46 protein-coding genes, 1 tRNA gene and 2 pseudogenes (2 of these 49 cut by a window edge) are annotated in these 57,336 nt (G+C 72.9%); 27 read left to right on the forward strand and 22 right to left on the reverse strand.

Going from position 1 to position 57,336, the window contains the following annotated elements; genetic code table 11:
- A protein-coding gene (locus tag ACFYVL_RS21880) for an ABC transporter substrate-binding protein (RefSeq protein WP_389247241.1) crosses the window boundary here: on the reverse strand, nt 1-715 show its 5' portion. The gene continues 164 nt to the left of window position 1, outside the view; only the first 715 of its 879 coding nucleotides appear in the window; its start codon is at nt 713-715; the stop codon falls past the left edge of the window.
- A 155-nt stretch (nt 716-870) separates the two neighbouring features.
- Here ACFYVL_RS21880 and ACFYVL_RS21885 point away from each other — a divergent pair, with 155 nt between their 5' ends.
- Together ACFYVL_RS21885 and ACFYVL_RS21890 are read left to right on the forward strand one after the other, a co-directional pair.
- Nucleotides 871-1,857: a GNAT family N-acetyltransferase gene (locus ACFYVL_RS21885; RefSeq protein WP_389247243.1), complete on the forward strand. Its 987-nt coding sequence runs from the start codon at nt 871-873 to the stop codon at nt 1,855-1,857.
- Nucleotides 1,858-1,876: 19 nt separating this feature from the next.
- The gene (locus ACFYVL_RS21890) at nt 1,877-2,707 is read left to right on the forward strand and encodes a sugar phosphate isomerase/epimerase family protein (protein ID WP_389247245.1); all 831 of its coding nucleotides are present in this window, start codon (nt 1,877-1,879) and stop codon (nt 2,705-2,707) included.
- Here ACFYVL_RS21890 and ACFYVL_RS21895 read toward each other — a convergent pair.
- Nucleotides 2,706-3,599 (reverse strand): annotated as a pseudogene (locus tag ACFYVL_RS21895) (EamA family transporter); the annotation flags it as partial. The gene ACFYVL_RS21890 and the pseudogene ACFYVL_RS21895 overlap by 2 nt on opposite strands.
- Before the next feature lie 201 nt (nt 3,600-3,800).
- On the opposite strand from ACFYVL_RS21895, the gene ACFYVL_RS21900 reads away from it, so the two are divergent.
- On the forward strand, nt 3,801-4,730 hold the full coding sequence (locus tag ACFYVL_RS21900) for a LysR substrate-binding domain-containing protein (RefSeq protein WP_389247247.1): 930 nt from the start codon (nt 3,801-3,803) through the stop codon (nt 4,728-4,730).
- Between the two features lie 194 nt (nt 4,731-4,924).
- Here ACFYVL_RS21900 and ACFYVL_RS21905 read toward each other — a convergent pair whose 3' ends face one another.
- Complete coding sequence (locus tag ACFYVL_RS21905; RefSeq protein WP_389247249.1) at nt 4,925-6,772, reverse strand: glycoside hydrolase family 3 protein; 1,848 nt, start codon at nt 6,770-6,772, stop codon at nt 4,925-4,927.
- A 563-nt stretch (nt 6,773-7,335) separates the two neighbouring features.
- Here ACFYVL_RS21905 and ACFYVL_RS21910 point away from each other — a divergent pair.
- Nucleotides 7,336-7,917 (forward strand): hypothetical protein, encoded by a 582-nt coding sequence (locus tag ACFYVL_RS21910; protein ID WP_389247252.1) that lies wholly within the window; start codon nt 7,336-7,338, stop codon nt 7,915-7,917.
- A 24-nt stretch (nt 7,918-7,941) separates the two neighbouring features.
- Here ACFYVL_RS21910 and ACFYVL_RS21915 read toward each other — a convergent pair whose 3' ends face one another.
- From ACFYVL_RS21915 to speB, 6 genes are all read right to left on the reverse strand, one after another.
- A complete protein-coding gene (locus ACFYVL_RS21915) occupies nt 7,942-9,390 on the reverse strand; it encodes an aminopeptidase (protein WP_389247254.1) in 1,449 nt (482 codons plus the stop codon).
- Nucleotides 9,391-9,572: 182 nt separating this feature from the next.
- Nucleotides 9,573-9,962, reverse strand: a complete 390-nt coding sequence (locus ACFYVL_RS21920; RefSeq protein ID WP_389247256.1) for a hypothetical protein — start codon at nt 9,960-9,962, stop codon at nt 9,573-9,575.
- 158 nt (nt 9,963-10,120) lie between these two features.
- Nucleotides 10,121-13,870, reverse strand: a complete 3,750-nt coding sequence (locus tag ACFYVL_RS21925; protein WP_389247257.1) for an ABC transporter ATP-binding protein — start codon at nt 13,868-13,870, stop codon at nt 10,121-10,123.
- A gap of 101 nt (nt 13,871-13,971) precedes the next feature.
- Complete coding sequence (locus ACFYVL_RS21930) at nt 13,972-14,973, reverse strand: serine hydrolase (RefSeq protein ID WP_389247668.1); 1,002 nt, start codon at nt 14,971-14,973, stop codon at nt 13,972-13,974.
- 86 nt (nt 14,974-15,059) lie between these two features.
- Entirely contained in the window at nt 15,060-16,691 is a 1,632-nt protein-coding gene (locus ACFYVL_RS21935; RefSeq protein ID WP_389247259.1) for a thiamine pyrophosphate-binding protein, read from the reverse strand.
- Nucleotides 16,692-17,177: 486 nt separating this feature from the next.
- Nucleotides 17,178-18,149 carry an agmatinase gene (speB, locus tag ACFYVL_RS21940; RefSeq protein WP_389247261.1) on the reverse strand — a complete coding sequence of 324 codons (972 nt, stop codon included), beginning with the start codon at nt 18,147-18,149 and terminating at the stop codon, nt 17,178-17,180.
- 288 nt (nt 18,150-18,437) lie between these two features.
- Between speB and ACFYVL_RS21945 the strand changes: the two genes are divergently transcribed.
- The 3 genes from ACFYVL_RS21945 to ACFYVL_RS21955 are packed head-to-tail and all read left to right on the forward strand — an operon-like array spanning nt 18,438 to nt 21,606.
- Nucleotides 18,438-19,595, forward strand: a complete 1,158-nt coding sequence (locus ACFYVL_RS21945; protein WP_389247263.1) for an acyl-CoA dehydrogenase family protein — start codon at nt 18,438-18,440, stop codon at nt 19,593-19,595.
- A 24-nt stretch (nt 19,596-19,619) separates the two neighbouring features.
- Nucleotides 19,620-20,492: an acyl-CoA thioesterase II gene (gene tesB, locus ACFYVL_RS21950; protein WP_389247265.1), complete on the forward strand. Its 873-nt coding sequence runs from the start codon at nt 19,620-19,622 to the stop codon at nt 20,490-20,492.
- Nucleotides 20,493-20,511: 19 nt separating this feature from the next.
- Entirely contained in the window at nt 20,512-21,606 is a 1,095-nt protein-coding gene (locus ACFYVL_RS21955; protein WP_389247268.1) for a cation diffusion facilitator family transporter, read from the forward strand.
- Here ACFYVL_RS21955 and ACFYVL_RS21960 read toward each other — a convergent pair.
- The 3 genes from ACFYVL_RS21960 to ACFYVL_RS21970 all read right to left on the reverse strand — a co-directional run bounded on the left by ACFYVL_RS21960 (nt 21,576) and on the right by ACFYVL_RS21970 (nt 23,763).
- Nucleotides 21,576-22,355: a phosphatase gene (locus ACFYVL_RS21960; protein WP_389247271.1), complete on the reverse strand. Its 780-nt coding sequence runs from the start codon at nt 22,353-22,355 to the stop codon at nt 21,576-21,578. The genes ACFYVL_RS21955 and ACFYVL_RS21960 overlap by 31 nt on opposite strands.
- 67 nt (nt 22,356-22,422) lie before the next feature.
- Nucleotides 22,423-23,088, reverse strand: coding sequence for a nitroreductase (locus ACFYVL_RS21965; protein ID WP_389247273.1), 666 nt, complete (start codon nt 23,086-23,088; stop codon nt 22,423-22,425).
- Nucleotides 23,089-23,136: 48 nt separating this feature from the next.
- Nucleotides 23,137-23,763, reverse strand: a complete 627-nt coding sequence (locus ACFYVL_RS21970; protein WP_389247275.1) for a TetR/AcrR family transcriptional regulator — start codon at nt 23,761-23,763, stop codon at nt 23,137-23,139.
- A 169-nt stretch (nt 23,764-23,932) separates the two neighbouring features.
- Here ACFYVL_RS21970 and ACFYVL_RS21975 point away from each other — a divergent pair, with 169 nt between their 5' ends.
- The 6 genes from ACFYVL_RS21975 to ACFYVL_RS22000 all read left to right on the forward strand — a co-directional run bounded on the left by ACFYVL_RS21975 (nt 23,933) and on the right by ACFYVL_RS22000 (nt 31,836).
- Entirely contained in the window at nt 23,933-25,549 is a 1,617-nt protein-coding gene (locus tag ACFYVL_RS21975) for a carboxyl transferase domain-containing protein (protein ID WP_389247277.1), read from the forward strand.
- A gap of 13 nt (nt 25,550-25,562) precedes the next feature.
- A complete protein-coding gene (locus ACFYVL_RS21980) occupies nt 25,563-27,542 on the forward strand; it encodes an acetyl/propionyl/methylcrotonyl-CoA carboxylase subunit alpha (protein WP_389247670.1) in 1,980 nt (659 codons plus the stop codon).
- Entirely contained in the window at nt 27,539-28,477 is a 939-nt protein-coding gene (locus ACFYVL_RS21985; protein WP_389247279.1) for a hydroxymethylglutaryl-CoA lyase, read from the forward strand. The genes ACFYVL_RS21980 and ACFYVL_RS21985 overlap by 4 nt, the downstream gene beginning before the upstream one ends.
- Nucleotides 28,478-29,638 carry an acyl-CoA dehydrogenase family protein gene (locus tag ACFYVL_RS21990; protein WP_389247672.1) on the forward strand — a complete coding sequence of 387 codons (1,161 nt, stop codon included), beginning with the start codon at nt 28,478-28,480 and terminating at the stop codon, nt 29,636-29,638.
- A gap of 217 nt (nt 29,639-29,855) precedes the next feature.
- Nucleotides 29,856-30,890: an ABC transporter substrate-binding protein gene (locus ACFYVL_RS21995; RefSeq protein WP_389247280.1), complete on the forward strand. Its 1,035-nt coding sequence runs from the start codon at nt 29,856-29,858 to the stop codon at nt 30,888-30,890.
- Between the two features lie 103 nt (nt 30,891-30,993).
- Nucleotides 30,994-31,836 carry a siderophore-interacting protein gene (locus tag ACFYVL_RS22000; protein ID WP_389247282.1) on the forward strand — a complete coding sequence of 281 codons (843 nt, stop codon included), beginning with the start codon at nt 30,994-30,996 and terminating at the stop codon, nt 31,834-31,836.
- Between the two features lie 78 nt (nt 31,837-31,914).
- On the opposite strand, the gene ACFYVL_RS22005 is transcribed toward ACFYVL_RS22000, so the two are convergent.
- Nucleotides 31,915-33,531 (reverse strand): beta-N-acetylhexosaminidase, encoded by a 1,617-nt coding sequence (locus ACFYVL_RS22005; RefSeq protein ID WP_389247284.1) that lies wholly within the window; start codon nt 33,529-33,531, stop codon nt 31,915-31,917.
- A gap of 144 nt (nt 33,532-33,675) precedes the next feature.
- On the opposite strand from ACFYVL_RS22005, the gene ACFYVL_RS22010 reads away from it, so the two are divergent.
- From ACFYVL_RS22010 to glmS, 3 genes are all read left to right on the forward strand, one after another.
- A complete protein-coding gene (locus tag ACFYVL_RS22010; protein ID WP_389247285.1) occupies nt 33,676-34,590 on the forward strand; it encodes a DUF4429 domain-containing protein in 915 nt (304 codons plus the stop codon).
- A gap of 121 nt (nt 34,591-34,711) precedes the next feature.
- On the forward strand, nt 34,712-35,008 hold the full coding sequence (locus tag ACFYVL_RS22015; protein WP_389247287.1) for a hypothetical protein: 297 nt from the start codon (nt 34,712-34,714) through the stop codon (nt 35,006-35,008).
- 66 nt (nt 35,009-35,074) lie between these two features.
- Entirely contained in the window at nt 35,075-36,892 is a 1,818-nt protein-coding gene (glmS, locus tag ACFYVL_RS22020; protein WP_389247289.1) for a glutamine--fructose-6-phosphate transaminase (isomerizing), read from the forward strand.
- Nucleotides 36,893-37,053: 161 nt separating this feature from the next.
- Here the strand turns inward: glmS and ACFYVL_RS22025 are convergent, their stop codons facing one another.
- Nucleotides 37,054-37,587, reverse strand: coding sequence for a universal stress protein (locus tag ACFYVL_RS22025; protein ID WP_389247291.1), 534 nt, complete (start codon nt 37,585-37,587; stop codon nt 37,054-37,056).
- A gap of 550 nt (nt 37,588-38,137) precedes the next feature.
- Between ACFYVL_RS22025 and ACFYVL_RS22030 the strand changes: the two genes are divergently transcribed.
- The 4 genes from ACFYVL_RS22030 to ACFYVL_RS22045 all read left to right on the forward strand — a co-directional run bounded on the left by ACFYVL_RS22030 (nt 38,138) and on the right by ACFYVL_RS22045 (nt 41,127).
- A complete protein-coding gene (locus ACFYVL_RS22030) occupies nt 38,138-38,413 on the forward strand; it encodes a hypothetical protein (protein WP_389247292.1) in 276 nt (91 codons plus the stop codon).
- A gap of 500 nt (nt 38,414-38,913) precedes the next feature.
- Entirely contained in the window at nt 38,914-40,125 is a 1,212-nt protein-coding gene (locus tag ACFYVL_RS22035; protein ID WP_389247294.1) for a helix-turn-helix domain-containing protein, read from the forward strand.
- A gap of 213 nt (nt 40,126-40,338) precedes the next feature.
- Nucleotides 40,339-40,950, forward strand: coding sequence for an oligoribonuclease (orn, locus tag ACFYVL_RS22040; RefSeq protein ID WP_389247296.1), 612 nt, complete (start codon nt 40,339-40,341; stop codon nt 40,948-40,950).
- Between the two features lie 104 nt (nt 40,951-41,054).
- A tRNA-His gene (locus ACFYVL_RS22045) sits at nt 41,055-41,127 on the forward strand.
- A 107-nt stretch (nt 41,128-41,234) separates the two neighbouring features.
- On the opposite strand, the gene ACFYVL_RS22050 is transcribed toward ACFYVL_RS22045, so the two are convergent.
- Nucleotides 41,235-42,317 carry a LacI family DNA-binding transcriptional regulator gene (locus ACFYVL_RS22050; RefSeq protein ID WP_389247299.1) on the reverse strand — a complete coding sequence of 361 codons (1,083 nt, stop codon included), beginning with the start codon at nt 42,315-42,317 and terminating at the stop codon, nt 41,235-41,237.
- A 167-nt stretch (nt 42,318-42,484) separates the two neighbouring features.
- Between ACFYVL_RS22050 and ACFYVL_RS22055 the strand changes: the two genes are divergently transcribed.
- The 4 genes from ACFYVL_RS22055 (at nt 42,485) to ACFYVL_RS22070 (ending at nt 47,284) form a co-directional block, all read left to right on the forward strand.
- Nucleotides 42,485-43,825, forward strand: coding sequence for an extracellular solute-binding protein (locus ACFYVL_RS22055; RefSeq protein WP_389247301.1), 1,341 nt, complete (start codon nt 42,485-42,487; stop codon nt 43,823-43,825).
- Between the two features lie 30 nt (nt 43,826-43,855).
- A complete protein-coding gene (locus ACFYVL_RS22060; protein WP_389247303.1) occupies nt 43,856-44,887 on the forward strand; it encodes a carbohydrate ABC transporter permease in 1,032 nt (343 codons plus the stop codon).
- Nucleotides 44,884-45,786 (forward strand): carbohydrate ABC transporter permease, encoded by a 903-nt coding sequence (locus ACFYVL_RS22065; RefSeq protein WP_389247306.1) that lies wholly within the window; start codon nt 44,884-44,886, stop codon nt 45,784-45,786. The genes ACFYVL_RS22060 and ACFYVL_RS22065 overlap by 4 nt, the downstream gene beginning before the upstream one ends.
- 64 nt (nt 45,787-45,850) lie before the next feature.
- Nucleotides 45,851-47,284: a GH1 family beta-glucosidase gene (locus tag ACFYVL_RS22070; RefSeq protein WP_389247309.1), complete on the forward strand. Its 1,434-nt coding sequence runs from the start codon at nt 45,851-45,853 to the stop codon at nt 47,282-47,284.
- 3 nt (nt 47,285-47,287) lie between these two features.
- Here ACFYVL_RS22070 and ACFYVL_RS22075 read toward each other — a convergent pair whose 3' ends face one another.
- The gene (locus tag ACFYVL_RS22075; RefSeq protein ID WP_389247312.1) at nt 47,288-48,184 is read right to left on the reverse strand and encodes a hypothetical protein; all 897 of its coding nucleotides are present in this window, start codon (nt 48,182-48,184) and stop codon (nt 47,288-47,290) included.
- Nucleotides 48,185-48,354: 170 nt separating this feature from the next.
- On the opposite strand from ACFYVL_RS22075, the gene ACFYVL_RS22080 reads away from it, so the two are divergent.
- A complete protein-coding gene (locus ACFYVL_RS22080; RefSeq protein WP_389247314.1) occupies nt 48,355-48,792 on the forward strand; it encodes an SRPBCC family protein in 438 nt (145 codons plus the stop codon).
- On the opposite strand, the gene ACFYVL_RS22085 is transcribed toward ACFYVL_RS22080, so the two are convergent.
- The 4 genes from ACFYVL_RS22085 to ACFYVL_RS22100 form a co-directional block, all read right to left on the reverse strand.
- On the reverse strand, nt 48,782-49,723 hold the full coding sequence (locus ACFYVL_RS22085) for an alpha/beta fold hydrolase (protein WP_389247316.1): 942 nt from the start codon (nt 49,721-49,723) through the stop codon (nt 48,782-48,784). The two genes, ACFYVL_RS22080 and ACFYVL_RS22085, sit on opposite strands and share 11 nt — an antisense overlap.
- Before the next feature lie 122 nt (nt 49,724-49,845).
- Nucleotides 49,846-50,304, reverse strand: a complete 459-nt coding sequence (locus tag ACFYVL_RS22090; RefSeq protein WP_389247318.1) for a VOC family protein — start codon at nt 50,302-50,304, stop codon at nt 49,846-49,848.
- Nucleotides 50,305-50,942: 638 nt separating this feature from the next.
- Nucleotides 50,943-52,358, reverse strand: coding sequence for an ATP-binding protein (locus ACFYVL_RS22095; protein ID WP_389247320.1), 1,416 nt, complete (start codon nt 52,356-52,358; stop codon nt 50,943-50,945).
- Nucleotides 52,359-52,428: 70 nt separating this feature from the next.
- Nucleotides 52,429-53,127, reverse strand: coding sequence for a response regulator transcription factor (locus tag ACFYVL_RS22100; RefSeq protein WP_389247323.1), 699 nt, complete (start codon nt 53,125-53,127; stop codon nt 52,429-52,431).
- 133 nt (nt 53,128-53,260) lie between these two features.
- Between ACFYVL_RS22100 and ACFYVL_RS22105 the strand changes: the two genes are divergently transcribed.
- Nucleotides 53,261-53,797: a hypothetical protein gene (locus ACFYVL_RS22105; RefSeq protein WP_389247325.1), complete on the forward strand. Its 537-nt coding sequence runs from the start codon at nt 53,261-53,263 to the stop codon at nt 53,795-53,797.
- 48 nt (nt 53,798-53,845) lie between these two features.
- Here the strand turns inward: ACFYVL_RS22105 and ACFYVL_RS22110 are convergent, their stop codons facing one another.
- Nucleotides 53,846-54,715 (reverse strand): spermidine synthase, encoded by an 870-nt coding sequence (locus ACFYVL_RS22110; RefSeq protein WP_389247674.1) that lies wholly within the window; start codon nt 54,713-54,715, stop codon nt 53,846-53,848.
- Nucleotides 54,716-55,211: 496 nt separating this feature from the next.
- Nucleotides 55,212-55,619: pseudogene (locus tag ACFYVL_RS22115) on the reverse strand (hypothetical protein); the annotation flags it as partial.
- A gap of 367 nt (nt 55,620-55,986) precedes the next feature.
- On the opposite strand from ACFYVL_RS22115, the gene ACFYVL_RS22120 reads away from it, so the two are divergent.
- On the forward strand, nt 55,987-57,336 hold the 5' portion of the coding sequence (locus tag ACFYVL_RS22120) for a tetratricopeptide repeat protein (protein WP_389247327.1). 102 nt of this gene lie beyond the right edge of the window; the window shows 1,350 of its 1,452 coding nt (coding positions 1-1,350); its start codon is at nt 55,987-55,989; its stop codon lies beyond the right edge, outside the window.

The raw sequence follows: 57,336 nt of genomic DNA on the forward strand, positions 1-57,336 counted from the left end.
CCAGTGCCGCGGCCGTGGGCCAGTCGACGGTGGCCCAGTTCACGCCGCCCTCCGGGGGCGGGGCGAGCAGCGGGACGCCGAGCGCGGTGAGCGCGCGGAGGTCCGGCCAGGCCTGCGGGCGGGCCAGGTGGACCTGGTCGGCGTCCGCCGGGGAGAGCGCGAGGATCGCCGGGGCGCCCGCCCCGGCGGCCGACCGCAGCCGGTCCCCGGCGGCGGCGAGCCGGTCGTCGGCCGCCGCGGGTTCGCCGCCGCCCAGGCTGTGGGCGAGTGCGGCGAAGCTCTGCCGCACCTCCTCCAGGGAGCGGCCCTGGCCGACGTCGATCACGACCACCGGGATCTGTTCCTCCAGGTGCTTGGCCGCCTCGGGGGACATGCCGTAGACGGCGCCGCCGCCGTAGCCGACGGCGACCAGGAGGTCAGCACCGGAGGCCAGGACGGCGTCCGGGTCGAGGCCGGCGCCCGCTCCTAAGTAGGCGAGGTCCGCCAGCGGGAGGCGGCCGGACTTGGCCCGGTCGGGGGCGGGTCCGTCGTGGAAGGAGCCGAAGATCCCGGTGGGGCGCAGCCCGTGGTCCCAGAGGGTGGCACCGGCCTGGATGTAGGCGGCGATGCGGGTGGGGCGGGCGGGCGCGGTGGCCAACTGCCCGCGGGAGTCGGTGAATCGCCAGGGGGTGGCTGCGCCGGGAGCGGACTCGGATGCGGAGTGTGCGGAAGTCATGCGCCTGTCCTGCCCCGTACTGCTGTTCCCTAACGCGGATACCGGGAACGCCGTACCGGCCCCTCCCGCCCCGTTCCGCCCAGGGCCCCGGCAGCGTACCGTTGACTCAGTCAAAGGAATGGCCGCAGTCCGGGAGTCCAGGACGGGAGCACCCCGTGAGCATTCATGAAATGCGCGCTTTCAACCGGTTCTACACCCATCTCATCGGCGCGCTCGACTACAGCCGCCACCTCTCCGCGCCGTACACCCTGACCGAGTCCCGGGTGCTGTACGAGCTGGCGCACGCGTCCCGCACCGACGCCGCCGACCTGCGGACCCGGCTGCGGCTGGACGCCGGTTACCTGAGCCGGCTGCTCGCCAAGTTCGAGCGGGCCGGTCTGGTGGAGCGCGCCGCCTCCCCGCGCGATCCGCGCCGCCAGCGGGTCACCCTCACCGCGCACGGCCGCGAGGCCGCCTCCCTGCTGGACGAGCGGTCGCGGGAGGCGGTCGGGGTGCTGCTCTCCCGGGTGCCGCCCGGCGAGCGGGAGCGGATGGTGCGCGGGATGCGGGACGTGCGCGAGGTGCTGGAAGGGGCCCAGGAGCCGGACGGGCCGCCGTCCGAGCCGGTCCTGCGGGAGTCCGGGCCCGGCGACCTCGGCTGGATCGTGGCCCGGCACGGGGCGCTCTACGCGGCCGAGTTCGGCTGGACCGCGGAGTTCGAGGGTCTCGTCGCACAGATCGTGGCCGACTACGCGCGGGAGCACGATCCGCGGCTGGAGCGGGTGTGGATCGCCGAGCTGGACGGCCGTCCGGTGGGCTGCGTGATGTGCGTACGGGACGGGGACGCGCCGGGAGCGGCGACGGCCAGGCTGCGGCTGCTGCTGGTCGAGCCGTCGGCGCGCGGGCACCGGCTCGGGGAGCGGCTGGTGGCGGCCGTGGTGGATTTCGCACGCGCCGCGGGGTACCGGGAAGTGGTGCTGTGGACCAATGATGTGCTGACCGCCGCACGGAAGATCTACACGAGGGCGGGGTTCGTCCTGGTCGCGGAGCAGCCGCACCGCTCGTACGGGGCGGATCTGGTCGGGCAGGACTGGCGGCTGGACCTGACCGGTCCGGCGGCGCCGACGGCGCCGGAGCCCGCGAAGGCCCGGACGCCCGCCTGAACAGAAGGAGTTGTCGCACGTGAAGCTGGCATTTTCCACCCTCGGCGTCCCCGGGATGCCGATGACCGACGTCGCCGCACTGGCCGTCGGCACCGGGTACCAGGGCGTCGAGCTGCGCGCCCACCCCGAGGAGCCGGTGCACCCGGGGATCGGGGCCGCGGAGCGGGCGGCGACGGTGGCGGCGTTCGCCGACGCGGGTGTCGAGATCCTCACCGTGGCCGGGTACGCCCAGGTCGCCGCGCCGGGCGACGACGAACCGGTGCTGGCGGAGATCCGGGGCCTGCTGGAGCTGGCGCACGATCTGCGCGCCCCGTACGTCCGGGTCTTCCCCGGGGCCGGGGAGGACGCCGGGGAGGGGGCCGGTGACGCGCTCGCGGCCGGTGCCCCGCTCACCGGCGGCGACGCGCGGGCCGCCCGCAGGCTGGGCGCCGCCGCGGAGCTGGCGGCCGACCACGGGGTGCGCCTGCTGCTGGAGACGCACGACTCGCACCGCCGGGGCGTCGACGCCGCCCGGGTGGTGGCGGCCGTCGGCCACCCCGGCGTGGGCGCGCTGTGGGACGTCATGCACACCTGGCTCGGCGGCGAGAGCCCCGCGGCCTCGCACGGCGTACTGGCCCCCCACCTGGGCTACGTACAGGTGAAGGACATCGCGTCGGCCGAGGACACCACCCCGCTCGCCCTGGGCGCCGGGGTGCTGCCGCTCGCCGACTGCCTGTCGCGCCTCAGTGCGAACCAGTGGGTGTGCTGGGAGTACGAGAAGCGCTGGTACCCGGGGGCGGCGGAACTTCCGGCCCTGCTGGCGGCGGGACGGGAGCACCTGGCGCTGCTGGCGTCGGGCGAGGTGGTGTAGCGGCGGCGGGAGCCGGCCCGCCGACGGTGCGCGGGCGGCGGGGCGGCCGGAACTGGGCGAGGGCCACCCCGCCCACCAGCAGCGCCGCCGCGCACCAGCGCAGCGGGCTGACGCCCTCGCCGAGGAAGAGCGCGGCGGACGTCATGCCGAAGACCGGGACGAGCAGGGTGAAGGGGGCCACCGAGGAGGCGGGGTGGCGGCTCAGCAGGAAGCCCCAGGCGCCGAAGCCGAAGACGGTCACCACCCAGGCGACGAAGACGACGACGGCGACGCCGGTCCAGTCCAGGGCGGCGAGCGCCGCCGCGTCCCGGTCCCAGCCCTCGAAGACCAGCGAGAGGCCGAGCAGCGGCAGCACCGGGACGGTGGAGACCCACACCATGAAGTTGAGCGGGTCGGGTGCGGCTGCCCTGCGGGTCAGGACGTTGGAGACGCCCCAGCACGCGGCGGCGGCGAGGATCAGCACGAAGGCCAGTACGGGGCCGCCCGCCCCCTCGTCGTAGGCGGCCACGCCCACTCCGGCGAGGGCCACCGCCATCCCCCAGACCCTCGCGCCGCCGAGCCGTTCGCCGAGGAACAGCACGGCGATCAGGGCGGTGAAGACGGCCTGCACCTGGAGGACGAGGGAGGACAGACCGGCCGGCATCCCCTGGTCCATCCCCACGAACAGCAGCCCGAACTTGCCGACCCCCAGGGCCAGTCCGACCCCCACGATGTACTTCCAGGGCACCTTCGGCCGCCCCACGAAGAAGAGCGCGGGCAGCGCGGCGGCGAGGAAGCGCAGGGCGGAGAAGAGCAGCGGCGGGAAGTGCGCGAGGCCGATCTCGATGACGACGAAGTTGACCCCCCACAGGGCGGTGACGACGAGCGCGAGGGCGATGTGGGCGGGGCTCATGCCGGTGGGGCGCGCGGGGGCGGCACCGGGGCCGGGCACGGGAGCGGGAGCGGTGCCGGGCACGGGAGCGGGAGCGGTGCCGGACGGCGGCACCGGGGCGGGAGCGGGCATGGGTCGAGGATCACCGGCGGCGACCCTTTAGCACCAGCGCGGATTCCTTCATGATGGGATTCAGCAACGCTAACGAATGGTGGTTCTCCGGTGCTCGACCTCTCCCGGCTGCGCGCCCTGCACGCCGTGTCCGTGCACGGCTCGGTGGCCGGCGCGGCCACCGCTCTCGGGTACACCCCGTCCGCGGTCTCCCAGCAGATCTCCAAACTGGAACGCGAGACCAGGACGACGCTCCTGGAACGCCGGGGCCGGGGCATCGCCCTCACCGAGGAGGCGCTCCATCTCGCCGCCACCGCGCGGGAGTTGCTGGCGATCGTCGAGCGGGCCGAGACCACCCTGGAGGAGCGGCGGGGCAGCCCCGGCGGGCGGCTGACGGTGGGTGCCTTCGCGTCGGCGGCGCGCGGGCTGATGCCCGGTGTGCTGGCCCGGCTGGCCCGGGAGCACCCGGCGCTGGACGCCCGGCTGACCGAGGTCGATCCGCATCTGTCGGTGGATCTGGTCGCCAAGGGCGTCCTGGACGTGGCCGTCGCCCACGACTGGGACATCGCCCCGCTGCCCGCCCCCGAGGGGGTCGAGCAGGCGGTGATCGGCGACGATCCGTGCGACCTGCTCGTGCCCCTCGGGCATCCGCTGGAAGGGCGCAGCGACGTGCGGCGCGCCGAGCTGGCCGCGGAGCGCTGGATCTGCCAGCCGCCGGGCACGGTCTGCCACGACTGGCTGATGCGTACCCTGCGGGCCGCCGGGTACGAGCCGGACATCGCCCACCAGGCGGAGGAGAACCACACCCAGCTCGCGCTGATCGCGGCCGGGCTGGGCATCGCGGTGATGCCGAGGCTGGGGCGGGGGGTGCTGCCGGAGGGGGTGGTGGCGGTGCGTCTGGATCCGGTGCCGACGCGGCGGTTGTACGCGCTGTGGCGGGAGGGGGCGGCCAGGCGGCCGGCGATTCGGGAGATGGTGGCGGTGCTGGGGAGTGAGTGGGGGGAGCGGGGGGAACGGGGGCGTTCGGGCGGGGTGGGGTAGCGGGGGCGTTCGGGGCGGAGCGGGGTAGCGGGGGTGGGGTGGGGTGGGGTGGGGCGGGGCGGGAGGGTGCGGCTCCGCCGGGGGCCGCCCCCTTGCCCGCCCGTTCCGCCCCCGGGGGCGGCCCCGCCGCCCAAGGGGGCGGGCGGGGGTGGGTGGGAAAGGTGCGGCCCCGGCGCCCGAAGGGGGGCGGGGGGTTAGTAGGTGAGGCCGTGGCCGACGGGGTAGAGCTCCTGGGTGGGGGCGTCCGCGCGGCGTACCGGCACCGGCAGGCGGCCGGACGGGCGGACCCGGCCCGCCAGGACCCGTGCCGCGGCCTGCATCTCCACGTCCGTCCAGGAGTACGCGGCCAGGTGGGCCCGCGCGCCCAGGCCCGTCAGCTGGGCCACGTCGTAGGGGTTCTGGACGGCCACGGTCACCACCGGCACCCCGGTGGCCGCCAGTTCCCGCACCAGGGTGCGCTGCGCACTGGCCGCCGTGACGTTGCGGGTGGCGACGACCACCGCGTCCTTGCCCGCCTTCGCCGCGGCCACCGCCTCGTCGATCTTGGCGCGGGTGGGCGCCGAGCCGGTCGACAGCGCGGTCGCCGTGAAGCCGAGCCCGGTGAGGGCGGCGGCCAGTACCGCGGTGGGCGGGCCGGTGGTGCCCGACGGGGACGCCGGGTCGACCCCGACGACCAGCACGTTGCGCTGCCGGAGCCGGTTGAGCGGCAGCGTGCGGGCCTCGTTGACCAGCAGGGTCGTCGTGGCGTCGGCGATCCGGTCGGCCGCGGCGAGGTGCGCGCGGATGCCCACGGTCCGGTCGACTCCCCGGTGGGTGACGTACGGCCGGTCGAACAGGCCCCGCTTCGCCTTCAGCTGGAGGATGCGCAGCACCGACTCGTCGATCCGCGCCTCGGTCAGCTCGCCGGACTTCACGGCGGCGAGCACCGCGTTCCACGCCACGTCCAGCAGCGGCGGGTTCAGCAGCTGGTCGCACCCGGCCTTCAGCGCGAGCACCGGTACCCGGTCGTCGCCGTACTTGGTGCGCACGCCCTGCATGCCGAGGGAGTCCGTCACCACGACCCCCCGGTAGCCGAGTTCCTCGCGGAGCACGCCGGTGAGGATGGGGCGGGAGAGGGTGGCGGGGTCCTCGGCCGGGTCGAGGGCCGGGACGACGATGTGCGCGGTCATGATCGAGTCGATGCCGGCGGCGATGGCGGCCCGGAACGGCGGCGCGTCGATGGCGTGCCACTCCTCGCGGGTGTGGTCGATGTACGGCAGCTCGTTGTGGCTGTCGTCCTCGGTGTCGCCGTGCCCGGGGAAGTGCTTGGCGGCGGTCGCGATGCCGCCGCCGTCCTGGTAGCCCTTGACCTGGGCGGCGACCAGGGCGGCCACCGACCTGGGCACGGAGCCGAAGGAGCGCACCCCGATCACCGGGTTGGCCGGGTCCACGTTGACGTCGGCGTCCGGGGCGTAGTTCTGCCGGATGCCGAGGGCTGCGAGTTCGGTGCCGGCGATCCGGGCGGCCTCGCGGGCGTCCTTGGTGCCCCGGCGGAAGGCGCCCGCGCCCAGCGCCATCGCGCCGGGCATCAGGGTGGCCGGTCTGCCGACCCGGGCGACGATGCCGTGCTCCTGGTCGGTGGAGATCATCAGGGGTATCCGGGTGCGCTGGGCGAGGCCGGCCTGCTGGATGCCGTTGGAGAGGTCGGCGATCTGGTGCGGGTCGCGGGTGTTGTGCGCCCAGGCGAAGTAGATGATGCCGCCGACGTGGTACTTGGCGATCAGTTCGGCGGCGTCGCGGACGCCGATCTCCCGGAGGTTGGCGTCCACGTCCGCCTGGTCGGGGGCGGTCGCGGAGTGCCCGTACACCCGCATCACGAAGAGCTGCCCGACCTTCTCCTCCAGGGTCATGCCCGCGACCAGCCGTCTCAGCCGGTCGGTGGAGGGGCGGTCGGCGGCAGCGGCGGGGTGCGCGCCGGTGGCGGCGACGGCCACGGCGGCGGCGCTCGCGGCCAGCAGGGTGCGGCGGGAGGGGGCGAAGCGGGTGGAGGTGCGGTCCGGCACGGGCGTAACCCTTCGTGAAGGTCGTCGAGGACTCTTGAAGGAAACTTCCAGCGGGGACACGCTGGCCGGAAAGTAAGTTCCCGTCAATACCTGTGCAGGCCGAGGGAGTTGAGGTACCAAGGAAGGGGCGGCGGCGCGGCCGGAGAGGGCCGGGCGGCACACGAGGGGCCGCCACCGGCGCATGTGGAGGGGGGCGCGCCGGTGGCGGCGTGCTGCTGGCCGCAGGCGGTTTGGAGAGGGGAGTCAGCGAACGCAGCCAGCAGCGAGGGCCGACACCGCTCTGCGGAGACTCACCAGCAGTACGCGGATTGGACGGGGCACCCCGCTACTGGGTTCCCGGGATCGCCCGGTTCTCGGGAATTGGTACGCAAGTGACGGATGTGGCGCCCGGGTACCCGTACGACGTACCCGTACGACGGAATCGGCCGGTGCACCCTGGCGGCGGCCCGCCCCGGCGCGCGACTCTGGGCAGAAGTATCGGGGGGTGCTGCATGCCACGCACGACATCGGGGTTCCGCGGGCAGGTCGCGGGGGGCGCACGAAGTGCACGGACCTGGGGGGCCGTGCTCCTGGCGGTCGGACTGCTCACCGGCTGCCAGGCCTGGAGCGGCGGGCAGAATCCGGCGAAGGAGGCCGGGGGGCTGCCGAGCACCCCGTCCGGCTACGGGGCGGTCTTCCTCGACGTGCGCGAGTGCAGTTCGTACGGGAGGACACCGCGCGAGGTGTCGTGCGCCAGCGAGCGCGCCGCGGCCCGGGTCGTCGCCCGCTACAACGGCGCGTCGAGCGGCGGCAGTTCGTGCCCGCCGGCCACCGACTTCGTGCTGCACATCTCGGAGTCCCGCCCGAGCACCGACGAGAGGGGCGACGGTGTGGTGCCGCGCGGCTACGCCTGCATGCGCAATCTCCAGGCGCCGCACCCCGGTGACCCCGGGGGCGGCGGCGGGCCGCACACGGTCGTCGGGGACTGTGTGTACGGGGCGGGCGGCGGCCAGGTGAAGGAGACCGCCTGCGACGGGACGGGCGAGCGGGCGCCGGAGTTCCGGGTGACGACGGCGGTGGGCTCGCGCGCCCAGTGCCCGCCCGCCACCCGGCTGTACGTGCGGCTGGACGGCGGGCGGCCGGTGGGGTGCGCGAGCCCGGTGTAGCCGGCGCTCACCGGGGCGCGGGGCTCACGGCCGCAGGCTCAGCTCCCGGTTGACCTCGACCGCGTCCAGCTTCGCGTCGTAGGCCGTCAGCCGCTTCGCCTTGCCGGGGTCCGCCTGGACGGTCGGCGAGGCGACGCCCGCCCACTTCAGCACCTGGGCGACGGCCGCCGCCTGCTGACCGGCCGGGAGCCCGGAGATGCGGGCGCCGTGGTTGGCGCCGGGGACGGTGTAGACGTGGTTGTCGCCGCCCTTGGCGGGACGGAAGCGCTCGGCGCCCCACGGGTCGTTCGCCCCGTACACGTACATCATCTGGCGGGCGTTGCGGTTCACCCAGCGGTCGACGTCCTTCATGACGCCTTCCTGCCACTTCATCGGGATGTCGCGGGGGACGAAGGCGCGCGGCTGGAAGTAGTCGGGCCCGTACTTCATCAGGCCCTTCAGGTGCGGGTACTTGTACTGGGGGGCGCCGAGCTGGGTGCCCGCCTGGTAGTAGTACGGGGTGTAGGTGGCCAGGTCCTGGTCGCTGTAGGCGGCGAAGCCGGACTTGGCGTCGACGTAGTCGTAGATCACGTCGTCGGAGGAGTTCGCGGCGGGGACGTCCGCGCACTCGGACTCGTTGCTGTACTGCCAGAAAGCCCAGACGAAGTCCAGGACGGTGGACTCGAAGGACTTGTCGAGGCTGCCGACGGTGTTGAAGGTGGCCTTGTTCTCGTCCGCCCACTTCTTCAGCTTGGCGGTGAGCGGGCCGCGCCGCACCAGGGCCTCGCGCTGGAGGGCGTTCAGCTTGTCGCGGCACTCCTTGGTGGAGACCGTGGAGAAGAAGCGGTCGTAGGCGGAGTCCTCGCGGTTGTTCACGTCGTTGGGCGCGACGTAGGCGACGACGCCGTCCATGTCCCGGGGGTGGAAGCGCTCGTAGTACGTGGCGGTCATGCCGCCCTTGGAGCCGCCGGTGGCCAGCCACTTCTTGCCGTAGATCTTCTTCAGCGCGGTGAAGATGCGGTGCTGGTCGTCGGCGGCCTGCTTGATGTCCAGCTTGGACCAGTCGGCGGGCTGCGGCCGGGACGGCGTGAAGAAGCGGTACTCCATGGAGACCTGGTTGCCGTCGATCAGGGTGGTCGGCTCGCTGCGCGACGGGTTGGTGGAGACGTTGTAGCCGCTGGTGGAGAAGACGGTGGGGCGGGCGACGTCCTTGTGCAGGACGGTCAGGCGCTGCTGGAAGGTGCCCTTCCAGGGGCGGCTGTGGTCGATCGGCTGCGTGTAGTTGAGGACGAAGTAGCGGTACCCGGTGACCGGCTTCTCCTCGATCAGGCTCATGCCGGGTATCGCGAGGAGGCGGTCCTTGATGTCGGTGGCGGCCGGCCGGTCGGCGGGCCGCTGCTCGGCCGCGGTGGCGGTGACCGCGGTGCCGCCGGTCGCCCCGACGGCGCCTATGAGCACCGCTCCCGCGACGGCCGTTCTGAACGTCTTGCGCATGAACCACTCCCCTGTCGGCACACGGACAACAGGGGTGAACCTAACTCTCAGCAATCCCCTTTGTCAGCAGAGGAATCGGAAGAAGGCCGAAGACTCCAACAGCCGGGACCGGGACTCCAACTCCCCGGACGGGGAGAGCGGTTCGCGCGGACCCCGCGGGCGGCGGCCCGTCCCGGCGGACCTCAGCAGAGGATCCAGCCGGAGGCGGTGCTCTTCGTGGCCACCGAACCGGCCACCCGCACGCACCGGTTGAGCGCGTAGACCGTCACCGGACCCGCGTGCCGGGTGTACGTGCCGCTGTCGACGGCGGCCCGGCTGCCGCGCGCCTGGACGCTGACCCGCATCGTCTGCCGGACGCCGGGGCGCCTGGCGACGGTCATGGCGCAGACGTACTGGCGGCTCTTGTAGACGCGCAGCTCACCGGTGGCGAAGCCGTACGTCTTCACACGGGTGCCCCCACAGGAGGCCGCCGCGGCCGAGGCCTGCCCGACCGCGGGTCCGCCGAGCGACAGCATCCCGGCCGCGACCACCACGGCGCACGCCGCGGTGAGCCTTCGTCTGATCAGTCCCATCGGACCCACGCCTGCCCCACTCGCCCCACCGAACACACTTACCCCAACCGTCTGGAGATCGTATGCACGTACGACGCATCCGGCGAGCGATCGGTTGCAGGGCACACTGACTTTTTCCCGGGGCCCGCCGCGAGCTGCGGCGGGCCCGTCGCCGCACGTCAGACCGCCGCCGGTTCGTCCTCCCCCACGAAGGTCCGCCACAGCCGGGCGTACTTGCCGTCCAGCGCGAGCAGTTCGTCGTGCGTGCCGTCCTCGGCGACGCGCCCGTGGTCCATCACCACGACCCGGTCGGCGCGGGCCGCGGTGGTCAGCCGGTGGGCGACGACCAGTGTGGTGCGGCGGCCGGTCAGCCGGTCGGTGGCCTGGTTGACCTGGGCCTCGGTGGCCAGGTCGAGGGCGGCGGTGGCCTCGTCGAGCAGCAGGACGTCCGGGTCGACCAGCTCGGCGCGGGCGAGCGCGATCAGCTGGCGCTGCCCGGCGGAGAGATTGCGTCCGCGTTCGGTGACCTCGTGCAGATAGCCGCCGTCCAGGGTGGCGATCATGTCGTGCGCGCCGACCGCGCGGGCCGCCGCCTCCACGGCGGCGTCGGTGGCGTCCGGCCGCCCGTAGGCGATGGCGTCGCGGACCGTGCCGGCGAAGAGGTACGCCTCCTGCGGGACGACCCCGAGCCGGTGCCGGTAGGCGGTCATGTCGAGGTCGCGCAGATCGCTGCCGTCGGCGGTGACCCGGCCCTGGGTCGGGTCGTAGAACCGGGCGACCAGCTTGACCAGCGTGGACTTGCCCGCGCCGGTCTCGCCGACGAAGGCCACCGTCTGTCCGGCCGGGATGTGCAGGGTGACGTCCGAGAGCGCCTCCTCCGGCTCGTCGGCGGAGCCGTACCGGAAGGACACGTCCTCGAAGGCGATCTCGCCGCGCAGCGACAGCACGTCCTTGGGCGCGTCGGCCCCGGCGGTGGAGGTGGGCTCGCGCAGCAGTTCCTGGATCCGCCGCAGCGAGACCGTGGCCTGCTGGTACCCGTCGAAGACCTGGGAGAGCTGCTGGACGGGCGCGAAGAACAGGTCGATGTACAGGAGGTAGGCGACCAGGGCGCCCGCGGTCAGCGTGCCGGCCTCGATCCGCCCGGCGCCGACGATCATCACGGCGGCCGCCGCCACCGAGGAGAGCAGCTGGACGAAGGGGAAGTACACCGAGATCAGCCACTGCCCGCGCACCCGCGCCTGCCGGTAGCTCCGGCTGCTGGCGGCGAACCGCTCGCGGCCCGCCTCCTGGCGGCCGAAGGCCTGCACGATGCGCAGTCCGGCCACCGACTCCTGGAGGTCGGCGTTGACGACGGAGACCCGGTCGCGGGCCAGCTCGTACGCCTGGACGCTCTTCCTGCGGAAGAAGTACGTGCCGACGACCAGCAGCGGCAGCGTCGCGAAGACCACCAGGGCGAGCTCCACGTCGATGACGACGAGGGCGACCATGACGCCGAGGAAGGTGACGACGGAGACGAAGGCGGTGACCAGACCGGTCTGGAGGAAGGTGGACAGGGCGTCCACGTCGGTCGTCATCCGGGTCATGATGCGGCCGGTCAGTTCGCGCTCGTAGTAGTCGAGGCCGAGCCGCTGGAGCTGGGCGAAGATCTTCAGCCGCAGCGAGTACAGCACCCGCTCACCGGTCCGCCCGGTCATCCGGGCCTCGTTGATCTGGGCCGCCCACTGGACGAGCACGGCGAGCAGGGCGAGCCCGGCGGCCGTCCACACGGCGCCGAGCGCCAGCTGGGTGACGCCCTCGTCGATGCCGTGCCGGATCAGTACCGGCAGCAGCAGCCCCATGCCCGCGTCGATCGCCACCAGTCCCAGGCTGACCAGCAGCGGAAGCCCGAAGCCGCGCAGCAGACGGCGCAGGTTGTAGGAGTCCTCGGGGGCGACGGCACGGGCCTCGTCGATGTCCGGGGTGTCGTTCGCGGGCGGCAGCGCCGCCACCTGCGCGAGCAGTTCGGGGGTCGCGGGCATTCCGGGCGCGTGGTCGACGGCGCTCTTCGCCGGGTCCGACTCGTCGCGTATCCACAGGTCGGGGGTGATGCCGCGCTCGGCGTCGAACTCGGCGTCCAGTTCCGCCTGCACGGACCGGTCGTCGGGTGCGGGGGCGACGGTCCGCGGGGTGTGGCCCGGCGATACGCCGCCCAGCTCGTCGGGGTCGGTGAGCAGCCGGCGGTAGAGGGCTGAGCGCCGTTCCAGTTCCTCGTGCGTGCCGATGTCGGCGAGCCGTCCGCCGTCCAGGACGGCGATGCGGTCGGCGAGGCCCAGGGTGGAGCGCCGGTGCGCGATCAGTAGGGTGGTGCGCCCCGCCATCACCGACCTGAGCGCCTCGTGGATCTCGTGCTCGACCCGGGCGTCGACGGCCGAGGTGGCGTCGTCGAGGAGGAGCAGCCGGGGGTCGGTGAGGATGGCGCGGGCCAGGGAGAGCCGCTGGCGCTGGCCGCCGGAGAGGGTCAGGCCCTGCTCGCCGACCTTGGTGTCGTAGCCCTCGGGCAGTTCGTCGATGAAGCGGTCGGCCTGGGCGGCGCGGGCGGCGGCCCGTATCTGTTCGTCGGTGGCGTCCGGAACCCCGTACGCCAGGTTGGCCCGCACTGTGTCGGAGAACAGGAAGCTGTCCTCGGGCACCATGCCTATCGCGGCCCGCAGCGAGGAGAGCGTCAGCTCCCGCACGTCGTGCCCGCCGACCAGCACCGCGCCCCGGTCCACGTCGTAGAACCTGGGCAGCAGCAGCGACACGGTCGACTTGCCGCTGCCGGACGACCCGACGACGGCGACGGTCTCGCCCTCGCGGATCTCCAGCGAGAACCCGTCGAGCACCGGGCGGTCCTGGTCGTACCCGAAGCCCACCGAGTCGAACTCGACGGTGGCGGGGGCGTCGGCGGGCAGTTCCCTGGTGCCGTCCTCGATGGCCGGCTCGGTGTCGATGAGTTCCAGCACCCGCTCGACACCGGCCCGCGCCTGCTGGCCGACGGTCAGCACCATGGCGAGCATCCGCACGGGCCCGACGAGCTGGGCGAGGTAGGTCGAGAACGCGACGAAGGTGCCCAGCGTGATCTGCCCCCGGGTCGCCAGCCAGCCGCCGATCGCCAGCATCGCGACCTGCCCGAGGGCGGGTACGGCCTGGAGGGCGGGCGTGTAGCGGGAATTGAGCTTCACGGTCCGCAGCCGTCCGGCGAACAGCCGCCGCGACACCTCGCGCAGCTTCCCGGTCTCCTGCTCCTCCTGCCCGAAGCCCTTGACGACCCGGACGCCGGAGACGGCGCCGTCGACCACTCCGGCGACGGCCGCGGCCTGGCCCTGGGCGTACCAGGTGGCGGGGAAGAGCCGCTTCTTGCTGCGCCGGGCGATGAACCACAGGGCGGGGGCGACGGCGAGCGCGACGAGGGTGAGCAGCGGCGACAGCCACGCCATGATCACCAGGGAGATCAGGAACAGCAGGATGTTGCCGATGGTCATCGGCAACATGAAGAGCAGGCCCTGGATGAGCTGGAGGTCGCTGGTGGCGCGCCCGACGACCTGGCCGGTGGACAGCTCGTCCTGCCGCCGCCCGTCGAGCCGGGTGATCGTGCCGTACATCTCGGTGCGCAGGTCGTGCTGGACGTCGAGGGCGAGCTTGCCGCCGTAGTACCTGCGGATGTACGTGAGCACGTAGACGACGACGGCCGCGGCTATGAGCAGCCCGGTCCACACGGCCAGCGACCGGGTGCCCTTCCCGATCACGTCGTCGATGACGATCTTGGTGATCAGCGGTACGAGCGCCATGACGGCCATGCCGCCGAGGGAGGACCCGAGGGCGAGCAGCACATTGGCCCGGTAGCGCCAGGCGTAACCGGTCAGCCGCCGGGCCCACCCGGCCCCGCGTTCCTCTCCCACTTCTCCCGCCACGTGCCTGCCTCCCGATCGTCCCGCTCACAGTGCCGGTGGAGGGAACGCCGTGAGGTGCGGATTTCATCCCGCCGCAATGAAACGGGCGCCCGCCCCCGCGCTCAGTCCCACACGGAGGGCCGCGGCCAGTCCTCCGGCATCGGCGGAATGACCTCCTCCGGGAAGGCGGGCGGGGCGACCGTCTCCGCGGGTGTCTCCGGGGTACGGGTGTGGCCGTTCGCCGGGAGGTTGAGGTCGCGGTGGACGGCGCGTGCGACCGCCTGGACGGTGTTGACGCCCTGGCGCATGGTCGCGTTGCCGTGGGTGAGGACGGCGATGGTGTAGTCGTGGCCCTGCCCGGTGAACGCGCCCAGCGAGTGCACCCGCCAGCCCAGCTCGGCACGCGGCAGCCAGCCGTTCTTCACGTGCACCCGGGCCCTGGCGGGGGCGCCGACCGGGGTGCCCCAGCGCTGCGCGGGCACGACGTGCGCCATCCGGTCCAGGACGTATGCCCGCGAACGGTCACTGAGGACCTTGTTCGGCAGGGTGAGGGTGCCCAGCAGTCTGCTCTGGTCGGCGGCGTTGACCTGGGAGAGTCCCCAGAACCTGTCGCGGCCGAGCTGGGTGTACGCCATCTTGGCGGCGGCCAGGAACCGGTTGATCCGCGCCTTGCCGAGCTGCCGCCACAGGGTGCCGGTGGCGGCGTTCTCCGACCGGGTGATCATGGCGTCGACGAGGCGGCGCTCCCGGGCGGTGAGTGCCCGTCCGCTCTTCTGCGCGTCCCAGACCAGGGCCGCGAGAATGGTCACCTTGATGATGCTGGCGGAGTCGTACGCGCGGTAGGCGCGCAGCGCGCAGTAGGTGCGGGTGGAGTGCTCGTAGACGGCGAGCGCGACGGTGCCGGGCCGGCCGCGCAGGGCGGCGGCGATGTCGTTCGTGAGCCGCTCGGCCAGTCCGGCCCGGTGGGAGGTGCACACCGGGCGGGGCACGGCGGCGGGGGCGGGCGCCGGGGCGGTGTAGGCCGCGGGGGCGGTGGCCGCGAGGGGCGCGAGCAGCAGGCCGGTGGCCAGGCCCGCGGCGGCGAGGGTGCGCGGTATTCGCGAGCCGGAACGCACCCGCCACATCCGTATCAGTTGCCTCACGAGCAGCACAGTAGGGGCGGGTCAGGAGCCCCGCCCGGGGGCCGGGGTGACTCCCCGCCCCCTCCCCCTCATCCCCGCACCACCACGACCACCGGCCCACCCGAAGCGAACGCCTTCCCCAACTCCCCTTCCAGGGAACCGACTTCACTGCGCACCAGCACGACACCCGCCGCTTCCGCCGCCGCGTCCACGGCCTCGTCCGCTCCCCCTCCCGCCGTATCGCCCCTGATCAGCCATACGAGCGGCAGCCCGCAGGCCGCGGCGGTGGCCAGCTCGGGAAGGACGGCGGCCACCGGACCGGCGTCCGAGCCCCCGAGATCCGAGACGGCGAGATCCGAGACCGCGAGTACGGGCGAACCGGGGTCGGCCGTGGCGGCACCGAGGGCGGCGGGCAGGGCGTAGCCGGTGGTACCGGGAGCCTGCGGGGCGTGACAGGGCCGGGGGCGCCGGACGTCGAGCCCGGCCGGCGGACGGTCCCAGAAGGAGGGCGTACGGGCCCCGAGGGCCCGCCCGACGGCCGCCACGAACGGATCACCGCTTCCCGCCACGCCGCCTGCCGCCGCTCCCGCCACCGCTTCCTCCGCCGCTTCCCCGCTCAAGGGCTCCCGCACGTCGACGGTCTCCAGCAGCGCGGCCAGGGCCAGCCGGGCGTCCGCGTGGATGCCCAGGGCGGGGGCGTGGTGCAACTCCAGACGGGAGGGGTCGGCATCGATCTGGATCAGCCGGGCGGGCGGGGTGAAGGGGACGCCGTCCAGGGTCGTGCCGACCAGCAGCAGGACGTCGGCCGAGGCCAGGAGGGCGGGCGTCACCGGGTGGGCGCCGGGACAGCTGCCGAGGCCGCCCGGGGTGGTCGCGACGGTGGCGTGCAGCCGCTCGGCCAGCGCCTTCACCTTGCCGGCCGCGTCCGCACGGGTGACACCGCCGCCGGCGACGATCAGGGGGCGGGCGGCCGTCTCCAGCCAGTGCGCGGCGAGCGCCGTCAGCTCGGGGCGCGGGGGCAGTTCGTGCGGGAGCACGTCGGGGGCGTTGACCTCGGGGAGCAGGGTCACGGCGGCCAGCGCGGCAGGGTCCAGTTCGACCAGCACGGGCCCGTGCGGGGCGGTCAGGGCGGCTTCCCAGGCGGAGGCGACGGCGGTGGGGATCTGGGAGGGGGTGCGGGCGGCGAAGACGGCTTTCAGGTACGGGGGCGTGTTGCCGGGCATGTCCCGGGTCGTGTCCGGGGACATGTCGCCGGTTGTGTCCTGGGGCATGTCGCCGGTCGTGTCCTCGGCGGCGCCCCCGGGCGGTAGGGGGGCCGGTCGGGCGGCCGGTCCGGGGTCCGGCTCGGTGGCCGGTCCGGTGGCCAGCACGAGCAGTGGGGCCGAGGCCGCCAGCGCCTCCCGGAGGACCGCGCGGCCGGGTCCCGCGGGGGCCAGCAGGGCGGCCACCTCGCCGGTGAGCCGGCCGAAGCCGTCGGCGGCGTGGCCCGCTCCGGCGAGGGTGGCGAATCGGGTCCACTCGCTCAGGCCGGACCGCCCGAGTGCCGCGTCGAGCGGGGAGCAGGCGCCGGCAGCCCCGGCCGCCCCGAAAACGGTCGTCACACCGAGCCCGCGGAGGGTCTCCACGACCAGGTCCGCACCGGTACGCCCTGCGGGCGGCGCGAGGGCGGCGGCGGTCTGGGCGGCGGTGGGCCGCAGAACGAGGTCGTGATCGTGGGTCATGGGTCCAGCTTGGCGTATGGGGTGGAGGGGGCGGGGAAGTGCCCCTTTCAGGGGCGCGGGGAACTGCGCGGCCAGCCCCCACCCAGCCGCACTCCAGGGGCACGGGCAGCTGCGCGCCCAGCCCCCACCCAGCCGCACTCCAGGGGCGCGGGGAACTGCGCGCCCAGCCCCCGCTCAGCCGCACGAAACTCACTCCGCCCTCCCCCCCCCAGGGGCGCGGGGAACTGCGCCACCAGCCCCCACCCAGCCGCGCGGCCAGCGCTTCAGGGAAAGGGGCGGGGCTGGGGCAGCCCGCCGCAGGCGCCCCGCAGCCCGGGGCCGGAGCACCTCAAAGGCGCGGCTCCGCCGGGGGCCGCCCCCTTGCCCGCCCGTCCCGCCCCCGGGGGGCGGCCCCGCCGCCCAAGGAGGCAGGGGTGGGGGAAACGGCGCGGCCCCGCCGCCCAAGGAGGCTCGGCGGGGGGCACGGTGTGTGCGGCCCCCGCCCCCTCAGCCCCGTGCGGCGGCGATCTGTCGCGACATGATCGTCGTCAGCTCGTACGCCGTGTGCGACGCGGCCACCGACGTGATCTCCGCGTGGTCGTACGCCGGTGCGACCTCCACCACGTCCGCCGAGACGAGGTTGCACGACGACAGCCCCCGGACGATCTCCAGCAGCTCGCGCGACGTGAGTCCCCCGGCCTCGGGCGTGCCCGTGCCGGGCGCGTGTGCCGGGTCCAGGACGTCGATGTCGATGGAGATGTACAGCGGCCGGTCCCCGATCCGCTGCCGCAGCTGGTCGGCGACCTCGTCGACCCCGCGCCGCATGACGTCCGCCGAGGTGACGATCCCGAAGCCCATCTTCGCGTCGTCGTCGAGGTCCTTCTTGCCGTACAGCGGTCCTCGCGTGCCGACGTGGGACAGCGCCTCGGTGTCGAGGATGCCTTCCTCGACGGCCCGCCGGAACGGCGTCCCGTGGGTGTACTCCGCCCCGAAGTACGTGTCCCAGGTGTCGAGGTGCGCGTCGAAGTGGAGCAGCGCCACCGGCCCGTGCTTCTTCGCCACGGACCGCAGCAGCGGCAGCGCGATGGTGTGGTCGCCGCCGAGCGTCATCATCCGCGCGCCCGACCCCAGCAGGTCGTCGGCGGCGGCCTCGATGGTCTCGACGGCCTCGTTGATGTTGAACGGGTTCGCCGCGATGTCGCCGGCGTCGGCGACCTGTGCCAGGGCGAAGGGGGAGGCGTCCTGGGCCGGGTTGTAGGGCCGCAGCAGCCGCGAGGCCTCGCGGATCGCGTTGCCGCCGAAGCGTGCGCCCGGCCGGTAGGAGACGCCGGTGTCGAAGGGGACGCCGACGACCGCGACGTCCGTAACCCCGCCGACCTCGTCGAGGCGCGGCAGCCGGGCGAACGTCGCCGGTCCGGCGTACCGGGGGATGCGGGACGAGTCGATGGGGCCGCGGGGCTCGGGAGAGGGAGTGTTCATGGCTCCGAGCGTAGGGAGCACAACGAATTCCGCACATGTACGGATGCCACGACGCGCGGCGCCGAATTGGACGCGGCGGACAAGCACGGGCGCGTACCCTCCGCACCCCTCCCGTCGCCCGGTCGCCACCCCTCCCCCGGGGTGTGGTCCCTCCAACACCACGCACCTCTGGACACCCCAGTGACCGGCCGGTAACTTTTGCCGGGTATCTGAGCAAGCGCTTAGCGGCCGGGAGGCCGACGGGGCCCGCTCATGGACAGGGATCACCACTCGCAGAGGGAGCGTCACGTGCGCCGTACCGTATTCAACGAGGACCACGAGGCGTTCCGGGACACCCTCCGGGCCTTCATCGAGGCCGAGGTCGTCCCCGTCTACGACGAGTGGTTCGCCGCCGGGCAGGCCCCCCGCGACTTCTACTACAAGCTCGGTGAGCTGGGCGTCTTCGGCATCAACGTGCCCGAGGAGTTCGGCGGCGCGGGCCTGGACACGCACAAGTTCGAGGCGGTGCTGACCGAGGAGACCGCCCGCGCGGGCGTCACCTTCGGCGGCTCGGGCGTGCACGTCCTCCTGGGCCTCCCGTACATCCTGATGCTCGCCACCGACGAGCAGAAGAAGCGGTACCTGGAGAAGTTCGTCACCGGCGAGGAGATGTGGGCGCTCGCCATGACCGAGCCGGGCACCGGCTCCGACGTCGCGGGCATGAAGACCACCGCCAAGCTCTCCGAGGACGGCACGCACTACGTCCTCAACGGTGCGAAGACCTTCATCACGGGCGGCGTGCACGCCGACCGCGTCATCGTCTGCGCCCGCACCTCCGCGCCGACCGCCGAGGACCGCCGCTTCGGCATCTCCCTGTTCGCCGTCGACACCAAGTCCGAGGGCTACTCGGTGGGCCGCAAGCTGGACAAGCTGGGCCTGCGCACCTCCGACACCGCCGAGCTGGCGTTCGTCGACGTGAAGGTGCCGGTCGAGGACCTCCTCGGCGAGGAGAACAAGGGCTTCGGCTACCTCGGCCACAACCTGGCCTCCGAGCGCTGGGGCATCGCGTACGGCGCGTACGCCCAGGCCAAGGCCGCGATCCGGTTCACCCAGCAGTACGTCCAGGAGCGCACCGTCTTCGGCAAGCCGGTCGCCTCCTTCCAGAACACCAAGTTCGAGCTGGCCGCCTGCCAGGCCGAGGTGGACGCCGCCGAGGCGGTCGCCGACCGCGCGCTGGAGGCGCTGGACGCGGGCGAGCTGACGGCCGCCGAGGCCGCCTCCGCCAAGCTGTTCTGCACGGAGGTCGCGCACCGCGTGATCGACCGCTGCCTCCAGCTGCACGGCGGCTACGGCTTCATGAACGAGTACCCGATCGCCCGCCTGTACGCGGACAACCGCGTGAACCGCATCTACGGCGGCACCAGCGAGGTCATGAAGATGATCATCGCCAAGGACATGGGCCTGTAGCACTCACCCGCTACAACTACATGTATGAACAAGGCACTTGAGTCCCTGCTCGATCTGCTCGACCTGGAGCGGATCGAGCGGGACATCTTCCGGGGCGTGAGCCGTTCGGCCATCGTCCCCCGCGTGTTCGGCGGCCAGGTCGCGGCCCAGGCCCTGGTCGCCGCCGGGCGCACGGTCCCCGACGATCGCCTCACCCACTCCCTGCACGCGTACTTCCTGCGGGCCGGCGACCCGTCCGCGCCGATCGTCTACACGGTCGACCGGATCCGCGACGGCCGCTCGTTCACCACCCGCCGGGTGGTCGCCGTCCAGCACGGGCAGCCGATCTTCCACCTCTCCGCGTCCTTCCAGACCTACGAGGAGGGCATGGAGCACCAGGCGGCCATGCCGCACTCCCCCGACCCGGAGACGCTGCCCACCGCCGCCGAGACGCTCCCGCGCTACGCGGACCGCTTCGCGGACCCGGGCACCGTGGACCGGCTGCTCGAAGCGCGGGCCGCGATCGACCTGCGCTACGCGGACGCGCCGCCGTACGCCACGGCAGGTGAGCCGCGCGAGCCCCGCTCGCAGGTCTGGTTCCGCACCAACGGCAAGCTCGCCGACGACCCGCTGCTGCACGTCTGTCTCGCCACGTACGTCTCGGACATGACGCTCCTGGACTCCGTCCTGCTCGCCCACGGCAGGGGCGGCTGGGCGACCGGCGACGTGGTCGGCGCGTCCCTGGACCACGCGATGTGGTTCCACCGCCCCTTCCGGGCGGACGAGTGGCTGCTGTACGACCAGGAGTCGCCGTCCGCGTCCGGCGGGCGGGGACTGGGCCAGGCCCGCATCTACACCCGGGACGGCCGGCTGGCGATCTCCGTCATCCAGGAGGGCGTCGTTCGCGTCCCGCGCTGAAGCGGCCTACGGTCCGTACATGAGCGCACGGGACGAAACGGACGGGCCGGACGACCGGCGGGCCCCGGACGGCGAGCCGGCCGGCAGTGCCGGCAGCGGGCCTGCCGAGGGCGCGAGCGGCGGTCCGGGCCCGGCCGGCGCCCCGGCGGCCGGGCCCCCGGCGGAGTCCGGCGGCGGCGAGAGCACCTTCACCGTCCTCGTCGCGGCGGCCGCCAATCTCGGCATCGCCGTCGCGAAGGCCGTCGCGGGTCTGATCAGCGGATCCAGCGCGATGCTGTCGGAGGCGGCGCACTCGGTGGCCGACACGGTCACCGAACTCATGCTGCTGACCGCCCTCAAGCGCAGCGAGAAGCCCGCCGACGAGGACCACCCGCTGGGCTACGGCCCGGAGCGCTACATCTGGGCGATGCTCGCCTCGGTCGCCACCTTCGTCGGCGGCGCCGTCTTCTCGCTGTACGACGGCATCCACACCCTGACCCACGGCGAGGAACTCGGCAGCCCGCTGGTCTCCTACGTCGTCCTGGCCGTCGCCTTCCTCCTGGAGGGCTACTCGCTGCGCACCGGCGTCAAGCAGGTGCGCGCGGAGGCGGCCCGGCTCGGCGCCCCGACCCGCCGCTACTTCCGTCTCACCCCCGACACCGCGGTGAAGGCGGTCGTCATGGAGGACTCGGCCGCCCTGGTGGGCCTGCTGCTCGCGGCGGGCGGCCTGCTGGGCGGCCAGCTCTCCGGCTCCGGCGTCTGGGACGGCGTCGCCTCGGTCCTGATCGGCCTGCTGCTGGCGTACGTGGCCTGGGTGCTGGGCCGCAGCAACGCGGCGCTGCTCATCGGCAGGCCGGTGCCGCGCGAGATGCGCGACGGGATGCGGGCGGAGCTCCTGGCGGTGGACGAGATCGTCGGCGTGCTCGAACTGACCACCCTCATCCAGGGCCCGTCCGAGATCCTGGTCGCCGCGAAGATCGACTTCCGGGACGGGCGGACCACCGCGGAGCGGATCGAGTGGGCCTGCGAACGGGCCGAGCAACGGCTGCGCACCCGCTACCCGGCCGTGGCCCGCGTCTATCTGGACCCGACTCCCGGGCGCGATCAGCGCAGGCCGGCGGCGTCCAGCAGGTAGGCGGTCATCGGCTCGTAGAAGAACGGGTCGACCACGTGGTCGTCGAGCGGGACGGTGACCGCCATGACCCCCTCGGCCTCCCCGAGGAACAGCGCCGGGTCGTTGCAGTCCGCGTACCCGATCGCGTCGATGCCGCGCTGCCCGGCGCACCCGGCCCACCCGTGGTCGGCGAAGACCAGGTCGGGCAGCGGCTCGCCGGATCTCTCCAGCCCGTCGAGGATCGCGGTCATCGGCGCGGGCGAGTGGGTGTGCCACAGGCTCGCCCCCCGCTCGAAGACGGCCACGTCCGAGAACTGCACGACGTACCCCTCGTCGGCGGTCAGCCCGCCCGGAATCCGCACCACGTCGCACCCGGCGTCCCGCAGCGCCCGCGCGGTCGCCCCGTGCACATTGAGCAGCGCGCCGGGGTGCCCGGTCGCGAACAGCACCCGCTCCCGCCCGGCCACCGCCTTCCGCAGCCGCACCGCCGCCCGGTCCAGGGCGTCGACGGTCAGCTCCGGGTCGATGGTGTCCTGCCCGTGCCGGTGCTCGGGGTCGTCGCTCACTCCGCACCGCTCCGCCATCACGGCGAGCACGTCCTGCTCGTCCGTCCACCGGTCGCCCAGCTCGATGCCGAGCCAGTAGTGGCGGTCGCCGTTGGCGAGCTTGCGGTAGTGGGAGAGGTTGTTGTCACGAGGCGTGGCGACGTCTCCCGCGATCCGGGTGCGGACGAGATGGTCGACGAGGGCGGCACGGCTGAGTATCGGCATGCCGCCCATTCTGCCGGGCCCCCGCCCCGGGGGACGGCGCGTCCCGGATGTGGGACACCCGCGGTCGTCACGGGCCGATGAAGCTGACCGTCTCCGCCAGGTCGGCGCGGCCGGTGCGCGGCGGCGGGGGGCCGGGGGTCTCGTGGCCGACGGAGAGGCCGCAGAAGAGCACCTGTCCGGTGGCGGCGCCGACCGTCGCGGAGACGGTCTCGTGGAACATGGTCCACATCACCTGGGGGCAGCTGTGCAGTCCCTCCGCCCTCAGCAGCAGCATGACCGTCTGGAGGTACATGCCCGCGTCGCCCCACTGGCCGGGGCCCATCGCCGCGTCGAGGTAGCAGAACAGGACGACCGGGGCTCCGAACGCCGCCGTGTTCAGGGTGGCGATCCTGCGGGGGCGGTCGGGGTCGTCGCGTGCGATGCCCAGCGCCGCGTACCGCTGGGCGGCCGCGGCGGCGAAGCGGTCGCGGTAGGGCGGGGCCAGTTCGTCCGGGTACATCGGGTACTGGCGCGGGTCCCCCGGGTCGCCCGCCAGCGCCCTGGCGCCCGCGCGCCGCTTCAGCCCGGCCAGGGGTTCGCCCGAGACGACGTACACGTGCCACGGCTGGAGGTTTCCGCTGGACGGGGCCCGCGCCGCGGCGCCCAGGACGCGGGCCAGCACCTCCCCGGGCACCGGCTCGTCGCTGAAGGCCCGCACGGCCCGGCGGCTGTCCACGGCCTCGTACACATCCACGTCGCGGCGTCCTCTCCGTCGGGCCGGTGCCTCGGTCGCCCCCGCGGGCTAGTGCGTCGCGGTCCGGGGGCCCAGGGCGCCGAACGCGCCGTGGGCCAGCCGTCGCAGCAGGGCCTGCGTCGCGCCCCGGCCGGGGAGGCCGGCGCCGAGGTGGGGGGTGGAGTTCAGGAGGCCGAAGACGGCGTGGACGGCCGTCCTGGCCTCCGGTTCGGAGGTGCCGGGGTAGGTCTCCCGTACCGCCGTCACCCACAGCTCCACGTACTGCCGCTGGAGCTGGCGCACCCGGCGGCGGTCCGCGTCCCGCAGCCGGTCCAGTTCGCGGTCGTGGAGGGTGATCAGCGGGCGGTCGTCGAGGGCGAAGTCGATGTGGCCGTCGACGAGCGCCGCGAGCAGGGCCGCCGGGTCGCCCGGGGCGGCCTCGACGCGGGCCCGGCCGCCGTCCAGGAGCCGTTCGCTGATGCCCACCAGGAGTTCGGCCAGCATGGCGTCCTTGCCGGCGAAGTGCCGGTAGAGGCCGGGGCCGCTGATGCCGACCGCCGCCCCTATCTCGTCGACGCCGACCCCGTGGAAGCCGCGCTCGGCGAAGAGGAGGGCGGCCTCCTTGAGGATCTGTTCCCGGCGGGTGGGGGCCGCGACCCGTGCGGCGGGGGCCGCGGACGCTCTGGTGCTGCTCATGGGGAGCATTCTAACCCGCGGGGTTAGCGGTCGTTAACCTCGCGTCCCCGCGCCCTCCTATAGGGATCCCTGGACATCGTCGTTAGCGCTCGTTAACCTCTCAGAGAGTGTTAACGGTCACTAACCTGACCGCGAACCTGACATCCGGCGGGCAAGGGAGCTCGACAGAATGCAGCAGGCACCGGTGCTGACCAGCACCGCGGATCCGGCGTCCCCGTCCTGGGCGGCCAACGAGGCCGCCCACCGGGAGCTCGCGGACGATCTCCGCACCCGACTGGCCGCCGCCCGTCTCGGCGGCGGCGAGAAGTCCCGGGCCCGGCACGTGGCACGCGGGAAACTGCTGCCCCGCGACCGGGTGGACACCCTCCTGGACCCGGGCTCGCCGTTCCTGGAGCTGGCCCCGCTCGCCGCGAACGGGATGTACGACGACCAGGCCCCGGCCGCCGGGGTCATCGCCGGCATCGGCCGGGTCAGCGGGCGCGAGTGCGTGATCGTCGCCAACGACGCGACCGTCAAGGGCGGCACGTACTACCCGATGACGGTCAAGAAGCACCTGCGCGCGCAGGAGGTGGCGCTGGAGAACCGGCTGCCGTGCCTGTACCTGGTCGACTCCGGCGGCGCCTTCCTGCCCATGCAGGACGAGGTCTTCCCGGACCGCGAGCACTTCGGGCGGATCTTCTACAACCAGGCGCGGATGTCGGGCGCCGGGATTCCGCAGATCGCCGCCGTGCTGGGGTCCTGCACGGCGGGCGGCGCGTACGTCCCCGCGATGAGCGACGAGGCCGTGATCGTCCGGAACCAGGGCACGATCTTCCTCGGCGGACCGCCGCTGGTGAAGGCCGCCACCGGCGAGGTCGTCACCGCCGAGGAACTGGGCGGCGGCGAGGTCCACTCCCGTACCTCCGGCGTCACCGACCACCTCGCCGAGGACGACGCGCACGCGCTGCGGATCGTGCGGAACATCGTCGCCACGCTCCCCGGCCGCGGCCCGCTCCCCTGGTCCGTCACCTCCGTCGAGGAGCCGAAGACCGACCCCGCCGGACTGTACGGCGCGGTGCCGGTCGACTCCCGGACCCCCTACGACGTCCGGGAGGTGATCTCCCGCGTCGTCGACGGCTCCCGCTTCCAGGAGTTCAAGTCGGAGTACGGGCAGACGCTGATCACCGGCTTCGCGCGGATCCACGGCCACCCGGTCGGCATCGTCGCCAACAACGGCATCCTGTTCTCCGAGTCCGCCCAGAAGGGCGCGCACTTCGTCGAGCTGTGCGACCAGCGCGGCATCCCGCTGGTCTTCCTGCAGAACATCTCCGGCTTCATGGTCGGCCGCGACTACGAGGCCGGCGGCATCGCCAAGCACGGCGCGAAGATGGTCACCGCCGTCGCCACCACCCGCGTCCCCAAGCTGACCGTGGTCGTCGGTGGCAGCTACGGCGCCGGGAACTACTCGATGTGCGGGCGCGCCTACTCCCCCCGCTTCCTGTGGATGTGGCCCAACGCCAAGATCTCCGTGATGGGCGGCGAGCAGGCCGCCTCCGTCCTCGCCACCGTCAAGCGCGACCAGATCGAGGGCCGGGGCGAGGAGTGGCCGGCCGAGGCCGAGGAGGAGTTCAAGGACCCGGTCCGCGCCCAGTACGAGAAGCAGGGCAACGCCTACTACGCGTCCGCCCGTCTCTGGGACGACGGCGTCATCGACCCGCTCGAAACCCGTCAGGTCCTCGGACTCGCCCTGACCGCCTGCGCGAACGCCCCGCTCGCCGACCCCGCCTTCGGCATCTTCCGGATGTGAGTGAAGAATGACCATGTTTGACACGGTTCTGGTCGCCAACCGCGGCGAGATCGCGGTCCGCGTCATCCGTACGCTGCGCGAGCTGGGCATCCGCTCGGTGGCCGTCTTCAGCGACGCGGACGCGGACGCGCGGCACGTGCGCGAGGCCGACACGGCGGTGCGCATCGGCCCCCCGGCGGCCTCGGAGAGCTATCTGCGCGCCGACCGGCTGATCGAGGCGGCCCGGCGCTCCGGCGCGCAGGCCGTCCACCCCGGTTACGGATTCCTAGCCGAGAACGCGGAGTTCGCCCAGGCCTGCGCGGACGCGGGCCTGGTCTTCATCGGCCCGTCCGCCGCCGCGATCTCCCTGATGGGCGACAAGATCCGCGCCAAGGAGACGGTACGGGCGGCCGGCGTCCCGGTGGTCCCCGGGTCCAGCGGCAGCGGATTGACGGACGATCAGCTCGCTTCGGCGGCACGGGAGATCGGCATGCCGGTCCTCCTCAAGCCGTCCGCCGGTGGCGGCGGCAAGGGGATGCGCCTGGTCCGCGACGAGGCCGTGCTCGCCGACGAGATCGCCGCCGCCCGCCGCGAGGCCCGCTCCTCCTTCGGCGACGACACCCTGCTGGTGGAGCGGTGGATCGACCGCCCCCGGCACATCGAGATCCAGGTGCTGGCCGACGGCCACGGCAACGTGGTCCACCTCGGCGAGCGCGAGTGCTCGCTCCAGCGCCGCCACCAGAAGATCATCGAGGAGGCCCCGAGCGTCCTCCTCGACGAGGAGACCCGCGCCGCGATGGGCGAGGCGGCCTGCGAGGCGGCCCGGTCCTGCGGCTACTCGGGCGCGGGCACGGTCGAGTTCATCGTCCCGGGCGCCGACCCCTCCTCGTACTACTTCATGGAGATGAACACCCGCCTCCAGGTCGAGCACCCGGTCACCGAGCTGATCACCGGCGTGGACCTGGTGGAGTGGCAGCTCAAGGTGGCCTCCGGCACCGAACTCGCCTTCGCGCAGCGCGACATCACCCTCACCGGCCACGCCGTAGAGGCCCGGATCTGCGCCGAGGACCCGTCCCGCGGCTTCCTGCCGTCCGGCGGCACGATCCTCGCGCTCCACGAGCCGCAGGGCGCCGGCGTGCGGACGGACTCGGGCCTCTCGGAGGGCACGGAGATCGGCAGCCTGTACGACCCGATGCTGTCGAAGGTCATCGCCTACGGCCCGGACCGGGAGAGCGCCCTGCGCAGGCTGCGCGCGGCGCTCGCCGACACCGTGACGCTGGGCGTGCAGACCAACGCGGGCTTCCTGCGCAGACTGCTGGCCCACCCGGACGTGGTCGCCGGGAACCTGGACACCGGCCTGGTGGAGCGGGAGGCGGACTCGCTGGTCGGCGACGGCGTGCCCGAGGAGGCGTACGAGGCGGCGGCGGCCCTCGCCGGGGCGGCCCGCGCGCCGCGCCCGGACGCCACGGGCTGGATCGACCCGTTCTCCGTGCCCAGCGGGTGGCGGCTGGGCTCGGCGCCCGCTCCGGTGACGCACTGGCTGCGCGCACCCGGGCTCGACCCCGTCGCGCACCGGTCACGGGGCGTCCACCGGGTGGCGGACGGGCGGGTGACCGTCGAACTGGACGGCCTCACCCACACCTTCCGCACCGCCCTCTCGCCGGACGGCGTCTGGCTGGGCAGGGACGGCGACGCCTGGCACGTCCAGACGTACGACCCCGTCGCCGCCTCCCTCACCGGCGCCGCCCACTCCGGCGCGGACGCGCTGACCGCACCGATGCCCGGCACCGTCACCGTCGTCAAGGTCGCCGTCGGCGACCAGGTGACGGCGGGGCAGAGCCTGTTGGTGGTGGAGGCGATGAAGATGGAGCACGTCATCTCGGCCCCGCACGCGGGCACCGTCACCGAGCTCGACGTCAAGGCGGGCGCCACCGTCGCGATGGACCAGGTGCTGGCGGTGGTCCTCCCCGACGAGGAGACCGCTTCCGGTGCGACCCCCGAGGAGGCGTCATGACCACCGGTCTGCCCATGCCCGTACGCGACCCCCGGCTCCCCACCCGTGTACGGATCTACGAGGTCGGCGCGCGCGACGGGCTCCAGAACGAGAAGACCGCCGTTCCGACCGCGACCAAGGCCGAGTTCGTCCGCAGGCTGGCGGGGGCCGGGCTCGGCACCGTCGAGGCCACCAGCTTCGTCCACCCCAAGTGGGTGCCCCAACTGGCGGACGCGGAGGCCCTGTTCCCGCTGCTGGCCGACCTGGACGGGGTCCGGCTGCCGGTCCTGGTGCCGAACGAGCGCGGTCTGAGCCGCGCCCTCGCGCTCGGCGCCCGTGACGTCGCCGTGTTCGCCAGCGCCACCGAGTCCTTCGCCAAGGCCAACCTCAACCGCACCGTCGACGAGGCCCTGGCCATGTTCGAGCCGGTGGTGACCCGCGCCCGCGAGGCCGGGGCGCACGTGCGGGGCTACCTCTCGATGTGCTTCGGCGACCCCTGGGAGGGCCCGGTGCCCGCCGACCAGGTGGTCGCGGTCTGCCGCCGCCTGATCGACATGGGCTGCGACGAACTGAGCCTCGGCGACACCATCGGCGTCGCCACCCCCGGCCAGGTCGCCGCCCTGCTGACCGGCCTGAACGGGGCCGGCATCCCCACCGACCGGATCGGCGTCCACTTCCACGACACCTACGGCCAGGCCCTCGCCAACACCCTGGCCGCCCTGCGGCACGGCGTCACCACCGTCGACGCCTCCGCCGGCGGCCTCGGCGGCTGCCCGTACGCCAAGTCCGCCACCGGCAACCTCGCCACCGAGGACCTGGTGTGGATGCTCCACGGCCTCGGTATCGAAACCGGCGTCGACCTCGGCCTGCTCACCGCCACCAGCGTGTGGATGGCCGAACAGCTGGGCCGGCCCAGCCCCTCCCGTACCGTCCGCGCCCTCTCCCACAAGGACTGAATCCGCATGGACCACCACCTCTCCCCCGAGCACGAAGAACTGCGCCGCACCGTCGAGGCGTTCGCGCACGACGTGGTCGCCCCGAAGATCGGCGACCTCTACGAGCGCCACGAGTTCCCCTACGAGATCGTCCGCGAGATGGGCCGGATGGGGCTCTTCGGTCTGCCCTTCCCGGAGGAGTACGGCGGCATGGGCGGCGACTACCTCGCGCTCGGCATCGCCCTGGAGGAACTCGCCCGGGTCGACTCCTCCGTCGCCATCACCCTGGAGGCGGGCGTCTCGCTGGGCGCCATGCCGCTGCACCTGTTCGGCACCGAGGAGCAGAAGCGGGAGTGGCTGCCGCGGATGTGCTCGGGCGAGATCCTGGGCTCGTTCGGGCTGACCGAGCCGGAGGGCGGCTCGGACGCGGGCGGCACCCGCACGACGGCGGTCCGGGACGGCGACGAGTGGGTGATCAACGGCTCCAAGTGCTTCATCACCAACTCCGGCACCGACATCACGGGCCTGGTCACGGTGACGGCGGTGACCGGCCGCAAGGCGGACGGCCGCCCGCTGATCTCCTCGATCATCGTCCCGTCCGGCACCCCGGGCTTCACGGTCGCCGCCCCGTACTCCAAGGTCGGCTGGAACTCCTCCGACACCCGTGAGCTGTCCTTCTCCGACGTGCGCGTCCCGCTCGCCAACCTGGTCGGCGAGGAGGGACGGGGCTACGCCCAGTTCCTGCGCATCCTGGACGAGGGCCGGGTGGCCATCTCGGCGCTGGCGACGGGGCTCGCGCAGGGGTGTGTGGACGAGTCGGTGAAGTACGCCAGGGAGCGCAAGGCGTTCGGGAGGGCGATCGGCGAGAACCAGGCGATCCAGTTCAAGATCGCGGACATGGAGATGCGGGCGCACATGGCCCGGGTCGGCTGGCGGGACGCGGCGTCGCGCCTGGTGGCGGGCGAGCCCTTCAAGAAGGAGGCCGCCATCGCCAAGCTGTACTCCTCGACCGTCGCGGTCGACAACGCGCGCGAGGCCACCCAGATCCACGGCGGCTACGGCTTCATGAACGAGTACCCGGTGGCCCGGATGTGGCGCGACTCGAAGATCCTGGAGATCGGCGAGGGCACCAGCGAGGTGCAGCGGATGCTGATCGCCCGGGAACTGGGGATGGGCGCGTAGGGCCGCAGGGCCCGCACGGGAGCGGGCGGGAGCGGGCGGCGGGCGGGAGCGGTGTACGGGGGTCCCTCCGGGCGGCGGGCTCCGCACGGGAGCGGGCCGCGCGGGCCCCCGGGGGACACGATTCGGACAGCGGTGTTCTGGCCAAGAGCAGGTTAGGCTAACCTTCCCTCCGAGCCTGGCGCCCGCCCGCTCCCGCCCGCACGAAAGCAGAGCCACCATGCCCTCCCAGTCCCGCCTCTCCCGCCCCACCCGCCGCGGCCTCCTCGCCGTCGGCGGCGCGCTCGGCGCCGGCGCCGCACTGGCCGCGTGCGGCGGCAACGACAAGTCCGCGGGCGGCAAGGCCGAGAAGGCCTCCGAGAAGTCCGGCCCCTGGTCGTTCACCGACGACCGCGGCACCAAGGTCGAGACCAAGGCGTTCCCGAAGAACATCGTGGCCTTCACCGGCACGGCCGCGGCCCTCTACGACTACGGCATCGAGGTCAAGGGCGTCTTCGGCCCGACCAAGGGCAAGGACGGCAAGCCCGACGTCCAGGCCGGCGACATGGACATCTCCAAGGTGGAGATCATCGGCAACGTCTACGGCGAGTTCAACGTCGAGAAGTACGCCAAGCTGGTGCCGGACCTGCTGATCTCCAACATGTGGGAGAAGGACGTGCTGTGGTACGTCCCCGAGCAGTCCGCCAAGAAGATCTACCAGCTGGCCCCCTCGGTCGCCCTGTGGGCCTCCAACACCAACATGGAGAAGGCCCTCCAGCGCCACGCCGAGCTGGCCGCCGCCCTCGGCGCCGACCTCAAGGCGAAGAAGACCGCCGACGCCAAGGCCCGCTTCGAGAAGGCCGCCGCCCGGCTGCGCGCCGCCGCCAAGGCCCACCCGGAGATCAAGGTCATGATCGGTTCGGCCTCGGACAACCTGTTCTACGTCTCGCTGGCGAAGATGAGCGCGGACACCCTGTACTTCCAGGAGCTGGGCGTGAAGTTCGTCGAGCCGAAGGTGGACGCCGCAGGCTTCTTCGAGGGTCTGAGCTGGGAGAACGTCGGCAAGTACAAGGCCGACGTCATCATGATGGACAACCGCTCGGCGGTCCTGCAGCCGAAGGACATCGCGAACAAGCCCACCTGGGCCGGGCTCCCGGCCGTCAAGGCGGGGCAGGTCGTTCCGCGCACCACCGAGCCGATCTACTCCTACGACAAGTGCGCGCCGGTCCTCGAAGACCTCGCCAAGGCGATCGAGAGCGCCAAGAAGGTCTCCTGACCCGGCTCCCTCCCGCACCGCGACGGGGCCGGCCCGAACTCCCCGGGCCCGGCCCCGTCGCCGTACCCAGACCCTTTTCCGCTCCCCCGCCAGGAGGCCGCCCGTGTCCGACCAGACGATCCCGTTCCGCCTCTTCCACCTGAGCGTGCTGCGCACCGCGCGGCTGAGCCCGTCGCTGCTGCGGGTCACCTTCGGCGGGTACGGGCAGGACGGCCTGGCCGGGTTCGCGTCCGGCGGCCGGGACCAGTCGCTCTCCCTGTTCCTGCCGCACCCGGGCCAGGACGCCCCGGTGCTGCCGCCGGAGTCGGACCCCGACTGGTTCACCTCCTACCGGACGGCGGACCCGGGGACACGGGCCGTCATGCGCTCGTACACGGTGCGCGCCCAGCGTCCCGGGGCCGGCGAGGTGGACGTCGACTTCGCGCTGCACCCGGACGGCGGGCCGGCCTGCCGCTGGGCGGAGGGTGCGGCCCCGGGCGACCGGGTGGCGGTGCTCGGCCCGGCCGTCGCGGAGAACACCGGAGTCCGCTTCCGGCCCGCCGAGGACACCGACCACGTGGTGATCTGGGCGGACGAGACGGCGCTGCCGGCCGCGTCGGCCGCGCTGGAGTGGCTGCCCGCCGGGACCCCCGCGAAGGTGTGGATCACGGTCGAGGACCCGAAGGACGCGGTGGCGCCGGACACCGCGGCCGACGCCGAGTTCACCTGGCTCGTGCGGAGCGAGGGGGCGCAGGACCCGGTGGCGGCGATCGGCGCCGCCGAGCTCCCGGCCGGGACCCCGTACGTCTGGCTCGCGGGCGAGGCCTCCTCGGTGCGCGCCCTGCGCCGCCACTTCGTGAACGAGCGGGGCTTCGACCGCCGCCGGGTCACCTTCACCGGGTACTGGCGCCAGGGTCTTTCCGAGGACGGGCTGCGCGAGAGCCCCGAGGAGCACGAGGTGTCCTGACGCCTCCACCTGAGCGGGCAGGGGGTGCGCCGGACGGTCCCGGCGCACCCCCTGCCTTCCTTCAGCCGTCGTACCCGCTCACTTCGCGGGCCACGGCACCTTGGCCGACCGGTAGTAGTCGATGCCCAGTGCCTCGAAGCGCGGGGCCTGCGCCGCGAGCCGCACCTTGTAGGTGTTCCAGTCGTGCGTGGACCTCGGCGACCAGCCCAGCTCGGCGATGCCGGGCAGCCGCGGGAAGGCCATGAACTCCAGCTGGTCGCTGGTGGCCAGGGTCTCGGTCCACAGCGGGGCCTCGACACCGAGCACGGAGGACTCCGGGGCGCCGGTCAGGTAGCTGCCCGGGTCCCAGTCGTAGGAGCGGTCCACCTCGACGTACCCGGCCCACTTCAGGCCCAGCGGGGTGTCCTTGTGGTACTTCATGTCGAGGTAGCTGCGGTCGGCCGGGGAGATCACCAGCTTGGTGCCCGCCTTCGCCGCGTCCACGACGGTCTGCCGCTCGGCCGCGCTCGTGGCGTCGTAGCCCCAGTACTGGGCGACCTTGCCGTTGGCCTGCTTCGCGGCGACGATCTGGTGCCAGCCCATGATCTTCTTGCCGTACTTGCCGACCACGTCCTGGGCGTGGTTCATGATCTTGACGTAGTCCTCGCGGCTGGTCGAGTGGGCCTCGTCGCCGCCGATGTGCAGGTACCGGCCCGGGGTGAGCGCGGCGATCTCACGGATCACGTCGTCGATGAACCTGTACGTGACGTCCTTGCCCGCGCACAGGCTGCTGAAGCCGACCTCGGTGCCGGTGTAGAGGGGCGGTGCGACGCCGTTGCAGTTGAGTTCGGCGTACGAGGCGAGGGCGGCGTTGGTGTGGCCGGGCATGTCGACCTCGGGCACGACCTCCATCTTCCGGGAGGCCGCGTACTTCACCAGGTCCTTGTACTGGGCCTTGGTGTAGTAGCCGCCGGGGCCGCCGCCGACCTGGGTGGAGCCGCCGTAGGCGGCCAGCCGCGGCCAGGAGTCGATCGCGATGCGCCAGCCCTGGTCCTCGGTGAGGTGCAGGCGCAGCGTGTTCATCTTGTAGAGCGCGGCCTGGTCGATGTACCGCTTGACCTGCTCGACGCTGAGGAAGTGCCGTCCGACGTCGAGCATGACGGCCCGGTAGTCGAAGCGCGGCACGTCCTTGATGGTGCCGCCGGCCACCTGCCAGGGGCCCGGCTGCCTGCTCTTCTTCTCCACGCCCGCGGGCAGCAGCTGACGCAGTGTCTGTACGCCGTGGAAGAGGCCGGCGGCCTTGCGCGCGGTGATGGTCACCCCGTGCCTGCCGGAGTCGAGCCGGTAGCCCTCCTCTCCCAGCGACCGGTCGCGGGAGCCGAGTTGGAGGGTGATGGCGTCCTTGCCGCCCTTGCCGGTGACCGGCAGCGGGAAGCCGGTGGAGGGGCGCAGCACGTCCGCGAGGTAGGCGCCGACCTTCTTCGCCTCGGCGGAGCCGCCCTCGATCCGGATGGAGGTGCGGGGGTTCAGCGTGTACGCGGCTCCGCCCGCCTTCGTGGAGGCGGGCGCCGGGATCACCTGGCCGAGCGGCACCGGTCCGTTCTGCTGCGGGGCCGCCGGGGCGGGGAGCGGGGCCGCTGCCACGGTGGCGAAGCCCGCCGTCGCGACGAGCAGCAGGGGGGCGAGCAGTCGGGGGATCGTACGACGGTGTCTCACAAGCGGGTCCCTTCGAAGGGGCGGCGCGGCTGTGGCATGTACGTAACAGGACACATGGCTACCGTCCAAGTAACGCCCGGGTCAAGGGTGTAGACCAATCCCGGACACCCTCGGCGCACCCTTCCCGGTGCGAGAATCCCCCGTATGGCGGAAATCATCCAGAAGGACGGCACCTGGAGCTTCGAGGGCGACGCGGTGCGCATCGTGCCGGGCAGCGACAAGGGGGTCGCCCTGCTGCGTCGCACCCTGGGCGAACTCGTCGTCCCCCTGGGCGCGATGGCGGGCATCTCCTTCGAACCGGGCCGGAAGTCCGGGCGGCTGCGGCTGCGGCTGCGGGAGGGCGCGGACCCCCTGACCCAGGTCACCGGCGGCAAGCTCGACCAGGCGTCGGACCCCTACGGCCTCACCGTGGAGAGTGACCGCACGGGCGTCGCCGAGTACTTCGTGGACGAGGTCCGCAACGCGCTGCTGCTGGACCAGATCGACCCGGGCCCGGTGGACCGCTTCCTGCTCCCGGGGCCCTCGCTGCCGCTCACCGTCGGCGCGGGCGACGGCACGGTGGTCTTCGACGGCGAGCAGATCCGGCTGGAGTGGAACTGGAAGACGGAGTCCTCCAAGTCCTCCGGCGGCGCGCGCACCCTGCGGGTGTCCGACGTGGTGGCGGTGGAGTGGTTCCCGGCGGCCGGACTGGAGGAGGGCTACCTCCGCTTCCAGACGACCAGGGAGCCGACCAGGACTCCCCCGGCGCACGACCCGCACGCCGTGGAGCTGTACGGGTTCAAGAAGGACCCGCTGATGGCCCTCGCGGCGGCGGCGGTCGCGGTGCGGATGCCCCACCCGAACGCGCCCAAGCCCGTGACGACACAGAAGGAGGCGGTCCAGGTCGCCGCCGGGGACGCGCGGCCGGCCGCCCTGGAGGGCCCGGCGGCCGTCCCCGCCGCCGAGGACCACGACGTACTGCTGCGGCGGCTGCGCGAGCTGGGCGAACTGCACCAGGCGGGAATCCTGACGGACGAGGAGTTCACCACGGCCAAGCAGGCGGTCCTCAAGCGCCTCTGAGACCCCCGGCCACCCCCGCACCCGGCCACTAAGTCCATACCAATAGCACGATCACAAGGAATCCTGCCCGATATCGGGCAGGATTCTTGCACAGGGCCACGCTCTCCCCCAGTATCGACGGGTGCTCGAACGCCGTACGCCCTCTGTTTCCTCGTCGTACTCCCACGACGACCTCATCGACCACCTGGTCCGCTCCACCGCGCTGCCGCGCGGCGAGGCCGCCCGGGTGGTGCTCGACGTACTGGCGTACTTCGACGAGACGACCGAGGAGTTCGTCCGCCGCCGCCACCGTGAGCTCCAGTCCGGCGGCGCGGTGAACGCGGAGATCTTCGAACGGATCGCGGCCGAACTGCCGCACCGCGCCGTCGCACCCCCGGAGCTCTCGCTCCGCCAGCTGCGCCGCATCGTCTACGGCTGACACGGCCGGCCGGAGCACCGGCACGCGGCAACGGGCACCCCCACACCACTCGGAGGACAGAACCACATGTGCGGAATCGTCGGTTACATCGGCAAGCGCGACGTCGCGCCCCTGCTCCTGGAAGGGCTCCAGCGCCTGGAGTACCGGGGCTACGACTCGGCGGGCCTGGTCATCACCAGCCCCAAGGCCGCCGGCCTGCGCATGGTCAAGGCCAAGGGCCGGGTCCGTGACCTGGAGGCCAAGGTGCCCAAGCGCTTCGCGGGCACCACCGGCATCGCCCACACCCGCTGGGCCACCCACGGCGCCCCCTCCGACGACAACTCGCACCCGCACCTGGACACCGAGGGCAAGGTCGCCGTCGTCCACAACGGCATCATCGACAACGCGGACGACCTGCGCGCCAAGCTGACCGCTGACGGCGTCGTCTTCGCCTCCGAGACCGACACCGAGGTCGTGGTCCACCTCATCGCCCGCGCCCAGGCCGAGTCCCTGGAGGAGAAGGTCCGCGAGGCGCTGCGCCACATCGAGGGCACCTACGGCCTGGCCGTCATGCACGCCGACTTCTCCGACCGCATCGTGGTGGCCCGCAACGGCTCCCCGGTCGTGCTGGGCATCGGCGAGAAGGAGATGTTCGTCGCCTCGGACGTCGCCGCCCTGGTCTCCCACACCCGCCAGATCGTCACCCTGGACGACGGCGAGATGGCCACCCTGAAGGCCGACGACTTCCGCACGTACACCACCGAGGGCTCGACCACCTCGGCCACGCCGACCACCGTGGAGTGGGAGGCCGAGTCGTACGACATGGGCGGCCACGACACGTACATGCACAAGGAGATCTCCGAGCAGGCCGACGCCGTGGACCGCGTGCTGCGCGGCCGGATCGACGACCGCTTCTCCACCGTGCACCTCGGCGGCCTCAACCTGGACGCCCGCGAGGCGCGCGGCGTGCGCCGCATCAAGATCCTGGGCTGCGGCACCTCGTACCACGCGGGCCTGATCGGCGCGGGCCTCATCGAGTCCCTCGCCCGCATCCCCGCCGACGCCGAGCCCGCGTCCGAGTTCCGCTACCGCAACCCGGTCGTGGACCCCGACACCCTGTACATCGCGGTCTCCCAGTCCGGTGAGACCTACGACGTGCTGGCCGCCGTGCAGGAGCTGAAGCGCAAGGGCGCCCGGGTGCTGGGCGTCGTGAACGTGGTCGGCTCGGCCATCGCCCGCGAGGCCGACGGCGGTGTGTACGTGCACGCGGGCCCGGAGGTCTGCGTGGTCTCCACCAAGTGCTTCACCAACACCGTCGTCGCCTTCGCGCTGCTCGCCCTGCACCTGGGCCGCATCCGCGACCTGTCGGTCTCCGACGGCAAGCGGATCATCGAGGGCCTGCGCAAGCTGCCCGAGCAGATCACCGAGATCCTCAAGTCCGAGGACGAGATCAAGGAGATCGCCGAGGCCTACGCGGGCGCCCAGTCGATGATGTTCATCGGGCGCGTGCGCGGCTACCCGGTCGCCCTGGAGGCCTCCCTGAAGCTCAAGGAGATCTCCTACATCCACGCCGAGGCCTACCCCGCCTCCGAGCTCAAGCACGGCCCGCTGGCCCTGATCGAGCCCGCGCTGCCGACCGTCGCCATCGTCCCGGACGACGACCTGCTGGAGAAGAACCGCGCCGCGCTGGAGGAGATCAAGGCGCGCAGCGGCCGGATCCTGGCGGTCGCCCACCGCGAGCAGGAGAAGGCCGACCACACCATCGTGGTCCCGAAGAACGAGAACGAGCTGGACCCGATCCTGATGGGCATCCCGCTCCAGCTCCTCGCCTACCACACGGCGCTGGCCATGGGCCGCGACATCGACAAGCCGCGCAACCTGGCCAAGTCGGTCACCGTCGAGTAGTCCGGACCCGTCCGGCCACCGGGAAGGGCCCCGCACGCGTCACCACGCGTGCGGGGCCCTTCCCGTCCCGGACCGGAGCCGCCCCGCGATCGGAGGCAGGCACGGCCGCCTGCCGTGCGGGACCGTCAACAGGGGTGCGCCGCGCGCGGGCTGACGCGGCGTTACGGAATGACCACGACCGGGCGCTGCGCCCGCTTCGCCAACCGCCCCGCCACCGAACCGAAGAGGCGCCCCACGATGCCCTGGGTGGAGCCCACCACGATCGCGTCGGCCTCGTACTCCCGGCCGACCTCCTCCAGTTCGTGGCAGATGTCGCCGCCGCGCTCGACCAGGATCCACGGCACCTCTGCGAGGTAGTCCGCACAGGCCAGTTCGAGCCCGAGCACCTCGGTGCGGTGGTCCGGCACGTCGACGAAGACGGGCGGCTCGCAGCCCGCCCAGACCGTGGTCGGCAGCCGGTTGGCGACATGGACGATGATCAGCCCCTGTCCGAGCCGCCTGGCCATGCCGATGGCGTACGCGAGCGCCCGCTCACTGGAGGTGGAGCCGTCGAAGCCGACGACTACACCGTGCCGGAAGGCGGGATCGCAGGAGTGACGCGGATCTTCCAGCGCATAGAGGTCGCCGCTCGACTCCACACTGGGATCGGCGACCTGCTTGCGGTCCGCGGGTTCGGGAATTTCGTGACCGGCCATCGGTTATCTCGGCGTCTGGATCCTCAGAAGGGCTGACAACGCGGCTGTGGAGCTTCAGAGCTGTGGAGCTGTCCGGGAATCATCTTCCCAAGCCCATACCCCCAAGGGTACGGCGGCACTCCTCCGCTGCCCAGCCCCCGCTCCTGTGCGGCGTTCCAGGAGCATGCACGACCCCGACCGGTATCGCAATGGCAGCTGCCCCGTACAGCCGTCTGCCCTCCCCCGGTGGGCAACAGGGGCCTCCGGAGCCCCTCGCGGCCCCGGCGCGGCGCCCGCCGCGCGACGGCCGTCCGGCCGCTGCTCCGTACGGCCGCCCGCACGTGACCGTCCGGCCCCTCCGTTCGTTGATCAGGTTCCCGCCCCGCACCCCCGAAGGGAGCGCACCGTGCACAGCCCCTCGCACTCCCCTTCGCGCCTGTCGCCGCCGTACGAACCCGAACGCCCCCAGAGATCCCACCTTTCCCCTTCTTCCCACGGATCCCACGGGCCTCAGAGCCACTCCCTCTCCTCGTCCGAAACAGCACCCCACGCGGCGCCCGACCCCGCCGCCGTGGCCGGCTCCGCCGGCGACCTCGTCCGGTGGGCGGCCTTCAGCTGTCTGCTCGTCCCCGCCGTCCTGATCGGTTACGGGGGTGCCGTCGGCGGCGCCGCGGTCGCCTCGGGCGGTCTGGCCGTCGTCACGGTCGTCTGCCGGGTGCTGCTGCGCCGGTCCGAGCGGACCGCGGCCCGCGACCTCGCCGAGGAACTCCAGCCGGGCACCCACCGCGGCCGGCACGGCCGCACCGGTTCCGGGACGCACCGGGGCGGACGCCGGACGGACGCTTGAGGATCGCCACAAAACCGGTCCAACACCGCAGGAACAACTCGTGAAGATTCCCGGAGGCGGTCACTCCACGCAGGGTGGTGCGCCGGTTGAGTGACGGGATCGCACAGGCGCTCCCGTAGCTTTTCAGCCAACTTCCCGGACCGACCCCACCCTTGGCGGGATGCACGGTCAACCCCGGTGCCACCTGGGAAGAAAGGACCGCTCGCGGCTCGCGCACCCTACGGGGACGGGCCATGAGCGAAACGCGCACTTCCCTGCGGCGCCCCGGAGTGAAACGCTTCCTGATCGAATGCTTCGCGCCAAGTTGCCATGTCGACATAACGCCGGTTCCGGAACTTGTCACGGCGGCGGCGCGCGACACAGTAGATTCGATCATGGGTTATTCGACGGCGGGGGAACCGTGCAGGACCTAGAGGGACTGCGACTTCGAGGAGCAGTGTGCAGGAGCGACAGGCCCGTCACGAACAGGGAGCCGCGACCAGCGAGGGGGGCTTAGCGCCATGAGCCAGGACTTGGCCGCTCCGTCGGAGGCTGCCCGGAAGCTCTCCGGGCGCCGCCGCCGGGAAATCGTAGCGGTGCTGCTTTTCAGCGGGGGACCCATCTTCGAGAGCTCCATTCCGCTCTCGGTGTTCGGCATCGACCGGCAGGACGCAGGGGTTCCGCGCTACCGGCTGCTGGTGTGTGCAGGCGAGGAAGGACCACTCCGTACCACCGGAGGCCTCGAACTGACCGCACCGTACGGCCTGGAGGCGATGAGTCGAGCCGGGACGGTAGTCGTACCGGCCTGGCGTTCCATCACCTCCCCACCACCGGCGGAGGCGCTGGAGGCGCTGCGCCGTGCGCACGAGGAAGGAGCGCGGATCGTCGGACTGTGCACGGGAGCCTTCGTGCTCGCCGCCGCCGGTCTGCTCGACGGCCGCCCGGCCACCACCCACTGGATGTACGCACCGACGCTCGCCAAGCGCTATCCGTCGGTGCACGTGGATCCGCGGGAGCTGTTCGTCGACGACGGGGACGTCCTGACGTCGGCGGGAACAGCGGCCGGAATCGACCTGTGTCTGCACATCGTGCGGACCGACCACGGCACGGAGGCGGCGGGCGCGCTCGCCCGCAGGCTCGTCGTGCCACCGCGTCGCAGCGGCGGTCAGGAGCGCTACCTCGACAGGTCTTTACCAGAGGAAATCGGCGCGGACCCGCTCGCGGAGGTCGTCGCCTGGGCGTTGGAGCACCTCCACGAGCAGTTCGACGTGGAGACCCTGGCCGCGCGGGCGTACATGAGCCGGCGCACCTTCGACCGGCGCTTCCGGTCGCTGACTGGGAGCGCTCCACTCCAGTGGCTGATCACCCAGCGGGTGCTGCAGGCCCAGCGTCTGCTGGAGACCTCCGACTATTCCGTCGACGAGGTCGCGGGCCGCTGCGGGTTCCGGTCGCCGGTCGCGCTGCGCGGCCACTTCCGGCGCCAGCTCGGCTCGTCGCCCGCCGCGTACCGGGCGGCCTACCGCGCCCGGCGTCCGGCGTCCGACCCGGTGCCGCTCGGCGCCGGGCCCGGGGCCGGCGCCGGAACTCCGCCACTGACCGAGGCGGTGCCGCCGCAGATCCGGCGGGCGGCAGCGGCCCACGCACCGGCGGGCGGGGCCTCGACCTCGGTCGCCGGCGGGTCGGAGAACGGCAGGCCCAGCTCGGACGCCTTCGTGCCGGGACGACTGAGGTAGGGCACAGGAAGGAGCCGGTCCGCACGGACCGGCTCCTTCCGCCTGCCCCGGAACGACCCGTCCGCATCGCCCGCCCGGCGCTGCCACGGGGCGGGACTCCGGCTGCCCCCGGGGGCGCGCGGGGTCGTGCGCGGGGCTGTCCGCGCCACCGGTGCGGGCGGACCGGTCCGCGCAGCGGGCCCCCGCGGGCGCTCCACCCCATAGGGTGACGGCATGAACGATCGCATGGTGTGGATCGACTGCGAGATGACCGGGCTCTCGCTGGCGGACGACGCACTTATCGAGGTGGCCGCACTGGTCACCGACTCGGAGCTCAACGTGCTCGGCGAAGGCGTGGACATCGTGATCCGCCCGCCGGACGCCGCCCTGGAGACGATGCCGGAGATCGTGCGCGAGATGCACACCTCCTCCGGCCTCCTCGACGAACTGGCCGGCGGCACCACCCTCGCCGACGCCGAGGCACAGGTCATGGCGTACCTCAGGGAACACGTGAAGGAGCCGAAGAAGGCCCCGCTGTGCGGGAACTCCGTCGGCACCGACCGCGGCTTCCTCGCCCGGGACATGCGGGAGCTGGAGAGCTACCTGCACTACCGGATCGTCGACGTGTCCTCCGTGAAGGAGCTGGCCCGGCGCTGGTACCCGCGGGCCTACTTCAACAGCCCGGACAAGAACGGCAACCACCGCGCCCTCGCCGACATCCGCGACTCCATCACCGAGCTGCGCTACTACCGCGAGGCCGTGTTCGTGCCCCAGCCGGGACCGGACTCGGACACCGCGAAGAAGATCGCCGCGAAGTATGTCGTCCCTGCTGAGGGGGGCGAATAGCCGCTTGAGGCAGGCCCGCGGAGCGCCTGCGTAAACCTGGGCGCGAGCACCCTCGCGAACCCTGTACACTTTTTCTCAGCCGGTCAGGAAAAAGACCGGTCACGGTGGGTGTAGCTCAGTTGGTAGAGCACCTGGTTGTGGTCCAGGTGGCCGCGGGTTCAAGTCCCGTCACTCACCCTGTGGCAGAAGGCCCCGACTCGAAAGAGTCGGGGCCTTCGGTGTTTCCCGGGTCCCCCGCTCCCCCTCCTTCCGCGGACGCCACGGCTCCGCCGGGGGCGGCCCTCCTACGAGGACGCGCGGGGCACCAGTTCCGTCGGCAGCATCAGCCGGGGCTGCGGCGGGCGCGGGGCGCCGACCGGCAGGGCCGTCCGGGCGATCTCGCCGAGCAGGGTGTGGGCCATCACCCGGCCCATCTCCTCGATGGGCTGGCGGACGCTGGTGAGCGGCGGCTCCATGTGGCGGGCGATCGACGAGTCGTCGAAGCCGACCATCGCCATGTCCTCGGGGACCCGGATGCCGCGGGCCCGCAGCACCTGGCGGGCGCCCGAGGCCATCACGTCCGAGGCGACGAAGACCGCGTCGGGCAGCGGGTCGAGGCGCAGCAGCTCCTCCATCGCGGCCCGGCCCCCCGCCTCGGTGAAGTCGCCGGGCGCGATCAGCGACTCGTCGACGGGCAGGCCCGCCGCGGCGAGGGCCTCCCGGTAGCCCACCAGGCGGCACTGGGCGCCGTAGATGTCGAGCCGGCCGGTGACGGTGGCGATCCGGCGGCGGCCCCGGGAGGCGAGGTGGGCGACGGCCTCGCGGGCCCCGGTCACGTTGTCGGCGTCCACCCACGGGAGGGGTTCGTCGGCGTGCCGCCGGCCGCTGATGACGGCCGGGATGCCCAGTTCGGTGAGCAGGTCGGGGAGCGGGTCCTCCGCGCTGAGGGAGACCACCAGGACGCCGTCGACGCGGTGGCCCGCAAGGTAGTTGGCCAGCCGGCCGCGTTCCCGGTCGCTGCCGACGATGGTGAGCAGGAGCTGCATGTCGGTGTCGGAGAGGGCGGTGTTGACGCCCCGCAGGATGTCGGAGAAGTACGGCTCGACGAAGAACCGGTGCTCGGCCTCCGGGACGACCAGGGCTATCGCGTCCGTCCGGTTGGCGGCCAGGGCGCGGGCCGCCCTGTTGGGTACGTAGCCCAGTTCGGCGACGGCCGCCTCGACCGCCGCCCTGGTCCGTTCGCTGACCCGGGGCGAGCCGTTGACCACCCGGGACACCGTGCCCCGTCCGACGCCCGCACGGGCGGCCACCTCTTCGAGGGTGGGGCGGCCCGCACCGCGCCCGCCGCGGGCCCCGCTCCGGCCGCTGCCCGTCTCCCGTATCGCCAATTGAATCGACTCCTCCCGGCACGTCCTCGCGTACATCACCACGTCTATGACGCCAAGTCTCGCTGTCCGGTGCCTTGACACTCCCGCGGGGAGCCGCGAACCTTCAACACATCACACATGGGAGCGCTCCCACCGTACCTGACCCATCGGGCTTCAGGAGGACCGCTATGCAGCTCTTCGCTTCACGCAGGACCGCAATCGCCCTTATCCCGGCCGTCGCTCTGCTGGGCGGTGCCATGCTCTCCGGCTGTGCCTCGGACGATCCGGGGCCCGGCAGCAGTGCGGGCACCGGCAGCAGCGCCGCCGGACAGAAGGGGAAGACCGTACTGAAGATCGGGGTCTTCGGTGCCTTCGGCATGAAGGAGGCCGGGCTCTTCGATCAGTACATGAAGGAAAACCCGAATGTCGTCATCGAGCAGAACTCGATCGAACGCAACGAGAACTACTACCCGCAGCTCCTCAATCACCTGACCAGCGGCAGCGGGCTGTCCGACATCCAGGCGGTCGAGGTGAACAACATCGCCGAGATCACCGCCACCCAGTCGGCCCGGCTGATGGACCTGGGGAAGACCGCCGGGGTGCAGAAGGACGCGTTCCTGCCGTGGAAGTGGGCGCAGGGGACGGCCAAGGACGGCCGGACGGTCGGGCTTGGCACCGACGTCGGCCCGATGGGCATCTGCTACCGCAAGGACCTCTTCCAGAAGGCCGGGCTGCCGGCCGACCGGGAGGCCGTCGGCAAGCTGTGGGCCGGGGACTGGAAGAAGTACCTGGAGGTCGGCAAGCAGTACCAGGCGAAGGCCCCCGGGGGCACGAAGTTCCTGGACTCGGCCTCCGGGCTGCTGGCCGCCGTGATGGGCGGCAACGAGAAGCGGTTCTACGACACCGACGGGAAGGTCGTCTACAAGACCAACCCGGTGGTGAAGGAGGCCTGGGACATCGCGGCGGAGTCCGCGACGGCCGGGCTGACCGCCAAGCACCAGCAGTTCCAGAAGGGCTGGGACCAGGGCTTCGCCAACGGCCAGTTCGCCACCGTGTCCTGCCCGCCGTGGATGCTCGGCTACATCCAGGACAAGGCGGGCGCGGCCGGCAAGGGCAAGTGGGACGTGGCGGCGGCGCCCAAGCCCTCCAACTGGGGTGGGGCGTTCCTGACCGTGCCCGAGGCGGGGAAGAACAAGGCGGAGGCCGCGAAACTGGCGGCCTGGCTGACCGCGCCCAAGCAGCAGGCCACCCTGTTCGCCAAGCGCGGCAGCTTCCCGAGCGCCCAGACGGCCTACAGCGACCCGGCGGTTTCCGGGGCGAAGCACGAGTACTTCGGTGGTGCCCCCATCGGGCAGATCTTCTCGCAGGCCGCGAAGGGGGTGCCGGTGCAGATCCTCGGGCCGAAGGACCTCGTCATCAACACCAACATGACGGACGTCGGGATGCTTCAGGTCGACCAGAAGGGCCGCTCCCCCGAGGATGGCTGGAACGCGGCGGTGAAGGCGATCGACAACGCACTGGACCAGTGAGCGGACGGGACGGATGGGGCGGATTCGCCGATGAGCAGTGTGAGCAGTGAGTCCGTCCCGGCCGCCTCCCCCGGCGACTCCGGTCGTCCGGGGGACGAGGCGGCCGGGAAACCGGCCCGGCGGGAGCGGGCCGGGTCCGTGTGGCGGACCCGGCGCCACCGCTGGGACACGAAATTCAGTCCGTACGCCTTCGTGGCGCCGTTCTTCGTCTTCTTCCTCGCCTTCGGGCTCTTCCCGCTGCTGTACACGGGGTGGGCCTCGCTCCACCAGGTGGAACTGACCGCGCCCACCGACATGAACTGGGTGGGCCTGCGGAACTTCAGCCGTCTGATGAGCGACGAGTTCTTCTGGAACGCGCTGCGCAACACCGTCACCATCGGGCTGCTGTCCACCGTTCCGCAGCTGCTCATCGCGCTCGGCATCGCGCATCTGCTCAACTTCAAGCTGCGCGGCTCCTCCTTCTTCCGGGTCGCGGCGCTCACTCCGTACGCGACCTCGGTGGCGGCGGCGACCCTCGTCTTCGTGCTCCTCTTCGGACGCGACTACGGGATGATCAACTGGGCGCTCGGGCTGGTCGGCGTGGACCCGGTGGACTGGCAGAACGGCACCTGGACCTCGCAGCTCGCGGTGTCCACGATCGTCATCTGGCGGTGGACCGGCTACAACGCGCTGATCTATCTGGCCGCCATGCAGGCCATCCCGCACGACCTGTACGAGTCGGCGGAGCTGGACGGGGCCTCGCGCTGGCAGCAGTTCCGGCACGTGACGATCCCCTCGCTGCGGCCGACGATCCTGTTCACGGTGGTCGTCTCGACGATCGGCGCGACGCAGCTGTTCGGCGAGCCGCTGCTGTTCAGCGGGAGCGCGGGGGCCACCGGCGGCTCGGAGCACCAGTTCCAGACGCTGGGTCTGTACCTGTACGAACAGGGGTGGGTGAACCTGCACCTGGGCCGGGCGTCGGCCATCGCCTGGACGATGTTCCTGATCCTGGTGCTGATCGGGCTGGTCAACTGGCTGATCTCGCGCCGGATGCGCCGAAACGAGGAGGGGCGGGGGCGATGAGCACTCTGACCGTACGAAAGCCCGCCACGGGCACGCCGGCTCCGCCGAAGGGCGGGCGCGGGGTGCGGCAGGCCGGGCGGCAGCGGCACGGCGGGCGCATCACGTACGCCATCCTGATCGTCTTCACCGTGGGTTCGCTCTTCCCGCTGGTGTGGACGGCGATCGCCGCGTCCCGCAACAACACCCGCCTCGCGCAGACCCCGCCGCCGTTCTGGTTCGGCGGCAACCTCTTCAAGAACCTGGGCATCGCCTGGACCGACGCCAACATGGGTGTGGCGCTGCTCAACACGACGGTGGTGGCCACGACGGTCGCGGCGGGCACGGTGCTCTTCTCGACCTTCGCCGGGTTCGCCTTCGCCAAGCTGCGGTTCCGGTTCAAGAACCTGCTGCTCCTGCTGGTGATCGGCACGATGATGGTGCCGCCGCAGCTCAGTGTCGTACCGCTGTACATGATGATCGCCAAGCTGTCGTGGACCGACCAGCTGCAGTCGGTGATCCTGCCGACGCTGGTGGGGGCCTTCGGGGTGTTCTTCATGCGCCAGTACCTGACGGAGGCGCTGCCCACCGAGCTGATCGAGGCGGCCCGGGTCGACGGGGCGAGCAGCGTGCGGATCATGTGGCACGTGGTCTTCCCGGCGGCGCGGCCCGCGATGGCGGTGCTCGGGATGCTGACCTTCGTCATGGCGTGGAACGACTTCTTCTGGCCCATCATCGCGCTCACCCAGAACGGCAACCCGACCGTGCAGGTCGCGCTGACCGGGCTCGGCCGGGGGTACATCCCCGACCAGTCCGTCATCATGGCGGGCGCGCTGCTGGGGACGCTGCCGCTGCTGATCGCCTTCGTGGTGTTCGGCAAGCAGATCGTCGGCGGGATCATGCAGGGTGCCGTCAAGGGCTGACCGCGCCCGCTTCACCTCCCCCCTTCACTTCTTCAACCACCTTTTCTCGACAGGGAGTTGAACCATGCCTTCTGCGAGCTTTCCGCCCGGTTTCCTGTGGGGCTCGGCGACCGCCGCCTACCAGATCGAGGGGGCGGCGCGCGAGGACGGGCGTACGCCGTCCATCTGGGACACCTTCAGTCACACCCCGGGCCGCACCGAGAACGGCGACACGGGCGACGTGGCCTGCGACCACTACCACCGGCGGGCCGAGGACGTCGCGCTGATGGCGGAGCTGAACCTGAGCGCGTACCGCTTCTCGGTGTCCTGGTCGCGGGTCCAGCCCACCGGCCGGGGCCCGGCCGTGCAGCGCGGCCTCGACTTCTACCGGGGGCTCGTCGACGACCTCCTGGACCGCGGGATCGCCCCCTCCCTCACCCTCTACCACTGGGACCTTCCCCAGGAACTGGAGGACGCGGGCGGCTGGCCGGCCCGGGACACGGCGTACCGGTTCGCCGAGTACGCGCAGCTGGTCGCCGAGGCGCTGGGCGACCGCGTGGAGATGTGGACGACCCTCAACGAGCCCTGGTGCACCGCCTTCCTGGGCTACGGCTCGGGGGTGCACGCCCCGGGGCGCACCGATCCGGTGGCCGTGCTGCGGGCCGCCCACCACCTCAACCTGGCGCACGGCCTGGGCACGCAGGCGCTGCGCGCGGCGCTGCCGGCGCGGGCCAGGATCGGCATCAGCCTCAACCCCAGCGCGGTCCGCCCGCTGACGCAGTCGGCCGCCGACGCGGACGCCGCCCGCCGGATCGACGCGCTCGCCAACCGGATCTTCTCGGGGCCGCTGCTGCACGGCGCGTACCCGCGGGACCTGCTGGCGGACACGGCGGAGCTGACGGACTGGTCGTTCGTCGAGCCGGGCGACGAGGCCACCGCCCACCAGCGCCTGGACATGCTGGGCATCAACTACTACACGCCCGCGGTGGTGTCGCACGCCGAGGACCCGGGGGCGCCGCGCTCGGACGGCCACGGGGCGAGCGAGCACTCCCCCTGGCCGGCCGCGGAGAGCGTCGCCTTCCACCAGCCGCCCGGCGAGCGGACGGCGATGGACTGGTCGATCGACCCGTCCGGCCTGTACGACCTGCTGGTGCGGTACGGGCGGGAGGCCCCGGACACGGCCCTGTACATCACCGAGAACGGGGCCGCCTACGACGACAAGCCGGGCGCGGACGGCGCGGTCCACGACCCGGAGCGGATCGCCTACCTGCACTCCCATCTGGCGGCGGTCCAGCGGGCGCTGGAGGTGGGCGCCGATGTGCGCGGCTACTTCCTGTGGTCGCTGCTGGACAACTTCGAGTGGGCGTACGGCTACGGCAAGCGGTTCGGCGCCGTGCACGTCGACTTCGACACCCAGGTGCGTACGCCGAAGTCGAGCGCGCGGTGGTACGCGGAGGTTGCGCGGACCGGGACGCTGCCCGAGCCGGCCGGGCTGCCCGAGCCGGCCGGCCAGGAGTAGCGGTCAGCCCTGCTGCTTGCCCTGCTGGGCCTGCTGTGCCGCCTTGGCCGTCATGTCGGCGGTCTCGGCGGCCGGCGGGGCCTCGGCGGTCACCTTCGTACCGAAGTCGGAGAGTTCGAAGACCGTCCGCGAAGTGATCTTCTTCGGGGTGGACGAGTCGGCGCCCTGGCCCTTGGGCGGGGTCATCGTCATGTCGACCTGCTGGCGGCGGATCCGGCCCTGGTCGTCGATCCAGAGGTCCATGGGGAGGGTCGGCCCGACGACCTTCCGCAGTTCGGCGCCGCCCTTGAGCTTGGCGACGTCCACCTTCACCTTGTAGTGGGTGGTGTTGGCGTCGCCGATCTTCTCGGTGCCGACCTTGTGGACGTCCTTGTCCATGACGCCGCGTGCGAAGGCGGTGTTCGCGGCCGGGTCGCCGGCGGACGGGTTGGTTCCGCCGGTCTGGGCGCCGAGCTTCCTGAGGTCCATCTTGATCCAGGGCTTCTTGCCGGGGACGCCCTCGCGGGCGCCCGGCGGGAGCTTCTGGTAGAGCACCTGGTCGACGACGCGCTGCTCGATCTTCTCGCCCTCGGCGCTGAGCGTCATCGTGCTGGTGCCGTTCTTCAGGTCGATGACGCCCTGGCCGTCCGCCGAGACGGTCTTGCCCTGGGTGGTGACCTGGGTGCGCAGCACCATCCTCGCGGTGCCGGCGTCCGTCGTCCGGTCGGACGCCGAGCGCACCGCAGCCGTACCGCCGTCGGCGGCGCCGGAACTTTGGCCCGCCCCGTTCGCCGCGCCGGACGACCCGGTGGAGCCCGGCTCCTTCCCGGTGCCGCTTCCGCAGGCGACGAGCGACGTGCAGGCGAGGGCTCCGGCCATGCCGAGAACGCCCGCCCGGACACCCTTGGCGGCATGTGTCATCCGTCGTGACATTTTGTGTCAACCCCTCCATGAGAATCCGTCATTTTCCCGATCCTGTGGAGTTGCCGTGTGCCCCAAGTGTTTCGGTTTACGCGGAGAATTCGATCGTCCTGTGCGGGTACTCGCCCCGGGTCAGCAGATCGCCGCAGCTCACAGGAGGTTCGCTCGCCATGTCGTCCTCGATAGTCGAGACCATCGATGTCCACGCCCCGGTGTCGGACAGCTGGGCCCTGTGGAGCGATGTGATGCAGTGGCCCACTTTCCTCTCCCACGTGGAACGGGTGGATCCGATCGATGCCCGGACCTTCTCGTGGTGGCTGTCGCTGCCGGGTGCGGACAAGGCGTTCACCGCGGAACTCACCGAGGTGGTCGCCGAGGACCGGATCGCCTGGCGGACCACCGCCGGGGTGAAGCACGCCGGGGTGGTCACCTTCCACCGGCTCAGCGACACCACGAGCCGGGTCGCGCTCCAGATCGAGTACGAGCCGCACGGCTTCGTGGAGCACCTCGGCGCGCTCACCAACCTCGACAAGGTGCTGGCCAACTACGACCTGGGCCAGTTCAAGCGCCTGGTGGAGGACACGGCGGCGCACCACCTCACGGCGTGAGGCGGTCCGCCGGCGGAAGGTCCCGTCCCGGGAGATGTCCCGGGAGGCCCGTCGCGGGGAGGTCCGTCGCGGGGAGGTCCGTCGCGAGGAAGTCCAGCAGCGCCCCGGCCAGTTCGGCCGGGGCGTCCTCCTGTACGAGGTGCCCGGCGCCCGGCAGCGGGGCGAAGGCTGCGCCGGGGATGCGGGCGGCGAGGGCCCGGCCGCGCTCGACGGGGATCCAGCTGTCGGCCTCGCCCCAGCAGACGAGGACGGGCACCGTGATCTCGCCGTACCGCCCCTCGATCTCGTCGGTCCAGCGCTGGTCGGACTGGGCGATCTGCCGGTAGAAGGCGGGCTGCCCGGCCGGGGTGAGCCAGGGGGCGGCGAGTTCGGCGGCGACGGAGGGGTGCAGGCCGGGGGCCGAGGCGGAGGCCAGGTACTCGCGCACCAGGGCCGCGTGCAGGTGGGGCGGCAACTGCGCGAAGACCTCGGGGTGTTCGCCCACCAGCCGGAAGAAGGGCGAGCCCCAGGGGGCCAGCGCCACCGGATCGACCAGGGCGAGCCTGCGGTAGCGGGCGCCGTGCAGGAGGTGGGCGCGCAGGGCGGTGGCCCCGCCGAAGTCGTGTGCGACGACGGCGGGTTCGGACGCGAGGCCCCAGTCCTCCCGCCAGTGGTCGAGGAGTTCGGCGAAGACCCGGCCCTGGGCGCCGAGCGAGACGTCCTGGCCCTCGTACATCGCCGACTGCCCGTAGCCGGGCATGTCCCACAGGTACACCTGGTGACCGCGCGCGGCGAGGGTGCGGGCGACGGCCCGCCAGACGTACGAGGAGAAGGGCGTCCCGTGCAGCAGGACCACCGGGGGCCCGGCGGGGTCGCCGACGCGGTTCCAGCGCACGGTGCCGGAGGAACCGGTGAAGGCGTACGGGAGGGGGTGGGTGGCGGGGGTGGTCATGGACGGGGCCTTCCTCGCTCGCGGGTACGGGGGTACTCGGCGGTGCCGCTCCTGCGGCGGGCCCCGAGGACTCCTGCCGCACGGCCGGCCCTGCTCTCTGCGCCTGCGCCTGCTCTCTGCTGCTACTGCACGCAGAACTCGTTGCCCTCCGGGTCGGCCAGGGTCACGTGGGTGCTGCCCGGCTCGGACACCCGGTTCAGCACCTTCGCGCCCAGACCCTCCAGCCGGGCCACTTCCGCGTCCCGGCGCTCGGGCCCGAAGTGCAGGTCGATGTGGAGCCGGTTCTTGCCCTGCTTGGCCTCCGGGACCAGCTGGAACAGCAGTCGGCGGCCGAGCCCGACGTCGGTGAACTTCTGCACGGGGTCCTCCGGGTGCCGCACCGCGGCGGCGTGCCGCCAGACCCGGCGCCCGTCCGGGGCGGTGAGCAGCAGGTCCTCGGTGATGGTGCCGGAGGAGAGCAGTTGCTCGCAGAGCGGGCCGTGGTCCTCGGTGACGTAGTCGAGGGCCTGCGCCCAGAAGGCGGCCTGGGCGTGCGGGTCGGCACAGTCGACGACGAGCTTCCAGGAGACGGGACTGGGCATGACGGCAACTCCAACTGGCTCGGTGCGCGGAAGGGTTGGCGCCGGGAGCGCCGTAACCAGTTATAGGGGTTACCGAGAAGCACGGCAAGGACTTTCACCGGAAGGAGAGAACGCGCCGGGCCCTCGGGGGCGGGGGCTTGACGGTACGGAGGCGGGCGGGGGCGACGCGGGAGCGTGGCGTGGGGCGGCCGGCCGGACGGGGCGTGGGGCGCTCCTGACCGGCCGAGGGCGCCGGGTGGGCGGAGCCCTGCCGGGCGGGGGCGCGGTGGAGCGGGGCACTCGGCGGGGCGGGGTTCGGCGTGGCGGACGCGGCGGGCGGGAGCGCACGGTGCGGCGGGGGCCGGCCCGGCGGACACGGCAGGCGGAAGCACACGCTGCGGCGGAGATCAGCCCGGCGGACACGGCAGGCGGGAGCACGCGCCGCGGCGGAGATCAGCCCGGCGAACACGGCAGGCGGAAGCACACGCTGCGGCGGAGATCAGCCCGGTGGGAGGGCGGGTCCGGCCCGGTGGGAGAGCGGGTCCGGGGGGGGGAATGCGGGGCCGGACCGGTGGGCGGTGGGCGGTGGGCGGTGGGCGGTGGGCGGTGGGCGGTGGGCGGTGGGCGGTGGGCGAGGGTTGCGCCCCCCGGGGGGGTGTTCAGAGGGAGGCGGTGGGGCGCTTCGGGGTGGGGCGGCGGCGTCGGACAACGCGGTGGCCCCGGCGTTCGCCGCGGCTCGTGCGGCCGCCGTGCAGGGCGAGCCAGATGCGGACCTCGGTGCCGCCGAGGACCGAGTGGCCGATCCGGACGTCGCCGCCGGTGGACTCCGCGACCCGGCGCACGATGTCCAGGCCCAGGCCCGTGGAGCCCGCGCGTTCCCCGTTGTTGCCGCGCGCCAGCGCTGCCCGGGGGTCGGCGATGCCGGGTCCGCCGTCGGAGACCAGGACGATGACGGCGTCCTTGCCGTTGTGGACGTCCAGCGAGAAGGGCGTGCCCTCGGGGGTGTGCCGGAAGATGTTGCCGAGCAGCGCGTCCAGGGCCGCCGCCAGGTCGGGCCGGGCGACCGGGATGCGTACCGGCCGGTCCACCCCGGCGAGCCGGACCTCGCGGCTCTCGTCCTCGGCCAGCGCCGACCAGAAGGCCATCCGGTCGCGGATGACCTCGGAGGCGTCGCAGCCCGCGGCCGGTCCCGGGGCGGGCTGGGTCTGCGGTCGCTGCTCACGGGCGGTGCGGATGATGGTGTCGACCTCGCGCTCCAGCTGTTCGACGGCCGCCCGGGTCTGGTCGGCGGCCGGCCCCTCCCCCAGCGAGGCGGCGTTCAGCCGCAGCACGGTGAGCGGGGTGCGCAGCCGGTGCGAGAGGTCGGCGGCCAGCTCGCGCTCGTTGGCGAGCAGCTGGATCACCTGGTCCGCCATGGAGTTGAAGGCGACCGCGGCGGACTTCAGCTCGGTGGGCCCCTCCTCGGGAACGCGCACGCCGAGCCTGCCCTTGCCCAGGTCCTGCGCCGCGCCGGCCAGCCGCTGGGCGGGCTGGACCATCCGTACGCCCAGCCGGTCGGCGACCGCGACCGAGCCGACGATCAGCGCGAGCCCCACGCCCGCCAGGACCAGCCAGGCGGTGGTGACGCCGTTGCTGACGTTCTCCTCGGGGATGAACACCTCGACGATCGCGATGCTGCCGCTGGCCAGGGCCGTCGGCTGGAGCAGTACGGAGCCGCCGGGCGCCTTCGCCGTGGAGGCGCGGCCGAGCCGCTGGGTGGCCGCGACGTCCTCGGCGGAGGCCCGCCGGGTGCCGATCTCCTGCGGCCGGCCGGCCGCTCCGGCCTCGTGACCGGCGGGAATGTGGATCGCCATCCGGCCCTTGCTGCCGGGCTCGGTGCTCGCCATCGCGCGCTCCAACTGCGCGCGGTCGGTGGTGATGGAGAGGGTGGGACCGATGGAGGCGGCCTGCCGCTCTGCGCCGGTGAACGCCCGGTCCCCCGCCATCTCCTTGACGACCAGGCCCAGCGGGACCGCGAAGGCCACCACGACCATCGCCGTGACGGCCAGGCAGACCTTGACCAGCGCCCACCTCATGCGGGCCGCCTCGCCGCGGGCCGCACCGTCACGGACCGCACCGTCACGGACCACCTCGTCGCGGACCGCTTCATCGCGGGCCGCCGGGCGGTTCGAGCTTCACTCCGACACCCCTCAGGGTGTGCAGATAGCGGGGGTTGGCGGCGGTTTCACCCAGTTTGCGACGGAGCCACGAGAGGTGCACGTCAATAGTCTGGTCGTCGCCGTAGCTCTGCTGCCAGACCTCGGCGAGGAGTTCCTTGCGCGGTACGACGACACCGGGGCGTCCGGCGAGGAAGGTGAGCAGGTCGAACTCACGGCGGGTCAGGTCGAGCCGTACGCCGTCCAGTTCCGCCTGCCTGCGCAGCGGGTCGATGGCCAGCCCGCCCACCCGGATCTCCCGGGGCGGCGGCTCGGCGCCCGCGGAGGCGCGCGAACGGCGCAGCACGGCCGCCATCCGGGCCGAGAGGTGCTCCACCGAGAAGGGCTTCGTGAGGTAGTCGTCCGCGCCGTCGTTGAGGAGCCGTACGATCTCGGCCTCGTCGTCCCGCGCGGTGGCGATGATCACCGGGACGTCGGTGATTCCGCGCAGCATCTTGAGCGCCTCCGACCCGTCCAGGTCGGGCAGACCGAGGTCGAGGATGACCACGTCGAAACGGAAATGGGCGACCTCGCGCAGCGCCTCCAGGGCAGTGCCGACGCTCCGCACGGTGTGGGAGGCCTCGGTCAGGTGCCGGATGAGGGCGGAGCGCACGAACTGGTCGTCCTCGACCACGAGCACACTTGCCATGGGGCGCACCGTACGCCATACGGCCCAGCGCCCTCTCCCGGGGCACCACCCGCACCTCACGCCCCTCCCGCCCCGCACCCCGCGCCCCGACCCCTCGGTGGCCCGGTGGTACGGGTGGTGCAGGATGTCGTGAATGCGACGAGGACTCATACATGCCGGGGCCTGGCTGCTCGCCACCGGCGCCGCGGTCACCCTGTCGTGGTGGGGCGTGCACACGGTGATGGCCGGGACGGTGTACGACCCGCCGCGCGCCCTGCCGATCCCCTCCGTTGTCGAGGAGCGCGGCGGCAGCACCGCCGGGCCCGCGAAGCCGCGGTCCTCCGCCACCCCCCGCCCGTCGCCGACCCCGACCGCGAAGAAGCCGACCACCCCGCCGCCCGCCTCCCGTCCCCCCGAGCCGCCCCCCACGCGCACCGCCGCTCCCCCGTCCCGCCCGGCCCAGGCCGGTGGCGACGTGAAGGCGGTCAGCACCGAGGCGGGCCGGGTGGTGTTCTCCATGGGCCGGGACTCGGCGAAGCTGCTGTCCGCGACGCCGGAGCCCGGGTGGGCGATGCAGGTGTGGAAGAACCCGGTGTGGATCCGGGTGGACTTCACGCAGGGCGGGGAGACGGTCTCGGTGTTCTGCACCTGGCACGACCACCCGCCGCTGATCGAGACCTCCACGTCCTGAGCGCCCGCCCGGCTCCCGGTCGCCGCCGGTGGTCCCGAGCGCGTCGCCTCACTTGAAGACGGAGGACGGCGGCAGGGGGGACGGCTGGGCGCTCGCGTCGGTCACGGGGCGCGCCCCGCCGGTGAAGTCGGCGAGTCCCCGGCCGTGTTCGACCCTGCCGGGGTGCGGGTCGGTGGCCACCCGCCGGGTCCACTCGGCCACCGGCAGGGGCTGTGCGGAGCCGAGGAGCACGGCGTTCCCGAACCGTTTGCCGCGCAGCACCGCGGGGTCGGCGGCCAGGGCCAGCTCGGGGAAGACGGCGGCGGCGGTGGCGATCTGGCCGCGCAGATGGGCGAGCGGCGGCCCGTCGGCGAGGTTCGCCGCGTAGTGCCCGCCCGGCGTGAGCACACGGCGTACGTCGTCGAGGAACTCGGTGCTGGTGAGGTGGGCCGGGGTGCGGGCCCCGCTGAACACGTCCGCGACGACCAGGTCCGCCCAGCCGTCGGGGAGTTTGCCGAGTCCCTCGCGGGCGTCGGTGCCGCGGACCCGGATGCGGGCGCCGGGGTCCAGCGGGAGGTGCTTGCGCACGAGTTGGGCGAGCGGTACGTCGATCTCGACGACCTGCTGGGTGGAGCGGGGCCGGGTGGCGGCGACGTACCGCGCCATCGTGAAGGCGCCGCCGCCGAGGTGCAGCACCTTGAGGGGCTGCTTGGCGGGTGCGATCAGGTCGATGACGTGTCCGAGCCTGCGCTGGTACGCGAAGTCGAGCCGGGCCGGGTCGAGGAGGTCGACGTGCGACTGGGGGGCACCGTCCAGGAGGAGGGTCCAGCCGTGCGGGCGGTCGCGGTCGGGTATCAGCTCTGCCAGCCCGCCGTCGACCTTCTCGACGACGGCCTCGGGGGCGGAGCGGCGGGGAGCGGGGGCGGGGGAACTCCCCACGCGGGTCTTCTTTGCCACGTGGCCAGTATCGGCCCACCGGGCCCGAGCGACGCGCCGGGCGGTGTCGGCCCGCTGTCCGGACCCTTCCGTGCGTCCCCCTTCGACCTGCGCGTCCCCCCTTACAGCCTGCGCGAACCGCCGACCGGACGACCGGACGGACGACCGCGGGGGCTGCCGGTGCGGCTCAGCGGCAGCGGTCCGCCGCCTCGATCAGGCGGGCCGCCTCGCCCAGCGCCCTGCGCAGAACTGCCGGGTCGGTGACGTGGTCCTGACCGGCGGGCGGCAGCAGCCAGCCGGTCCCGCTGACCGGCGGCTCGGGTACGTACGCGGCGGCGGTCTCCCGGCAGGGCAGGGCGGACGGGGCGGAGCCGTCGCACCCGCCGGGCCACCCCGCGAACGGGGCCTCCGGTGCCCGGTCCGCGGCGGCGGAGGCCGGCCCCCACGCCTCGCCGGGGGCCGGGGCCGACCCGGGGGCGAGCGGGAGGCCGGCGCCCGGCTCCTCCGCCGGGAGCGCGAAGGAGACACCGCGCCCCAGCGTCTGCGTACAGGCACTGCCCGGCAGGTCCCAGCCGTCCGCCGTGCCCGGCGGCACCAGGAAGCCCACCGTGTCGCACGGCTCGTCGTGCAGCACGGGGCCCACGGCGGCCGGCTGCGCGCCGTCCGGGCCGCTGGGGCCCGGCCACACCGAGGTGGCGGCGGCGCGGCGCAGGATGTCGACCGCCTCCAGGCCCTGCCGGGCCGGCACGGTCACCAGGTCGAGGGGCTCGGCGCCGTGCGGGTGGTCACGGTCCGGGGCGGGGCTGCACTCGGCGGTGGGCCGGTGGCGGGCCGTCGTCCGGGAGGCCGTGCCGGTGCAGGAGGCCCCGGCCGACGCGGACACGGAAGCGGATGTGGATGCGGTCATGGTCGCCGCTGCGGAGGAGGCCCGCGGCCCCGTCGTGGCCTGCGTACCCGGTGCGGACTCCTGCGAGCCGCTGGCTTCCGTGGTGTGCAGCCTGGCTGTCACCGTCTCCATGCCGGCCTCCAACAAGGGAACCTCCTCGTTCGGGAGGGAGCCGCACCCCCTCCGTTCCCTGTCAACGCGGCGAAGGCGTCAACGGCTACGGCAAAACGCCGCCGCAAAGGATGGCAGTTCATGGCAGATCGCGTATGAGATATCCGGTTTGTAGGCAAACTCCGCGTGGTGCTCCCGTCACAGCCGGTACGTTCGTGCCCCGTCCGGGGTGAGCGCAACCGCCCCGGCAGCACCATCCGCCAGAGAGGGCTTGGCCATGGCGTCGTCGTCCCCGAATCTTCGGCCGTCCGACCCGAACCACGTCTTCCGGTCATTGCGGGGACACCGCTCACCGGGGGAGTTCGCGGCCGCGGTGCGCCGAGCGGCCCGCGAGATCGGCGAGCAGGTGGCCTGCGACGCCCGGTACATCGGACGGGTGGAGGCGGGCGAGATCCGCTGCCCGAACTACGCGTACGAGCGCGTCTTCCTCCACATGTTCCCCGGCCTGACGCTGACGGACCTGGGCTTCACCGCCCGGGAGGCAGTACGCGGCAGGGGCGCGCGCGGGGGCCGCGGCGCGACCGCGGCGCACTCCGGTACGCCCGCCGGGGCACTCCCCGGCGGCGCGGCCGATCGAACCAAGTCCCATACCGACGAGGAGAGCGACGTGCTGCGTCGCGCATTCATGACGAGCGGCTCCGCCACCGTGGCGACCGCTGCCGCCCTCGGCGCCCTGGGGACCGTCGGCTCCCCGCGGGCCGCCGCGAGTCCGCGCGGCCGTACGGACGCCCTGGTCCCGCCGGGCGACAGCTCGCACTTCCGCCGTGTGGGGGCCGTCGAGGCCGCCGCGGTGGAGGGCGCGGTGCGGCAGATCAGACTGCTCGACGACCGGCACGGCGCCGACACCCTCTACCGGCACGCCGACAAGCCGCTCCAGGCCGCGTACGCGCTGCTCGACGCGGGGACGGTGCGCCGTACCGTCTCCGACCGGCTGCACTCGGGCGCCGGTGAACTGGCCCTCTCGGTGGGCTGGTTGGCGCACGACTCGGGCCGGTTCGACGAGGCCAGGTCGCACTACGCGGAGGCGCTGTCCACCGCCCGGGTGGCCGGGGACGCGGGCCTGGAGGCGCACGCCTTCTGCAACATGGCGTTCCTGGCCAGGGACGCGGGCCGGCCCCGCGAGGCGCTGCGGGCGGCACAGGCCGGACTGCGGGTGGCCGGCGGGCTCGGCTCGATGCGGCTGATGTCGCTGCTGACGCTGCGCGAGGCCGGCGGCTGGGCGGCGCTCGGCGACCGTACGGGCTGTGTCGAGGCGCTGGTGCGGGCCAAGTCGCTCTTCCAGTGCGGGGCCTGCGACGACGACCCGGAGTGGATGTCCTTCTTCGGGCCCGCCGAACTGGCCGCCCTGGAGGCGCAGTGCTGGTCGGCGCTGGGCGACTGGCGGCAGGCGGCCCGGTACGCGCACCGGGCGGCGGAGCTCCAGGACCCGCACTTCGCCCGCAACCTGGCGCTGTACAACGCGGAACTGGCCGACGACCTGGCGCGGGCGGGCGTGCCCGACGAGGCCGCCGCGGTCGGCCAGCGCGTCCTGGACCTGCTGGAGCAGGTGCAGTCGTCCCGGGTGCAC

Source organism: Streptomyces sp. NPDC004111 (assembly GCF_042874215.1).
In the GTDB taxonomy this organism is placed as follows: Bacteria; Actinomycetota; Actinomycetes; order Streptomycetales; family Streptomycetaceae; genus Streptomyces.

Coding starts and splice junctions, on each gene's coding strand:
- ACFYVL_RS21915 (WP_389247254.1), bottom strand. CDS start 9,390: ATGCGCAAGACGTTCAGAACGGCCGTCGCGGGAGCGGTGCTCATAGGC.
- ACFYVL_RS21920 (WP_389247256.1), bottom strand. CDS start 9,962: ATGGGACTGATCAGACGAAGGCTCACCGCGGCGTGCGCCGTGGTGGTC.
- ACFYVL_RS21930 (WP_389247668.1), bottom strand. CDS start 14,973: ATGTGGCGGGTGCGTTCCGGCTCGCGAATACCGCGCACCCTCGCCGCC.
- ACFYVL_RS21935 (WP_389247259.1), bottom strand. CDS start 16,691: ATGACCCACGATCACGACCTCGTTCTGCGGCCCACCGCCGCCCAGACC.
- speB (WP_389247261.1), bottom strand. CDS start 18,149: ATGAACACTCCCTCTCCCGAGCCCCGCGGCCCCATCGACTCGTCCCGC.
- tesB (WP_389247265.1), top strand. CDS start 19,620: ATGAACAAGGCACTTGAGTCCCTGCTCGATCTGCTCGACCTGGAGCGG.
- ACFYVL_RS21955 (WP_389247268.1), top strand. CDS start 20,512: ATGAGCGCACGGGACGAAACGGACGGGCCGGACGACCGGCGGGCCCCG.
- ACFYVL_RS21960 (WP_389247271.1), bottom strand. CDS start 22,355: ATGCCGATACTCAGCCGTGCCGCCCTCGTCGACCATCTCGTCCGCACC.
- ACFYVL_RS21970 (WP_389247275.1), bottom strand. CDS start 23,763: ATGAGCAGCACCAGAGCGTCCGCGGCCCCCGCCGCACGGGTCGCGGCC.
- ACFYVL_RS21975 (WP_389247277.1), top strand. CDS start 23,933: ATGCAGCAGGCACCGGTGCTGACCAGCACCGCGGATCCGGCGTCCCCG.
- ACFYVL_RS21980 (WP_389247670.1), top strand. CDS start 25,563: ATGTTTGACACGGTTCTGGTCGCCAACCGCGGCGAGATCGCGGTCCGC.
- ACFYVL_RS21985 (WP_389247279.1), top strand. CDS start 27,539: ATGACCACCGGTCTGCCCATGCCCGTACGCGACCCCCGGCTCCCCACC.
- ACFYVL_RS21995 (WP_389247280.1), top strand. CDS start 29,856: ATGCCCTCCCAGTCCCGCCTCTCCCGCCCCACCCGCCGCGGCCTCCTC.
- ACFYVL_RS22010 (WP_389247285.1), top strand. CDS start 33,676: ATGGCGGAAATCATCCAGAAGGACGGCACCTGGAGCTTCGAGGGCGAC.
- glmS (WP_389247289.1), top strand. CDS start 35,075: ATGTGCGGAATCGTCGGTTACATCGGCAAGCGCGACGTCGCGCCCCTG.
- ACFYVL_RS22025 (WP_389247291.1), bottom strand. CDS start 37,587: ATGGCCGGTCACGAAATTCCCGAACCCGCGGACCGCAAGCAGGTCGCC.
- ACFYVL_RS22035 (WP_389247294.1), top strand. CDS start 38,914: ATGAGCCAGGACTTGGCCGCTCCGTCGGAGGCTGCCCGGAAGCTCTCC.
- orn (WP_389247296.1), top strand. CDS start 40,339: ATGAACGATCGCATGGTGTGGATCGACTGCGAGATGACCGGGCTCTCG.
- ACFYVL_RS22055 (WP_389247301.1), top strand. CDS start 42,485: ATGCAGCTCTTCGCTTCACGCAGGACCGCAATCGCCCTTATCCCGGCC.
- ACFYVL_RS22060 (WP_389247303.1), top strand. CDS start 43,856: ATGAGCAGTGTGAGCAGTGAGTCCGTCCCGGCCGCCTCCCCCGGCGAC.
- ACFYVL_RS22065 (WP_389247306.1), top strand. CDS start 44,884: ATGAGCACTCTGACCGTACGAAAGCCCGCCACGGGCACGCCGGCTCCG.
- ACFYVL_RS22070 (WP_389247309.1), top strand. CDS start 45,851: ATGCCTTCTGCGAGCTTTCCGCCCGGTTTCCTGTGGGGCTCGGCGACC.
- ACFYVL_RS22075 (WP_389247312.1), bottom strand. CDS start 48,184: ATGACACATGCCGCCAAGGGTGTCCGGGCGGGCGTTCTCGGCATGGCC.
- ACFYVL_RS22080 (WP_389247314.1), top strand. CDS start 48,355: ATGTCGTCCTCGATAGTCGAGACCATCGATGTCCACGCCCCGGTGTCG.
- ACFYVL_RS22085 (WP_389247316.1), bottom strand. CDS start 49,723: ATGACCACCCCCGCCACCCACCCCCTCCCGTACGCCTTCACCGGTTCC.
- ACFYVL_RS22090 (WP_389247318.1), bottom strand. CDS start 50,304: ATGCCCAGTCCCGTCTCCTGGAAGCTCGTCGTCGACTGTGCCGACCCG.
- ACFYVL_RS22095 (WP_389247320.1), bottom strand. CDS start 52,358: ATGAGGTGGGCGCTGGTCAAGGTCTGCCTGGCCGTCACGGCGATGGTC.
- ACFYVL_RS22100 (WP_389247323.1), bottom strand. CDS start 53,127: ATGGCAAGTGTGCTCGTGGTCGAGGACGACCAGTTCGTGCGCTCCGCC.
- ACFYVL_RS22105 (WP_389247325.1), top strand. CDS start 53,261: ATGCGACGAGGACTCATACATGCCGGGGCCTGGCTGCTCGCCACCGGC.